The organism is Streptacidiphilus sp. MAP12-16 (genome assembly GCF_041262165.1).
In the GTDB taxonomy this organism is placed as follows: domain Bacteria; phylum Actinomycetota; class Actinomycetes; order Streptomycetales; family Streptomycetaceae; genus Streptacidiphilus.
Genome location: NZ_JBGCBY010000005.1, coordinates 112,548 through 169,125 on the forward strand (window position 1 = coordinate 112,548; position 56,578 = coordinate 169,125).

Annotated in this window: 50 protein-coding genes (2 of these 50 only partly in view); 27 read left to right on the forward strand and 23 right to left on the reverse strand. The window is 70.3% G+C overall.

Annotation, left to right across the window (positions count from 1 at the left end):
• Together npdG and ABIA33_RS07885 are read left to right on the forward strand one after the other, a co-directional pair.
• Positions 1-367 carry the 3' portion of an NADPH-dependent F420 reductase gene (gene npdG, locus ABIA33_RS07880; RefSeq protein ID WP_370078617.1) on the forward strand. 335 nt of this gene lie to the left of the window's left edge, so 367 of the gene's 702 nt are visible here — the last part of the coding sequence; its start codon lies off the left edge, out of view; the stop codon is at positions 365-367.
• Positions 368-454: 87 nt separating this feature from the next.
• On the forward strand, positions 455-616 hold the full coding sequence (locus ABIA33_RS07885) for a hypothetical protein (RefSeq protein ID WP_370078619.1): 162 nt from the start codon (positions 455-457) through the stop codon (positions 614-616).
• Between the two features lie 285 nt (positions 617-901).
• On the opposite strand, the gene ABIA33_RS07890 is transcribed toward ABIA33_RS07885, so the two are convergent.
• Positions 902-1,702: a site-2 protease family protein gene (locus ABIA33_RS07890; RefSeq protein ID WP_370078621.1), complete on the reverse strand. Its 801-nt coding sequence runs from the start codon at positions 1,700-1,702 to the stop codon at positions 902-904.
• Between the two features lie 212 nt (positions 1,703-1,914).
• Positions 1,915-2,859 carry a 3-methyl-2-oxobutanoate hydroxymethyltransferase gene (gene panB / locus ABIA33_RS07895; protein ID WP_370078623.1) on the reverse strand — a complete coding sequence of 315 codons (945 nt, stop codon included), beginning with the start codon at positions 2,857-2,859 and terminating at the stop codon, positions 1,915-1,917.
• A gap of 194 nt (positions 2,860-3,053) precedes the next feature.
• Here panB and ABIA33_RS07900 point away from each other — a divergent pair, with 194 nt between their 5' ends.
• The 3 genes from ABIA33_RS07900 (at position 3,054) to ABIA33_RS07910 (ending at position 6,464) form a co-directional block, all read left to right on the forward strand.
• Positions 3,054-4,676, forward strand: a complete 1,623-nt coding sequence (locus tag ABIA33_RS07900; protein ID WP_370078625.1) for an MFS transporter — start codon at positions 3,054-3,056, stop codon at positions 4,674-4,676.
• A gap of 4 nt (positions 4,677-4,680) precedes the next feature.
• Complete coding sequence (locus ABIA33_RS07905) at positions 4,681-5,316, forward strand: TetR/AcrR family transcriptional regulator (protein ID WP_370078627.1); 636 nt, start codon at positions 4,681-4,683, stop codon at positions 5,314-5,316.
• Between the two features lie 134 nt (positions 5,317-5,450).
• Positions 5,451-6,464 (forward strand): endonuclease/exonuclease/phosphatase family protein, encoded by a 1,014-nt coding sequence (locus tag ABIA33_RS07910; protein ID WP_370078629.1) that lies wholly within the window; start codon positions 5,451-5,453, stop codon positions 6,462-6,464.
• A 21-nt stretch (positions 6,465-6,485) separates the two neighbouring features.
• On the opposite strand, the gene ABIA33_RS07915 is transcribed toward ABIA33_RS07910, so the two are convergent.
• Positions 6,486-8,246 carry an NAD+ synthase gene (locus tag ABIA33_RS07915; protein WP_370078631.1) on the reverse strand — a complete coding sequence of 587 codons (1,761 nt, stop codon included), beginning with the start codon at positions 8,244-8,246 and terminating at the stop codon, positions 6,486-6,488.
• 251 nt (positions 8,247-8,497) lie between these two features.
• Between ABIA33_RS07915 and ABIA33_RS07920 the strand changes: the two genes are divergently transcribed.
• From ABIA33_RS07920 to ABIA33_RS07930, 3 genes are all read left to right on the forward strand, one after another.
• Positions 8,498-9,574 carry an SPFH domain-containing protein gene (locus ABIA33_RS07920; RefSeq protein WP_370078633.1) on the forward strand — a complete coding sequence of 359 codons (1,077 nt, stop codon included), beginning with the start codon at positions 8,498-8,500 and terminating at the stop codon, positions 9,572-9,574.
• Positions 9,575-9,590: 16 nt separating this feature from the next.
• Positions 9,591-10,655 carry a C40 family peptidase gene (locus ABIA33_RS07925; protein WP_370078635.1) on the forward strand — a complete coding sequence of 355 codons (1,065 nt, stop codon included), beginning with the start codon at positions 9,591-9,593 and terminating at the stop codon, positions 10,653-10,655.
• Between the two features lie 133 nt (positions 10,656-10,788).
• A complete protein-coding gene (locus ABIA33_RS07930; protein ID WP_370078637.1) occupies positions 10,789-12,150 on the forward strand; it encodes a glutamine synthetase family protein in 1,362 nt (453 codons plus the stop codon).
• Positions 12,151-12,245: 95 nt separating this feature from the next.
• Here ABIA33_RS07930 and ABIA33_RS07935 read toward each other — a convergent pair whose 3' ends face one another.
• Positions 12,246-12,854, reverse strand: a complete 609-nt coding sequence (locus tag ABIA33_RS07935) for a hypothetical protein (RefSeq protein ID WP_370078639.1) — start codon at positions 12,852-12,854, stop codon at positions 12,246-12,248.
• A gap of 280 nt (positions 12,855-13,134) precedes the next feature.
• Here ABIA33_RS07935 and ABIA33_RS07940 point away from each other — a divergent pair, with 280 nt between their 5' ends.
• Positions 13,135-16,209 carry a bifunctional [glutamine synthetase] adenylyltransferase/[glutamine synthetase]-adenylyl-L-tyrosine phosphorylase gene (locus tag ABIA33_RS07940; protein ID WP_370078641.1) on the forward strand — a complete coding sequence of 1,025 codons (3,075 nt, stop codon included), beginning with the start codon at positions 13,135-13,137 and terminating at the stop codon, positions 16,207-16,209.
• Between the two features lie 75 nt (positions 16,210-16,284).
• Here the strand turns inward: ABIA33_RS07940 and ABIA33_RS07945 are convergent, their stop codons facing one another.
• Both ABIA33_RS07945 and ABIA33_RS07950 read right to left on the reverse strand, forming a co-directional pair.
• Positions 16,285-17,277 (reverse strand): phosphatase PAP2 family protein, encoded by a 993-nt coding sequence (locus tag ABIA33_RS07945; RefSeq protein ID WP_370078643.1) that lies wholly within the window; start codon positions 17,275-17,277, stop codon positions 16,285-16,287.
• 175 nt (positions 17,278-17,452) lie between these two features.
• Positions 17,453-19,963, reverse strand: coding sequence for a carbohydrate-binding module family 20 domain-containing protein (locus ABIA33_RS07950; RefSeq protein ID WP_370078645.1), 2,511 nt, complete (start codon positions 19,961-19,963; stop codon positions 17,453-17,455).
• 802 nt (positions 19,964-20,765) lie between these two features.
• Here ABIA33_RS07950 and pulA point away from each other — a divergent pair.
• Positions 20,766-26,264: a pullulanase-type alpha-1,6-glucosidase gene (gene pulA / locus ABIA33_RS07955; protein WP_370078647.1), complete on the forward strand. Its 5,499-nt coding sequence runs from the start codon at positions 20,766-20,768 to the stop codon at positions 26,262-26,264.
• A gap of 149 nt (positions 26,265-26,413) precedes the next feature.
• On the opposite strand, the gene ABIA33_RS07960 is transcribed toward pulA, so the two are convergent.
• The 3 genes from ABIA33_RS07960 to ABIA33_RS07970 all read right to left on the reverse strand — a co-directional run bounded on the left by ABIA33_RS07960 (position 26,414) and on the right by ABIA33_RS07970 (position 29,566).
• Entirely contained in the window at positions 26,414-28,105 is a 1,692-nt protein-coding gene (locus tag ABIA33_RS07960; protein WP_370078649.1) for a nitrate/nitrite transporter, read from the reverse strand.
• Positions 28,106-28,385: 280 nt separating this feature from the next.
• Positions 28,386-29,000: an acetate uptake transporter gene (locus tag ABIA33_RS07965; protein WP_370078651.1), complete on the reverse strand. Its 615-nt coding sequence runs from the start codon at positions 28,998-29,000 to the stop codon at positions 28,386-28,388.
• Positions 29,001-29,194: 194 nt separating this feature from the next.
• Positions 29,195-29,566, reverse strand: a complete 372-nt coding sequence (locus ABIA33_RS07970) for an arsenate reductase family protein (RefSeq protein ID WP_370078653.1) — start codon at positions 29,564-29,566, stop codon at positions 29,195-29,197.
• Positions 29,567-29,664: 98 nt separating this feature from the next.
• On the opposite strand from ABIA33_RS07970, the gene ABIA33_RS07975 reads away from it, so the two are divergent.
• Positions 29,665-30,675, forward strand: coding sequence for an NADPH:quinone reductase (locus ABIA33_RS07975; protein WP_370078655.1), 1,011 nt, complete (start codon positions 29,665-29,667; stop codon positions 30,673-30,675).
• An 18-nt stretch (positions 30,676-30,693) separates the two neighbouring features.
• Here the strand turns inward: ABIA33_RS07975 and ABIA33_RS07980 are convergent, their stop codons facing one another.
• Together ABIA33_RS07980 and ABIA33_RS07985 are read right to left on the reverse strand one after the other, a co-directional pair.
• Complete coding sequence (locus tag ABIA33_RS07980; protein ID WP_370078657.1) at positions 30,694-31,587, reverse strand: MBL fold metallo-hydrolase; 894 nt, start codon at positions 31,585-31,587, stop codon at positions 30,694-30,696.
• Positions 31,588-31,600: 13 nt separating this feature from the next.
• Positions 31,601-33,169 (reverse strand): MDR family MFS transporter, encoded by a 1,569-nt coding sequence (locus tag ABIA33_RS07985; protein WP_370078659.1) that lies wholly within the window; start codon positions 33,167-33,169, stop codon positions 31,601-31,603.
• Between the two features lie 128 nt (positions 33,170-33,297).
• On the opposite strand from ABIA33_RS07985, the gene ABIA33_RS07990 reads away from it, so the two are divergent.
• Together ABIA33_RS07990 and ABIA33_RS07995 are read left to right on the forward strand one after the other, a co-directional pair.
• Positions 33,298-34,419 (forward strand): hypothetical protein, encoded by a 1,122-nt coding sequence (locus ABIA33_RS07990; protein WP_370078661.1) that lies wholly within the window; start codon positions 33,298-33,300, stop codon positions 34,417-34,419.
• 233 nt (positions 34,420-34,652) lie between these two features.
• Positions 34,653-35,849, forward strand: a complete 1,197-nt coding sequence (locus tag ABIA33_RS07995) for a methyltransferase (RefSeq protein ID WP_370078663.1) — start codon at positions 34,653-34,655, stop codon at positions 35,847-35,849.
• A gap of 31 nt (positions 35,850-35,880) precedes the next feature.
• Here the strand turns inward: ABIA33_RS07995 and rpmG are convergent, their stop codons facing one another.
• Both rpmG and ABIA33_RS08005 read right to left on the reverse strand, forming a co-directional pair.
• Positions 35,881-36,045 (reverse strand): 50S ribosomal protein L33, encoded by a 165-nt coding sequence (gene rpmG, locus ABIA33_RS08000; protein ID WP_370078665.1) that lies wholly within the window; start codon positions 36,043-36,045, stop codon positions 35,881-35,883.
• A 125-nt stretch (positions 36,046-36,170) separates the two neighbouring features.
• Positions 36,171-37,325 carry a low temperature requirement protein A gene (locus tag ABIA33_RS08005; RefSeq protein ID WP_370078667.1) on the reverse strand — a complete coding sequence of 385 codons (1,155 nt, stop codon included), beginning with the start codon at positions 37,323-37,325 and terminating at the stop codon, positions 36,171-36,173.
• Positions 37,326-37,533: 208 nt separating this feature from the next.
• Here ABIA33_RS08005 and ABIA33_RS08010 point away from each other — a divergent pair, with 208 nt between their 5' ends.
• Both ABIA33_RS08010 and ABIA33_RS08015 read left to right on the forward strand, forming a co-directional pair.
• Positions 37,534-38,178 (forward strand): transcriptional regulator, encoded by a 645-nt coding sequence (locus ABIA33_RS08010; protein WP_370078669.1) that lies wholly within the window; start codon positions 37,534-37,536, stop codon positions 38,176-38,178.
• Positions 38,175-39,308 carry an aminotransferase class I/II-fold pyridoxal phosphate-dependent enzyme gene (locus ABIA33_RS08015; protein WP_370078671.1) on the forward strand — a complete coding sequence of 378 codons (1,134 nt, stop codon included), beginning with the start codon at positions 38,175-38,177 and terminating at the stop codon, positions 39,306-39,308. Before ABIA33_RS08010 ends, ABIA33_RS08015 begins: the two co-directional genes overlap by 4 nt.
• Before the next feature lie 69 nt (positions 39,309-39,377).
• Here the strand turns inward: ABIA33_RS08015 and ABIA33_RS08020 are convergent, their stop codons facing one another.
• The gene (locus ABIA33_RS08020; protein ID WP_370078673.1) at positions 39,378-40,244 is read right to left on the reverse strand and encodes an Fpg/Nei family DNA glycosylase; all 867 of its coding nucleotides are present in this window, start codon (positions 40,242-40,244) and stop codon (positions 39,378-39,380) included.
• Between ABIA33_RS08020 and ABIA33_RS08025 the strand changes: the two genes are divergently transcribed.
• Together ABIA33_RS08025 and ABIA33_RS08030 are read left to right on the forward strand one after the other, a co-directional pair.
• Entirely contained in the window at positions 40,194-40,925 is a 732-nt protein-coding gene (locus ABIA33_RS08025; protein ID WP_370078675.1) for an ArsR/SmtB family transcription factor, read from the forward strand. The genes ABIA33_RS08020 and ABIA33_RS08025 overlap by 51 nt on opposite strands.
• Positions 40,909-41,886: an MBL fold metallo-hydrolase gene (locus ABIA33_RS08030; protein WP_370078677.1), complete on the forward strand. Its 978-nt coding sequence runs from the start codon at positions 40,909-40,911 to the stop codon at positions 41,884-41,886. Before ABIA33_RS08025 ends, ABIA33_RS08030 begins: the two co-directional genes overlap by 17 nt.
• 153 nt (positions 41,887-42,039) lie before the next feature.
• On the opposite strand, the gene ABIA33_RS08035 is transcribed toward ABIA33_RS08030, so the two are convergent.
• Complete coding sequence (locus tag ABIA33_RS08035; RefSeq protein ID WP_370078679.1) at positions 42,040-42,453, reverse strand: GntR family transcriptional regulator; 414 nt, start codon at positions 42,451-42,453, stop codon at positions 42,040-42,042.
• A 170-nt stretch (positions 42,454-42,623) separates the two neighbouring features.
• On the opposite strand from ABIA33_RS08035, the gene ABIA33_RS08040 reads away from it, so the two are divergent.
• The 6 genes from ABIA33_RS08040 (at position 42,624) to ABIA33_RS08065 (ending at position 46,999) form a co-directional block, all read left to right on the forward strand.
• Positions 42,624-43,169: a hypothetical protein gene (locus ABIA33_RS08040; protein ID WP_370078681.1), complete on the forward strand. Its 546-nt coding sequence runs from the start codon at positions 42,624-42,626 to the stop codon at positions 43,167-43,169.
• Between the two features lie 114 nt (positions 43,170-43,283).
• Entirely contained in the window at positions 43,284-44,177 is an 894-nt protein-coding gene (locus tag ABIA33_RS08045) for a DUF4097 domain-containing protein (RefSeq protein WP_370078683.1), read from the forward strand.
• Positions 44,174-45,163, forward strand: coding sequence for an ATP-binding cassette domain-containing protein (locus tag ABIA33_RS08050; protein ID WP_370078685.1), 990 nt, complete (start codon positions 44,174-44,176; stop codon positions 45,161-45,163). Before ABIA33_RS08045 ends, ABIA33_RS08050 begins: the two co-directional genes overlap by 4 nt.
• 2 nt (positions 45,164-45,165) lie before the next feature.
• Complete coding sequence (locus ABIA33_RS08055; protein ID WP_370078687.1) at positions 45,166-46,014, forward strand: ABC transporter permease; 849 nt, start codon at positions 45,166-45,168, stop codon at positions 46,012-46,014.
• 278 nt (positions 46,015-46,292) lie between these two features.
• Positions 46,293-46,565: a hypothetical protein gene (locus ABIA33_RS08060; protein WP_370078689.1), complete on the forward strand. Its 273-nt coding sequence runs from the start codon at positions 46,293-46,295 to the stop codon at positions 46,563-46,565.
• Entirely contained in the window at positions 46,562-46,999 is a 438-nt protein-coding gene (locus ABIA33_RS08065) for a type II toxin-antitoxin system VapC family toxin (protein WP_370078691.1), read from the forward strand. The genes ABIA33_RS08060 and ABIA33_RS08065 overlap by 4 nt, the downstream gene beginning before the upstream one ends.
• 28 nt (positions 47,000-47,027) lie before the next feature.
• Here ABIA33_RS08065 and ABIA33_RS08070 read toward each other — a convergent pair whose 3' ends face one another.
• The 3 genes from ABIA33_RS08070 to ABIA33_RS08080 form a co-directional block, all read right to left on the reverse strand.
• Positions 47,028-48,164 (reverse strand): Fic family protein, encoded by a 1,137-nt coding sequence (locus ABIA33_RS08070; protein WP_370078693.1) that lies wholly within the window; start codon positions 48,162-48,164, stop codon positions 47,028-47,030.
• Positions 48,165-48,374: 210 nt separating this feature from the next.
• On the reverse strand, positions 48,375-48,749 hold the full coding sequence (locus ABIA33_RS08075; RefSeq protein ID WP_370078695.1) for a DUF427 domain-containing protein: 375 nt from the start codon (positions 48,747-48,749) through the stop codon (positions 48,375-48,377).
• Positions 48,750-48,775: 26 nt separating this feature from the next.
• Positions 48,776-49,129 carry a VOC family protein gene (locus ABIA33_RS08080; protein ID WP_370078697.1) on the reverse strand — a complete coding sequence of 118 codons (354 nt, stop codon included), beginning with the start codon at positions 49,127-49,129 and terminating at the stop codon, positions 48,776-48,778.
• 196 nt (positions 49,130-49,325) lie between these two features.
• Here ABIA33_RS08080 and ABIA33_RS08085 point away from each other — a divergent pair, with 196 nt between their 5' ends.
• The 3 genes from ABIA33_RS08085 to ABIA33_RS08095 all read left to right on the forward strand — a co-directional run bounded on the left by ABIA33_RS08085 (position 49,326) and on the right by ABIA33_RS08095 (position 51,123).
• Entirely contained in the window at positions 49,326-50,045 is a 720-nt protein-coding gene (locus ABIA33_RS08085; RefSeq protein WP_370078699.1) for an SDR family NAD(P)-dependent oxidoreductase, read from the forward strand.
• Positions 50,046-50,058: 13 nt separating this feature from the next.
• Positions 50,059-50,352, forward strand: a complete 294-nt coding sequence (locus ABIA33_RS08090; protein WP_370079054.1) for an alpha/beta fold hydrolase — start codon at positions 50,059-50,061, stop codon at positions 50,350-50,352.
• Positions 50,353-50,532: 180 nt separating this feature from the next.
• The gene (locus ABIA33_RS08095; RefSeq protein WP_370078701.1) at positions 50,533-51,123 is read left to right on the forward strand and encodes a TetR/AcrR family transcriptional regulator; all 591 of its coding nucleotides are present in this window, start codon (positions 50,533-50,535) and stop codon (positions 51,121-51,123) included.
• A gap of 45 nt (positions 51,124-51,168) precedes the next feature.
• Here the strand turns inward: ABIA33_RS08095 and ABIA33_RS08100 are convergent, their stop codons facing one another.
• The 4 genes from ABIA33_RS08100 to ABIA33_RS08115 all read right to left on the reverse strand — a co-directional run bounded on the left by ABIA33_RS08100 (position 51,169) and on the right by ABIA33_RS08115 (position 55,440).
• The gene (locus ABIA33_RS08100; RefSeq protein WP_370078703.1) at positions 51,169-52,041 is read right to left on the reverse strand and encodes a helix-turn-helix transcriptional regulator; all 873 of its coding nucleotides are present in this window, start codon (positions 52,039-52,041) and stop codon (positions 51,169-51,171) included.
• 110 nt (positions 52,042-52,151) lie between these two features.
• Positions 52,152-53,267, reverse strand: a complete 1,116-nt coding sequence (locus ABIA33_RS08105; protein WP_370078705.1) for an alpha/beta hydrolase — start codon at positions 53,265-53,267, stop codon at positions 52,152-52,154.
• A gap of 203 nt (positions 53,268-53,470) precedes the next feature.
• Entirely contained in the window at positions 53,471-54,115 is a 645-nt protein-coding gene (locus tag ABIA33_RS08110; RefSeq protein WP_370078707.1) for an HAD family hydrolase, read from the reverse strand.
• Positions 54,116-54,201: 86 nt separating this feature from the next.
• Positions 54,202-55,440, reverse strand: a complete 1,239-nt coding sequence (locus tag ABIA33_RS08115; protein ID WP_370078709.1) for an MFS transporter — start codon at positions 55,438-55,440, stop codon at positions 54,202-54,204.
• 90 nt (positions 55,441-55,530) lie between these two features.
• Between ABIA33_RS08115 and ABIA33_RS08120 the strand changes: the two genes are divergently transcribed.
• Positions 55,531-56,292, forward strand: coding sequence for a DeoR/GlpR family DNA-binding transcription regulator (locus ABIA33_RS08120; RefSeq protein ID WP_370078711.1), 762 nt, complete (start codon positions 55,531-55,533; stop codon positions 56,290-56,292).
• Between the two features lie 250 nt (positions 56,293-56,542).
• On the opposite strand, the gene ABIA33_RS08125 is transcribed toward ABIA33_RS08120, so the two are convergent.
• A protein-coding gene (locus ABIA33_RS08125; protein ID WP_370078713.1) for an MFS transporter crosses the window boundary here: on the reverse strand, positions 56,543-56,578 show its 3' portion. The gene runs 1,206 nt beyond the window's last position; the window shows 36 of its 1,242 coding nt (coding positions 1,207-1,242); its start codon lies beyond the right edge, outside the window — the gene reads right to left on this strand; the stop codon is at positions 56,543-56,545.

Genomic DNA, 56,578 nt, shown 5'->3' on the forward strand with positions numbered 1-56,578 from the left:
CTGCGTCAACCCGCTCGGGTTCGACAAGCAGGGTGCCTACGCGCTGAAGCCGGAGGAGGGCAGCGCCGCCGAGCAGGCCGCCGTACTGCTCCCGGACTCGCGGGTCACCGCGGCGTTCCACCACCTCTCGGCGGTGCTGCTGCTGGACCAGAGCGTGGAGGAGGTGGACATCGACGTGCTCGTGCTGGGAGAGGAGCGCGCCGCCACGGACACGGTGCAGGCGCTGGCCAACCGGGTGCCGGGGATGCGCGGCGTCTTCGCCGGGCGGCTGCGCAACGCGCACCAGGTGGAGTCCCTGGTCGCCAACCTGATCTCGGTCAACCGCCGCTACAAGGCCCACGCGGGCCTGCGGGTCACCGACATCTGACTCGCGGCGGTCACCCTTGCGCAGGTACGGGCCGGACGTCGGACACAATGGTCCCTGTCCGGTCTGACCTGTTCGTTGGAGTCCAGAATGCCCCGTTTTGCCCTGCTTGCCTTCGTCCTCGCCGCGTTGGCGCTGGCCGCTGCCGTCGTGTCGGTGCTCGCGGGCTTCTGGATCGGCCTCGCCTGGATCCTGCTCGCGGGCATCGCCAGCAACATCGGCTGGGTCCAACTCCGCCGCGCCCGCAGCTGATCCCCGGCGGGACCCCGCTTCTCCCGCCTCAGTTCCCGCCGAAGCCGCCCAAGCTGAAGTGACTGTGCCGGCCCGGGGGACGACCCCGGGCGGGACCCCGCTGCTCCCGCCTCAGTTCCCGCCGAAGCCGCCCAAGCTGAAGTGACTGTGCCGGCCCGGGGGACGACCCCGGGCGGGACCCCGCTGCTCCCGCCTCAGTTCCCGCCGAAGCCGCCCAAGCTGAAGTGACTGTGCCGGCCCGGGGGACGACCCCCGGACCCCCGGCGGGACCCCGCTGCTCCCGCTTCAGTTGCCCCCGAAGCCGCCGAGGCTGAAGTGGAAGAAGTGGAACAGCGTGTTGCCGTATGCGGCGAACGCCGCCGAATCTCCGAACCAGCCCAGGATGCCGAAGATCACGGTGCCGAAGAACCATTGGTTGATCGTCGCGTTCCACAACAGCAGGAAGACGATCATCATCCCGTACGGCGCGATATTCGCGAACGCGCGGCGGTTCGCGTACGACAGCCAGGGCTCGATGATCCCGTAGCCGTCCAGACCCGGCATCGGCACCAGGTTCAGGATCCCGGCCATGATCTGCAGCATGGCCAGGTAGCCGACCCCGGCGAAGAACTCCGGGTGGGCGGTGTCGGTGCCGACCGTCGCGAGCGGCAGCAGCAGCGCCAGCCCGAACAGTATGTTCACCGCCGGTCCCGCGGCCGAGATCAGGCTGTGCTTCCACTTCCCCTGGATGCGCCCGCGCTCGATGAACACCGCGCCGCCCGGCAGTGCGATGCCGCCCAGGATGATGAACACCAGCGGCAGCACGAAGCTGTAGATCGGGTGCGTGTACTTCAGCGGGTTGAGCGTGAGGTAGCCCTTGGTGCCCACCGAGATGTCCCCGCCGTGCAGAGCGGTCCGCGCGTGGGCGTACTCGTGCAGGCACAACGACACCAACCAGCCCGCCACCACGAACAGGAACACGCCGAACTTGGCGTTGCCCCACCCGCTCCACAACGCCCAGCCGGACGTGGCCAGGACGGCGAGCAGAACCCAGAAGATCACGCTGATCTTCCGGTCGGAGTGGGGTCGGACGTCGGTGAGACTCATCAGGTTCGGGGCTCCGGTAACTGGGCGTGGAGTGCCGATCATGCCGTTTCGCACCGGGGACGACAAGCGACATCAACACAACGCACGATGGACGCTCGGCGTTCCTGTGGCCAACTGGCTGCCAGGGCGCCCGCATTGCTCCGGGACGCCTGCATCAGCGCGACGTGCGTCGATGCAGGCGTCCTGTCCGGAGTCCGAGCCGGATCGCCGGCTCAGTGGAAGCTGTGCTCCTCGGCGGGGAAGGTGCCGCCGATCACGTCGGCGGAGAAGGCCCGGGCGGCCTCGCCGAGGACGCCGCGCAGGTCCGCGTACTGCTTGACGAACCTCGGGACGCGGCCCGCGGTCATGCCGGCCATGTCCGTCCAGACCAGGACCTGCGCGTCGCAGCCGCTGCCCGCGCCGATGCCGACGGTGGGGATGTGGGTCGAGGCGGTGACCTGGGCGGCCAGCTCGGCCGGGACGGCTTCCAGGACGACGGCGAAGGCGCCCGCCGCCTGCACGGTCTTGGCGTCGCGCAGCAGCTGGTGCGCCGCCTCGTCGCCGCGGCCCTGGACCGGGTAGCCGCCGAGGGCGTGCACGGACTGCGGGGTGAGGCCGAGGTGCGCCATCACCGGGACACCGGCCTGGACGAGCAGCTCGATGGCGTGCGCGGAGCGCTCGCCGCCCTCCAGCTTGACCGCTCCGACGCCGGCCTCCTTCATCAGCCGCGCGGCGTTGTGCAGGGCCTGCGCGGGGGACTCCTGGTAGGAGCCGAAGGGCAGGTCCGCGACGATCAGTGCCCGCTTGGTGCCGCGGACCACGGCGGCGGACAGCATCACCATCTGGTCCATCGTCACCGGCACGGTGGTCTCGTAGCCGAGGTGACAGTTCCCGGCCGAGTCGCCCACGAGCAGCACCGGGATCCCGGCCTCGTCGAAGACGCCGGCAGTGAGGGCGTCGTACGCTGTGAGCATGGGCCAGCGCTCGCCGCGCTGCTTGGCCGAGGCGAGGTCGCGGACGGTGACACGGCGCGAGCTGACGCCGCCGTACAGGGTCGCGGCGGGCTTCTCGGCGGGGGACTGCGCGGGGGACTGCGCGGGGGACTGCTGGGTGGAGGGCTTGTCCGTGCTGCTCGTGCCGGACTGTACGGCGGCAGGCGGAAGCGAACCGTGCTGCATGGCTGGTCTCCTGTTGGGTCGTCTCGTGGCGCCACTGGGGCGTCCCCGGATTCACCACCATGCTGACACGTCGTCGCCTGCCCGCAAAGAGGCGGGGTCAGCCTGGCGCGGCGACGAGGAGCGGGCGGACGATCGTCGTCGAGGTCCTGCGATACGAGACGGTGCCGTATCGGAAATGGGCGTAGCGTAGCCCCATGACCACCACCGCCCCCGCCGCGCGCCGGGTCCCCGAGGCGATACACAAGCGCCGCTGGGCGATCCTCACCGTCCTGCTGTTCAGCCTCCTCGTCGTCGTGCTGGACAACTCGATTCTGAACGTCGCGATGAAGACCATCGCCACCCCCGCCCCCACCGGAATCGGAGCGACCCAGAGCCAGCTGGAGTGGGCGATCAACTCCTACACCCTGGTCTTCGCGGGTCTGCTGTTCACCGCGGGCCTGCTCGGTGACCGGCTGGGGCGCAAGAAGACCCTGCTCTTCGGCATGGTCGTGTTCGGCGCGGGCTCGCTGCTCTGCTCGATGGCGACCTCGCCCGCAGAGCTCATCGGCTACCGCGCCGCGATGGGCTTCGGCGGTGCGTTCGTGCTGCCCGCCACGCTCGCGATCATCATGAACGTCTTCGAGCGGGACGAGCAGCCCAAGGCCATCGGCATCTGGTCCGGTGCGGTCGGGCTCGCCATCGCGATCGGCCCCATCGCGGGCGGTCTGCTGCTGGCCCACTTCTGGTGGGGCTCGGTGTTCCTGGTCAACGTCCCGATCGTGGCCGCCGCGCTGGTCGGCATGGTGTGGCTGGTGCCGGACTCCCGCGACCCCAGTCCCGGCAAACTCGACCTGCTGGGCGTGGCGCTCTCCGTGGTCGGCCTGGTCGCGCTGGTCTACGGGATCATCAAGGGCGGTCAGGTGGCCGACTTCGCCGTCCCCCAGTCGTGGGTGCCGATCGTGGTGGGCATCGCCGTCCTCGCCGGCTTCGTGGTCTACCAGCTGCGCAGCCGCAACCCCGTGCTGGACATGGGCTGGTTCCGCAACAAGCAATTCTCCGGCGCCGTCGTCGCCATCGGGCTGACCTTCTTCGCCCTGATGGGCGTCACCTTCTTCGGCGTCTTCTACCTCCAGAGCGTGCGCGGCTACTCGCCGCTGCAGGCCGGACTGCTGCTGTTGCCGCTGGCGGTGGCCCAGCTGGTGGTCTCGCCCAGGGCTCGCTTCGCTGTCGACCGCTTCGGGGTGAAGGCGACCTGCGTCTCCGGCATGCTGATGATCGCGGCGGCCTTCGTCGGCTTCCTGCTGCTCGGCCGGGGCACCGGCATCTGGGTACTGGAGATCGTCGCGTTCTTCCAGGGCGCGGGCATGGCCCTGGTGATGCCGCCGGCGACGGTCACGATCATGTCCAGCCTGCCGCGCGAGAAGGCCGGGTCCGGGTCGGCGGTCAACAACACCTTCCGGCAGGTCGGCGGCTCTCTCGGAGTGGCCATCCTGGGCGCGCTGCTGTCCACCACCTACCGCAGCGGGATCCAGGACAAGCTCGGCGTGCTGCCCGCGCCGCTGCGGACCCCGGCAGGGGAGTCCGTCGAGGGAACCCTCGGCATCGTCGAGAAGATCGGCCCCCGCGCGGCCGCGCTGGTCGACCCGGCGAAGGACGCCTTCGTCCACGCCATGCACGTCACCGCGCTGGCCGCCTCCGGGGTGGCACTGATCGGAGCGGTCGTGGCGCTGTCCTTCCTGCCGGGAAAGCCCCCGGCGGAATCCGCGGCCGCAACCTCGGCGGAAACCTCGGCGGAACCCGTGGCTACGGAAACGGCGGTCGAGGACACGGCAGGATAGGACCGTGACGACCGTGAACGAGAAGGTGCTGCTGGAGCGCCGTCCGCGCCGGGGCCGTCCCCGGAGCGAGGCGGCGGAGCAGGCGATCGTCGAGGCGGTGCTGAACCTGCTGGGGCAGGGCAGCTCGCTCGCCGCGCTCTCCATCGAGGGCATCGCCGCCGAGGCGGGCGTGGGCAAGGCCACCATCTACCGGCGCTGGGCCAACAAGGACGCGCTGCTGCTGGACGTGCTGCAGCGCGCTGAGGAGCCGGAGCCGACGCTCGCCGGCGACTCGGTGCGCGACGATCTGGTCGCCTCGCTTGAGTTCCTCCGCCGGACCGCGCTGGCCCGGCGCTCCCGCACCTCGCTTGCGGTGTTCACGGCCGAGCTCCGTGCGCTGCCCGAGCTGCACCGCGCTTACCACGCCCAGGTCATCGAGCCCCGGCGGGCCAGGATGCGGGATCTGCTCGCCCGGGGGGTCGCGCTCGGCGAGATCCGCGACGACATCGACCTCGACCTGCTGGGCGAGCTGATCGTCGGACCGATGCTGTCCCGCACGCTGCTGCGTCCCGAAGCGCCGCTGGACGATCCGACGCTGTCCGCGACGATCGTCGACACCGTGCTCCAGGGCGTCGCCGCGCGGAAGGCCGTCCGCCACTGAGGAGCCGTCCGCCGAGGAGCCGACGGTGCCTCAGATCCGGCCATTTGCCGCAAGTCGGAACCCGCGCGGGCTGCTCGTGCGTCCCTGTCCCCATAGGCTCGCACGAGGGACGATCACGCTACGTGGGGTACGACATGGCACAGGTAGGGACGCGAACGGCCCGCTCACGGGTTCCCAGGGGGAGGGTGCCCGGCCTCGGCGGCTGGGGCCGTGACCAGGGGGGCCGTTCCACCTGGCAGCGCGGCTGGATCCTCGCGCTGCTGGCCGTCGCCACCGCCTGCCTGCTCGCCTTCCACCGCGAGGTGCCCGACAGCGTCGGCAACCTCGGCAGCCTGCTGGAGACCTTCCTGCCCTGGGTCGGTCTGGCCGTTCCCGCGCTCCTGGTCCTCGCCCTGGTCCGGCGCTCGGCCACGGCGCTGCTGGCGCTGCTGATTCCGACCCTGGTCTGGGCCAACCTCTTCGGAGCACTGCTCACGGACAAGAGCGGCGGCGGGTACGACTTCACCGTCGTTCAACACAACGTCTGGGCCTACAACACCGACACCAGCGGCACCGTGAAGGTGCTCGAGGCCGCGAACCCCGACGTCATCTCACTGGTGGAGGTGACCGCGGCCCAGATGAAGCAGTACGAGAGCGCGCTGGCGGCGAAATACCCGTACCACGCGGTTGAGGGCACGGTCGGGCTCTGGTCGAAGTACCAGCTGACCGGCACCCGGCCGGTGGACATCAAGATCGGCTGGACCCGCGCGCTGCGCACCACGGTGCAGACCCCGAACGGCGCCGTCGCCGTCTATGTCGCGCACCTGCCCTCGGTACGGGTGACGTCCGCGGCCGGCTTCACCGCCAACCAGCGCGACGTCAGCGCCCAGGCGCTGGGGCAGGCGCTGGTGGTCGAACCGCTCTCCAAGGTGATCCTGTTGGGAGACCTCAACGGCACTATGAACGACCGCAGCCTCGCCCCGGTCACCTCGCAGATGCGTTCGGCGCAGGGTTCGGCCGGGTCGGGCTTCGGCTTCAGCTACCCGGCGCAGTTCCCGATGACCCGGATCGACCAGATCATGACCCGCGGCGTGAAGCCGACCGACGCCTGGACGCTGCCGGCGACCGGCAGCGACCACCTGCCGATCGGCGCCCACATCCAGCTCTGACGGACCGTCCGGAGCCGGAGGTCAGCTGCTCTCGCGCCAGCGGTTGGTGATGGGCTGGCGGCGGTCCCGGCCGAAGTTCTTGGACGAGATCTTGGTGCCCGGCGGGTACTGCCGCCGCTTGTACTCGGCCGTGTCGACCAGCCGGATCACCCGGTCCACGACGGCTGGGTCAAAGCCTTCCGCGAGGATGTCCGCCCGGCCGAGATCCTGCTCGATGTACGCGGTGAGCACCGCGTCCAGCAGGTCGTAGTCGGGCAGCGAGTCGGTGTCCACCTGACCGGGGCGCAGCTCTGCGCTCGGCGGCTTGAGGATGGTGTTCTCCGGGATCGGCGGGGTCTCGCCGCGCTCGGCGGCCGCCTGGTTGCGCCACTTGGCCAGCCGGAAGATCAGCGACTTGTAGACGTCCTTGATCGGCCCGTACGCGCCGACCGAGTCGCCGTACAGGGTGGAGTAGCCCACCGCCAGCTCGCTCTTGTTGCCGGGGGCGAGGACCAGGTGGTTCTCCTGGTTGGAGATCGCCATCAGCAGGGTGCCCCGGAGCCGCGACTGGAGGTTCTCCTCGGCGAGCCCGGTGAGCCTCAGCGCGGACATGTAGGCGTCGAACATGGGGGCGATCGACACTGTGCGGAAGTGCAGCCCGGTCCGGCGGGCCAGCTCGGCGGCGTCGTCGCGTGAGTGCTGCGAGGAGTAGGCGCTCGGCATGGACACGCAGTGGACGTTCTCGGCGCCGATGGCGTCCACGGCCAGCGCGGCCACGAGTGCGGAGTCGATGCCGCCGGAGAGTCCGATCAGGGCCGTCTTGAAACCGTTCTTCAGGATGTACGCGCGCAGTCCGGTGACCAGTGCTCCGTAGATCTCCTCCTCCTCACCCAGCCGGGGTGCCTGGCCAGCTGTCACCGGTTCGGCGGGCGCGGGCAGGACGTCCTCGGAGAGGACGGCGGGCAGGATCTCCAGGCCGTCCGCGACGAAGCGGCTGCCCTGCGCGACCGGGGCGGTCGCCTGCGGGAGCTCCAGGTCGAGCAGCAGGCAGCCCTCCTCGAACTGCGGCGCCCGCGCCAGCACGGCGCCGTCGCCGTCCACGACCACCGAGTCGCCGTCGAAGACCAGCTCGTCCTGGCCGCCGACCTGGTTGACGTAGGCGAGGGTGCAGCCCGCTTCGGCCGCGCGGCGCCGGACCAGGTCGAGCCGCTCCTCGCCCTTGCCGGCCTCGTAGGGCGAGGCGTTGACCACGAGCAGCAGCCCGGCCTCGGCCTGCCGTGCGGCCTGCACCCGGCCGCCGTCCTGCCAGATGTCCTCGCAGATGGCGAGGGCCACGTCCACGCCGTGCAGGCGGACGACGGGGAGGGTGTCGCCGGGCACGAAGTAGCGGAACTCGTCGAAGACGCCGTAGTTGGGCAGGTGGTGCTTGGCCAGTCGGGTGACGACCTTGCCGCCGTGCAGCACTGCCGCGCAGTTCTGCGGCGAGCCGACCGGCAGGCCCAGGCGCGGCGAGGCGGTGGTGGACTTGCCGAGGTAGCCGACGACCACGGCGGTGTCGCCCATGCCCTCGGCGTCCAGCCGCTGGGCGAGGGCGACCAGTGCGGCCCGCGACGCGTCCACGAAGGACGGCCGCAGGGCGAGGTCCTCGACGGGGTAGCCGGTGAGTGCCATCTCGGGGAAGGCGACCAGGTGGGCGCCCTGCTCGACGGCGTGGCGGGTCCACCGGACGACCAGGTCGCCGTTCCCGGCGATGTCGCCGACGGTGGTGTCGATCTGGTTCAGCGCGAGGCGTAGGGAAGGCACACCACCAGACTAATCGTCTATCCGACCCTATGTCGGGCCGGGGGAGCGCGGCGCACGAACGGGCTCCGGGTACGGCCGGATGCAGGTGCGGTTGGGCCGTACGGGTTTCCAGACGTGGGCAGCTGCCGGACATCCTATCTAGGGTGAGATGTGGCTCTATTGACGATTTGTCCGATGTAAGGGTACGTTCCGGCAGCCCCGCCAGAGCCGTACCCGGATCGGGCCAGTGCCCGCAGAGGGAGACAGCCCACGTGGACCAGCACATCGAGCTAGCCGCACTCGGCGGCGCCACCGCCCTGCCCGCTTCCGCGCTGCCTCCTTCCGCGCTGCACGCCTCCGCCGTCGCCCCCTGGGCCGTCCGGCGACCGCCACGCGCCGACGGCGAACTGAGGGAGCGTCCGGCCCGGGGCGTGCTCCCCGGCTGGATCGCCCTGCTGGTCCTGCTCGCCGCCCTCGCCGGAGCGGTGCTGGTCCAGGCCCGCCGCGCCGCCCTGCCGGGCCGGCTCCCCGGTGCACGGGTCCTGGACCGGGCGCTGGGCTCTGACGGCATGCCACTTTCGCCGGTTCTCGGCGCGGCGCTGCTCGCTGCCTGCGCGCTGGTCGCGGTCGCCGCGCTGGCCGGACTGATGACGAACCCGGTCGGCACCGCCCGGGTGCTCAGCCGCTGGGGCGGCTACCGGGGCACGGTCAGGCGCACCGGCCTGGTCTGGGTGCATCCGCTGCTCCGGCGGCACCCGGTGGACGTGCGGGTCCGGCACTGGCGTAGCGAGCCGATCACGACCACCGACCGCGAGGGCTCCCCGATCCGCGCGGAGCTGCTGCTGGCGTGGACCGTGCGGGACACCGCGCGGGCCCGCTTCGCGGTCCAGGACCACCGCGCCTACCTCGCCGCCGCCGCCGAGGCCGCGCTCTGCCGGGTGGCCGCGACGCTGCCCTGCGACAGCTTCGCGACACCCGGCCCCTGCCTGCGCGACGGGCAGTGGCTCAGCGGGGAGCTGACCCGGCTGCTGGTCGCCGAGACGGCCCCGGTCGGTGTCACGGTCTTCTCGGCCCAGGCCGTCGCCCTGGACTACACCGAGGAGTTCGCGGCGACCCTGCGCCGCCGCCGGCTCGCCGAACTGGACGCGGGGACGCGGGACATCGTCGTCGGCGACGCACTGGAGACGGCCGCGCTGACGGTCTCCCGAGTGGAGCGCACCCAGGGCCTGGTATTCGACGACACCGCGCGCGCCGTACTCGTGCGCGACCTGGTCACGGCGTTCCTCACGCTCCCGACCGCGGACATCGCCCGCGGCAAGCAGCCCAACGCAGTCCCCGACGCCCTGTGAACGGAGCCCGGAACGGATGACCGCATTCATAGAACTGGACGCCGCCACCCTCGACCCCGCCACCTGTCCCTGTGCCCCGTGTGCGGCCGCCGCCGCCTCCGCGGCCGCTGGTGCCGCTGCCGCAGCGGCTGCCTCCCGGCGTACCGCCGCTCCCCGCCGCTCACGCGTGCGTGCGGCCGCGAGCACCGCGCTCGTCGCCGTGGGCGGGACCGTCGGCGGAGCCGTCGGAGGGGCGGTGTGCCTGGCCACCGCGACCGCGCCCGCGACCGCGACCGCTGCGAGCGCCGAGCCAGTCCCCGACCACGTCGGCTGGGACGGTCGGCACTACTGGTTCCGCTCCGCCGGCACATGGCGCTGGACCAGCCACTACGACGTCTACCTCCGGCATGCCGACGAGACCGGGGGCGACGGCGGGTCCACGGCAGCGCCTGTCGCTGCGCCCGTCACCGGCCCTCTCGCCGGCCCTGTCACCCCGCCGCTGCACCAGGGCTGGGACGGACATCGCTACTGGTTCCGCCGGTACGGCGAGTGGCGCTGGACCAGCCACTACGACGTCTACCTCCGCTACACCGCCTCCGGCGGCGGCCCGACCCCGACCCCGGTGCCCCCGACCCCGGCGCCCCCGACCGCTCCGCCCCCCACCACCCCGCCCACCGTTCCCCCCACGGTCCCGCCCACCCTTCCGCCGGCCCCGGGACCCCCCAGCGCTTCGGTCGCCGTCGAGGCGGCGCTGAGCTTCGCGGCAGCACAGCTCGGCAAGCCCTACGTCTGGGGCGGCAACGGTCCCTTCGGGTACGACTGCTCCGGCCTGGTCCAGCAGTCCTTCCTACGCGCCGGGATCCAGCTGCCCCGCGTTTCCGCGGACCAGTACTGGGCCACCCGGCCCGTCACGGACGATCAGCTGCGCCGCGGTGACCTGCTGTTCTGGTCGCGGACCGGTCGCCCCTCCGGCATCCACCACGTCGCGCTGTACCTCGGCGACGGCCGCTACATCGAGGCGCCCCGCCCCGGAAGGGACGTGCGGATCTCGGTACTCTCCAGCGGCTACTATCCGACGCAGTTCGGCCGGGTCGTCGGGTGATCCGTCCGTTGACTCGTCCTCCCTGTCGAATCTGCGATGATGCGACCAGCGGACAAGTCAGCGCGCGGAGCGCTGCCCCTGGTGGCCGCTCCCACGTAACGCATTCGTAAAGAGCAGAGGTGAGACTGTCGCCATGGGCAAGCAGCAGGAGTTTGTTCTCCGCACACTCGAAGAGCGCGACATCCGGTTCGTCCGGTTGTGGTTCACCGACGTCCTCGGCTTTCTGAAGTCCGTCGCCGTCGCCCCCGCCGAGCTCGACCAGGCCTTCGAGGAGGGCATCGGTTTCGACGGCTCCGCCATCGAAGGTTTCGCGCGGGTCTACGAGTCGGACATGCTGGCGAAGCCGGACCCGGCGACATTCCAGATACTGCCCTGGCGTTCCGAGTCTCCCGGTACGGCACGGATGTTCTGCGACATCCTGATGCCCGACGGTTCGCCCTCCTACGCCGACCCGCGCTACGTCCTCAAGCGCACCCTGGAGAAGTGCTCCAACCTCGGGTTCACCTTCTACACCCACCCCGAGATCGAGTTCTTCCTGCTCAAGGACCTGCCCGGCGACGGCTCCGTCCCCACCCCGGCCGACCACTCCGGCTACTTCGACCACACCCCGCGCGGCGTCGGCCACGACTTCCGCCGTCAGGCCATCACCATGCTCGAGTCGATGGGCATCTCGGTGGAGTTCAGCCACCACGAGGGCGCACCCGGCCAGCAGGAGATCGACCTGCGCTACGCCGACGCGCTGTCCACCGCCGACAACATCATGACCTTCCGCTCGGTCATGAAGGAGGTCGCGCTGGAGCAGGGCGTGCACGCCAGTTTCATGCCGAAGCCCTTCTCGCAGTACCCGGGCTCGGGGATGCACACCCACCTCTCCCTCTTCGAGGGCGACCGCAACGCCTTCCACGAGGCCGGCGCCGAGTACCAGCTGTCCAAGGTCGGGCGCTCCTTCATCGCGGGCCTGCTGAAGCACTCCGCCGAGACCGCCGCCATCACCAACCAGTGGGTCAACTCCTACAAGCGCATCTGGGGCGGCTCGCAGCGCTCCGCCGGCGCCGGCGGCGAGGCCCCCTCCTACATCTGCTGGGGCCACAACAACCGCTCCGCGCTGGTCCGGGTGCCGATGTACAAGCCCAGCAAGCAGGGCTCGACCCGGGTCGAGATCCGCTCCCTGGACACCGGCTGCAACCCCTACCTGGCCTACTCCGTGATCCTCGCGGCCGGCCTCAAGGGCATCCAGGAGGGCTACGAGCTGCCCCCCGGCGCGGACGACGACGTGTGGGCGCTCAGCAGCATGGAACGGCGCGCGATGGGAATCGAGCCCCTCCCGCAGAACCTGGGCGAGGCCATCGACCTGATGCAGCGCAGCGAGCTGGTCCAGGAGACCCTGGGCGAGCACGTCTTCGACTTCTTCCTGCGCAACAAGCGCCAGGAGTGGGAGGAGTACCGCTCCGAGGTCACCGCCTTCGAGCTCCGCAAGAACCTGCCGGTGCTCTAGCCACAGGTCGACGGCAGCCAGCCAACGCAAGGGGCCCGAGCCCGGCGGAGTCGATCATCAGTCGATCCGCCGGCCTCGGGCCCCGACTGCGTTCGCTACACCACCGGTGACGCAGCGTCCGCCTCGCGTCCGAGAACCAGATCCAGCAGCTCGGCGTCATGGCTGCGCAGCCAGTACGAGTCCGTGCCGAGTTGCATGGATACCGTGAAACCCATCCGGGCCTGCCCCGGGTTCTGCTGTTCACGCCCACGCTGGATCCGCGCCTGGCTCGCGTCGACCGGCTGAGGAGTCTTCCCCTTGCCGCGAGCGCGCCAGGCGAGCATCGTCCCTCCTTCCGGCGACCGCTGCAGCAGCAGGTGCCCCAGGGTCTGGCTACCGTCACGCAGGCCGAAGGAGAGCATGCACAGCCGGACGCCTGCCGCGAGGTGAGCCGCGTCCGCCTCGACCGTCCGCGTCCTGGCCAGGCCCGTTCGGGCGAGCACCCGTGCTGCCCAGCCCCGATACACCGCCGAGGTGGTCTGTGCGCCCTCCACTCCGGGGTGGAAGGGTGTCGGTAGCAGCGCCTTGATCAGTTGCTCCAGCAGGAACCAGAGCACGAATCCCAGCACCGCCAGCGCTGGTCCGCCCACTGCGAGACCGGTGAAGACCAGTCCCAGTCCGAGCACGATCGATATGAGCAGATGTACGGCCAGGCGGACGTTCACAGCGCTCCTCTCCTCAATGGCATAGACCAAATCACGATCACAGCGGCAGACCCTAGCGCCACATCGTGATCCGGGACAGGGAATTCCGGATGCGACTGCCTCCAACGGCGGAGTGTGGGCGGCGACCGCCGTTGGGGCGTGGTCCGATGGCTGTACCCCCGGCCGGAGCTGGAGCCCTTCGCACGGGGTTCCGGCTCCGGTGTTGCGACGTCGTAGTCTCGGGAAGGACTCGCACTGGTACTGCAGCCCGCAGACTGGATCTCGACTGCTCGGAGGGGCGATGGCTCTGGACGGTGCCGGTGGCCCGGTCGACGGCGAGCACAGGAGTGCCCGCCGCAGCAATCCCGCCGCGCGCCTGGCGCGGCGCGGGTTCACCGACCCCGAAGCAGCGGTGCGCCGCTTCCGGGAGCCCGCGCTCGCCCCGCACGCCAGTGACACCGTTCTGCTCGACGCCCTGGCCGCGACCGCCGACCCGGACCTCGCCCTGCAGGGCCTGGCCCGGCTCGCCGAGGCGTGCGCACCGGCCGAGCGCCGCACCCTGCTGGACACCCTCACCACCGCCAAGCCCCTGCGCGACCGGCTGCTCGGCGTCCTCGGCGCGAGCGCCGCGCTGGGCGACCACCTCGCCCGGCACCCCCGGGACTGGCACGCCCTGGTCACCTTCGAGCTCCGCGACATCCACCCGGGGCCGGAGGAGTTCCTGCGCACGCTCTACGCGCATATCTGGGAAGTCCACTCCGGGATGCCCCGCGCCGACGCCCTGCGCACCGGCTACCGCCGCTGCCTACTGGGCATAGCCGCCCGCGATCTCACCGGCACCACCCAGATCGGCCAGACCGCCGCCGAGCTCGCCGACCTCGCCGGCGCCACCCTCCAGGCCGCCTTCGACATCGCCGCCGAGGAGGACCCGGCCGCCGCCGCGGCCTGCCGCCTCGCCGTCGTCGCCATGGGCAAGTGCGGCGGCCACGAGCTGAACTACGTCTCCGACGTGGACGTCGTCTTCGTCGCCGAGCCCCGCGAGGGCGTCGCGGACGGCAATGCCGTCCAGGCTGCGACCCGGCTCGCCGCCCGGCTGATGCGGCTGTGCTCCGACACCACCCGCGAGGGCACCATCTGGCCCGTCGACGCCAACCTTCGCCCCGAGGGCAAGAACGGACCCCTGGTCAGGACCCTCGCCAGCCACCTCGCCTACTACCAGCGCTGGGCCAAGACCTGGGAGTTCCAGGCCCTGCTGAAGGCCCGTCCGGTCGCGGGGGACGCCGAGCTCGGCCAGGCGTACCTCGATGCGGTCACCCCGCTGGTGTGGCACGCGGCGGAACGAGAGAACTTCGTCCCCGACGTCCAGCAGATGCGCCGCCGCGTGATCGACGCCATCCCTGCCGCCGAGGTCGAGCGCGAACTCAAGCTCGGCCCCGGCGGGCTGCGCGACGTCGAGTTCTCGGTGCAACTGCTGCAACTGGTCCACGGCCGCGCCGATCCGACCCTGCACAGCCCGACCACGCTCACCGCCCTCGCGGACCTCTCCGCCGGCGGCTACGTCGGCCGCGCCGACGCCGCCGCGCTCGACTCCGCGTACCGGTTCCTGCGCGCCATGGAACACCGCATCCAGCTCTACCAGCTGCGCCGCACCCACCTCGTCCCCAAGGGCGAGGACGACCTGCGCCGCCTCGGCCGCTCGCTCGGCATGCGCGCGGATCCTGTTAACGAGCTGCGCAAGGAATGGCGGCGGCACGGCCGTGAGGTGAGGCGGCTGCACGAGAAGCTGTTCTACCGCCCGCTGCTGGACGCCGTCGCACGACTCGGCGCGGAGGAGGCGGACCTGACGAGTGCGCTGGAGAGCAGCGACCCCCAGCGGCAGGGCCTCACCGCTCCCGCCGCCCGCGCCCGCCTCGCCGCCCTCGGCTACCGCGCCCCCGCCGACGCCCTGCGCCACCTCCAGTCCCTGGCCTCGGGGGTGAGCCGCCGGGCCGCCCTGCAACGCACGCTGCTGCCGGTGATGCTGGGCTGGTTCGCCGACTCCGCCGACCCCGACGCCGGGCTGCTGAACTTCCGCAAGGTCTCCGACAGCCTCGGTTCCACGCCCTGGTACCTGCGGCTGCTGAGGGACGAGGGCGCCACCGCGGAGAACCTCGCGCGGATCCTCTCCTCCGGACGGCTCGCGCCGGACCTGCTGCTGCGCGCCCCCGAGGCGGTCGCGCTGCTCGGCGACAGCGACGGGCTGCAGCCCCGCACCCGGCAGGCCCTCGACCGGGAGATACAGTCGGCCGTGGGTCGCGCCGTGGACGCCCCTGCGGCCGTCGCCGCGGCCCGCTCGGTGCGTCGCCGGGAGCTGTTCCGGACCACCGCCGTCGACGTGTTGGGCCGTCTGGGTGACGCGTCGGGCGAGAGTCTCGCGGCCAGCGGCCGTGCCCTCACCGACCTCACCGCCGCCACCCTCGTCGGGGCGCTCAGGGCCTGTACGGCGGCGGTCGAGGAGTCGCTCGGGGAACCGCTGCCGACCCGTCTCGCGATCATCGCCATGGGCCGCTTCGGCGGCGGCGAGCTGGGCTACGGCAGCGACGCCGACGTCATGTTCGTCCACGACCCACTGCCCGGCGCGGACGAGACCAAGGCCAGCAACACCGCCCGGCAGGTCTTCGAGGAGGTCCGCCGCCTGCTCCAGTTGCCCTCCACCGAGCCCCCGCTGGTGGTCGACGCCGACCTGCGCCCCGAGGGCCGGCAGGGCCCCCTGGTCCGCACGCTGGCCTCGTACGCCGCCTACTACCGGCGCTGGTCGCGGACCTGGGAGAGCCAGGCGCTGCTCCGTGCCGACCCCGTCGCGGGCGACGCGGCGCTCGGCGCGGCCTTCGTGGAGCTGATCGACCCGCTCCGCTACCCCGCCTCGGGGGTCAGCGACACCGAGCTCAGGGAGATCCGCAGGATCAAGGCCCGGATCGAGACGGAACGGCTGCCGCGCGGCGCCGACCCCACCACGCACACCAAGCTCGGCCCCGGCGGACTCGCCGACGTCGAGTGGACGGTGCAGCTGCTCCAGCTCCAGCACGGGCACCGGGAGCCGGGGCTGCGCACCACCCGTACCCGCGCGGCGCTGGCCGCCGCAGTTGCCGCAGGTGTGCTCGCGGCGGAGCAGGCTGAGGCTCTGGACACCGCCTGGGTGCAGGCGGGGCGGGTCCGCAACGCCGTGATGCTGGTGCGCGGCCGGGCCGGGGACAGCTTCCCCGGCGACCCGCACGAGCTGGCGGGGGTCGCCCGCTACCTCGGCTACGGGGCCGGGCACGCGGGGGAGATGGTGGACGACTACCGGCGCCGCGCCCGGCGGGCCCGCGCGGTGGTCGAGGACATGTTCTACGGCTGAGCCGAGGGCTGCCGCGCCGAGGGCAAAGCGTGCCGGGGGAACACAGCGTGCCGAGCGCCGGCGCCAGCGGGAGACCTAGCGGGAGGCCGCGACCCTGGCGCGCTCGGGGGCGCGTGCGCCGGGGTCCGCGAGGCCCTCGTCGGGGGTGGTCAGCGAGGGCCGGGTCTCGCTGTCGCGGGGGAAGGCGTACACCCAGCGGCCGTACACCAGCCTGGACACCACCAGGCCCGCGCCGGTACAGAGCGCGCCGGCCACCGCGTCCATGAAGAAGTGGTTCGCACTGGCGACGATCACCACCAGTGTGCTCAACGGGTACAGCAGCCCGAGCACCCGCACCCAGCGCCTGCGGGCCAGGAAGGCGATGGTCAGGCCGCACCACAGGGACCAGCCGATGTGCATCGACGGCATGGCGGCGAACTGGTTGGACACGTTCGCCATGTCACCGGAGGCCATCGAACCCCAGGTGTGGTGCTTCTCGACGGTGTCGACGAACCCCCCGCCGTCCATCAGGCGCGGTGGCGCCAGCGGGTAGAAGTAGTAGCCGAACAGCGCGATGGACGTGGTCACGAACAGGGACAGCCGCGCGGACGCGTAGCGCCCCGGCTGGCGGCGGAACAGCCACACCAGGACGCCGATGGTCATGATGAAGTGCAGCGTCGCGTAGTAGTAGTTCATCCCGGTGATCAGCCAGGTGACCGAGTCGAGGTCATGGTTGATCACCTTCTCGTACGCGATGCCGAGGAACTGCTCCAGGTGCCAGACGTCGTGCGCGTTGCGCTCCGCCCCCGTCTTCATCTCCGGGACGGCGTTGCGCACCATCGAGTAGATCCAGTAGCTGACCGCGATCAGCATCAGCTCGAACCACAGTCGGGGACGGCCGGGGGAGCGGAAGTGCCCGCGCAGAGGGTGCCAGCAGCGCTGCCAGCCGCGGAGCAACAGGCCACGGCGGGGCGCGGTGCGCGCGGCTCCGTCGGGGGCGACGGAACCGGACGGGCGCACCGCTGCGGCGGTGGTGCTGCCGCCGTCATGGTCCCGCTGTGGTTCCCCCATGGAGCAGTAGTCTGCCATGCGGCCTCCCGGGACCTGATCACCCTCTGGTTGGGGATTCGCTACCCGATATCCCTCTGAAGTCCTACGGCCCGGCCTGGCGCCGCACCGAGGCAGGTGCTTCGCGCGGCAGGCGGGCACACCAGAGGGAGCCGCCGCCCGATCCGGGGCGGCGGCTCCGAGCGTGCTCGCGATCCTACTGCCAGGTGTCAGAGATGGTGTCGGTGCCGCTGGTTCCGGTGGTGAAGGTGCGGTTGGCTCCGCTCTCCCAGGTGACGGTGCCGCTGCTGTCCTTGATGACGAACTTGTACTGGAACGACTGGCCCGGCGGGAGCTGCAGGGTCTTGCTCCATGTGGGGTACCCCGAGGACGACAGCAGGATCGCGTTGCTCGCGTTCCAGCCGCCCAGGGCGCTGATGTCGCCGACCAGGTAGACGTTCTGTCCCACCACGGTGGTGCGGTACTCGTTGAAGGTCACGTTCTCGATGGACGACGCGGTCCCGTTCCAGCTGTCGGTGTAGGTCGCGGTGCCCGAGGAGCCGGTACTGGCAGTGCGGTTGGCGCCCGATTCCCACTCGATCGCGCCGTTCGGGTCCTTCTTGATGTACTTGTACTGGAATGTGGTGTTGGGCGGCAGGGTGGTGCTTCCGCTCCACACCGGGTAGTTCGTGGAGGAGAGGGCCACGGCGCTCGCGGCGTTCCAACTGCCCAGGGCGGGGATGGAACCGACAACGTAGACGTTCTGCCCGTACCAGGTGGTCGCGGTGCCGTTGAAGGTCGCGGTCACGGTCGAGCTGGACCCGGTCCAGGTGTCGCTGACCGAGGCGGAGCCGCTGGACGGCGTGGTCAGGCTCATGTTGGAGCCAGGTTCCCAGGTGACGTTGCCGTTGGAGTCCTTGGCGATGTACTTGTACTGGACCGTGGTACTCGTTGGCAGGCCGCCGACCGTGACGGTCCAGTTGGAGCCGGACTGGGTCATCGGGGCGGCCGAGGCGGGGGCCCAGCTGCCCAGGGCGCCGATGGAGCCGACCAGGTAGAGCGGGGCGCCGGTCGGGGCGCCGGAGACGGTGAAAGTCTCGGTCGCTCCGGAGCTGCCGGTGCTGGAACTGCTCGGCGAGGCGCTGGCGCTGGCCGACGGCGACGCCGACGCCGAGGACGACGCGCTGGCGCTCGCGCTGCCGGACGGGCTTGGCCCGGACACCGCGGCCACGTCCAGCGCCACCGAGTCCTTCGCCGGGACCGACACCGTCGCGTTACCGCTGGAGTCGACCACGATCGCCGCGCCGGTGCAGGTCCCGGCGGTGGTGCTGCTGTGGATCAGGTCGCAGTACGTTCCCGCGGGCAGCCCGGTGGCGAAGGTCCTGGTCTGGACCGAGTTCTCGTTGTTGAGGGCGATCCAGCCCTTGCCGCCACGGCTGAAGGCGATCAGGTTGGATCCGTCGGAGTACCAGTTGGCCACCGCTCCGCCGGCCACGGCGTTGTGCCAACCGACCATGTTGGCAACGCCGGTGATCCGGTCGGTGCACTCCCAGCCGCTGCCGCAGGTGGTGTTGGTGACCATGCCCGAGGAGTCGGCCGGCGGCGAGTCGTCGTGGCCGGTGAAGTCGTAGCCGGAGAAGACCTGCGGGGTGCCGTAGCCGTAGGCGAGCTCGAACTCGGTGGCGAGGGTGTTGATCGCCCCGGACTTGTAGTTCAGGGTCGAGCCGTCGCGTTCGGTGTCGTGGTTCTCCACGAACACCTCCTCGTTGCTGCTGCCGAGCAGGCCCGAGGTGAGGCTGTTCAGGTTGGAGATGCTGCCGTTGAAGTCGTTCTTGACGGCGTAGGCGTAGTCGAAGCCGAGAAGGTTGCCCTGGCTCTCGAAGGCAGCGGGAGCCAACTGGCCGCTGCTGCCGGGGTAGACCTCCAAGGCGAAGTAGGGCGCGGCTCCGTCGACGGTCTTGTTGAGCTTGCCCTCGATCGCACTCAGATCGGTCTGGCCGACGTGCTTGGCCGCGTCGACCCGGAAGCCGGAGACGCCGTACGAGAGCAGCTTGTTGAGGTACCCGGCGATGGTGCTGCGGACGCTGTCCTGCTCGGTCGCCAGGTCCGAGAGCTGGAGCAGCTCGCACTGGGTGACCTCGGTGTAGCTGTTCCAGTCGTGGATCTGGTTGTCCGACTCGGGGCAGTTCGCGGGGTAGTAGTGGAAGTTGGAACTGGTGTACACCCCAGGGTAGTTGAACTTCGTGAAGCTGGTACCGCCGTAGGAGGTGCTGCCCTGTCCGGTCATGTGGTTGATGACGGTGTCGACGTAGACCTTCACACCTGCGGCGCGACAGGTCGACACCATGGTCTGGAACTGCGCTTCGCTGCCCATCCGGCTGCTGAGGTTGTAGTCGGTGGGCTGGTACACCTCCCACCAGGGGTGGCCGGTAATGCTGACCGAGTCCTGCGGCGGGGACACCTGCACGCCGCCGTAGCCGTCCGGGCCGAGGACGTTGGTGCACTCGGCGCCCACGGAGTTCCAGTTCCACATGAACATGTTTGCGATCACATCGCCGCTGTTCATCGCCGCGTGCGCGGTCCCGGCGGTGGCGGCCAGGGTGAGTGGGACGATGCCGGCGGCGAGGAGCGCGCCGGAGGCGATCAGGGAGCGCAGACCGGTGGGTCTGCGGGCGGGACGGTGCGGGGGCTGCGGTGGAACGGCAGCCCGCTCCAGGATTCTGTGCATGCGGAGGTCTCCAGGGTGGGGAGGCGGCGGCCCGTGGGCGGGGGAGGGCGCGCGCGACGGGTGCGCCGGGGTGGGTGTGGCGGGGCGGTTCGGTGCGATCCCCGGCAGGCGGCGCGGGCGGAGCCGGCCGAACAGGCGGAACGGGTGGCGCGGGTGGCGCCGGTGGCGCTGGCCGAACGGGTGGCGCAGGTGGCGCTGGCCGAACAGGTGGTGCGATCCGGGCGGGGAGAAGCGGGTGGCACGGACCGGGCAGGTGGCGCAGGTGGCGCGAACCGAGCAGGTGGCGCGGGCGGAGCCGGCCGAACAGGCGGAACGGGAGTTGCGGGTGGCGCAGGTGGCTCTCGCCGAACAGGTGGCACGAACCGAGCTGGCCGAACAGGTGGCACCAACCGAGGGGCGGAACAGGTGGTGGGAACTGAGGGATCGGAACAGGTGGCACGAACCGAGCAGGTGGCGCAGGTGGTGGGAGCCGGGCGGGTGGCGCGGAGCGGGCGGCTGGTGCGGGTGGGGCCCCGGGCCGTGCGCCCGCCGGGCCGCGTGGTGTGCCGGCGGGCACCTGCCCTTCTCGCCGTTCTCCCCCTCATTGGAGCCCGGCGCGTGGCCATGACATTGCTCTCCGAGCTGAGAGTGCGTCAAGAGGCATGTGGAAACTTTTTCTGCATCTTGCTGAAACATCTTGCGACCACTACGGTCCTCGCTAGTCGCCGCCTGCACCTTGTCCGCCTGCACCCGCGCACACCCGTACCTGCTCGTACCCACCCGTACCGCCCGTACCGCTGAAATCGCTCAAGGGAGAGCCCGCGTGGCCAGAAGAGCCAGACTCGGCAGCCTGATCGCTACAGCCGCACTACTCGCGCCGGCGCTCGCCGCCGCCGCGCCGACCGCCGCAGCGCAGGGCGTCACCAGCGATGCCACCCCCGCCAAGGCCACCAACGCCGCGCCACTGCCTGCCGCGCCCTCCGACGCCTCGCTCGCGGCGACCCCGGACCGGCACGACCTCACCCGCGAGCAGTACTACTTCGTCCTGCCGGACCGCTTCGCCAACGGCGACACCTCCAACGACACCGGCGGCATCACCGGCACCCGGATGGACAACGGCCTCGATCCGACCGACAAGGGCTTCTACCACGGCGGCGACCTCAAGGGCCTGATCGGCAAGCTCGACTACATCAAGAAGCTGGGCACCACTGCTATCTGGATGGCGCCGATCTTCAAGAACAAACCCGTTCAGGGCACCGGGGCCAACGCCTCGGCCGGCTACCACGGTTACTGGATCACCGACTTCACCCAGGTCGACCCGCACTTCGGTACCAACGCCCAGCTCAAGCAACTGATCGACCAGGCCCATGCGATGGGCATGAAGGTCTTCTTCGACGTCATCACCAACCACACCGCCGACGTCATCGACTATGCGCAGAAGACCTACGACTACCGCTCCACCGGCGCGTACCCCACCCTCGACGCCAACGGCCGGCCGGTCGACACCACCGCCATAGCGAACGCCAACGCCGCCAACGGGACGTCCGTCTACCCCGAGCTGACCAAGGACTCCTTCCCCTACACCCCGATCTACAACTCGGCCACCGACGCCACGGCACGCACCCCCTCCTGGCTCAACGACCCGACGCTGTACCACAACCGGGGGAACTCCACCTTCACCGGCGAGTCCGGTACCGAAGGCGACTTCTCCGGTCTGGACGACCTCGACACCCAGGACCCGCGCGTGGTCCAGGGCTTCGAGAAGGTCTACGAGGACTGGGTGAAGAACACCGGCGTCGACGGCTTCCGCATCGACACCGTCAAGAACGTCAACATGGCCTTCTGGCAGCAGTGGGCCCCCGCGCTCAAGCAGTATGCCGCCGACCACGGGAACAAGAAGTTCTTCATGTTCGGCGAGGTCTACGACAGTGACACCTCCACCACCTCCTCGTACGTCACCCAGGGCAAGCTCCAGGCCACGCTGGACTTCCCGTTCCAGGCGGCGGCGCAGACCTACGCGGCGAGCGGCGGTTCCGCCAAGGCCCTGTCCTCGCTCTACGCGAACGACTACAAGTACACGACCGCCGACACCAACGCCTACGAGCTGCCGACCTTCCTCGGCAACCACGACATGGGCCGCATCGGCTACTTCCTGCAGTCGGCCAACCCCAGTGACAGCAACGCCCAGTTGCTGAAGAAGGACCAGCTCGCCCAGCAGCTGCAGTTCCTGACCCGTGGTCAGCCGGTCGTCTACTACGGCGACGAGCAGGGCTTCACCGGCACCGGCGGCGACAAGTCGGCCCGGCAGGACATGTTCGCCTCCAAGGTCGACGAGTACAACACCGGCACCGTCATCGGCGGCAGCAGCGGCTCCGCCGACCGCTACGGCACCAGCACTCCGCTGTACTCGACCATCTCCACCCTCGCCGAACTGCGCAAGGCCAACCCCGCGCTGGAGGACGGCGCCCAGGTCGAGCGGTACGCCGCCGACGGCCCCGGCGTCTACGCCTTCTCCCGGATCGACGCCAAGCAGCAGGTCGAGTACCTGGTCGCGGTGAACAACGCGACGACACCGCAGAGCGTCAGCGTCCCCACCTACTCGGCCGGGATGACCTTCGACCCGATCTACGGCGGCGCGATCGACGCCGCGACCACGGGCAGCGACAGCAAGCTGGCGATCACCGTCCCGGCGCAGTCCGCCGTCGTCTACAAGGCCACCGCGAAGCTGACCAAGCCCGCGACCGGCCCGGCGATCACGCTCACCGCACCCGCCGCGGGCGCGACCGGCACCGCGACCGTCGCGGCGACCGTCCCCGGCAGCGGCTTCGACCGCGTCACCTTCGCCGCAGCGGTCGGCAACGGGAAGTGGCAGACCCTCGGCACCGCCGACCACGCGCCCTACCAGGTCACCGAGAACCTGGCCGGCGTCACGCCCGGCACGGCCGTCCGCTACAAGGCCGTGGTCCAGGACAGCGCCGGCCGGCTCGCCGACACGACCGGTGACACCACCGTCGGCACCCCCGCACCGGTGGTCAAGCCCACCGCCTCCTCCCGTACGTACGCCGTCGTCCACTACCACCGCGCCGACGGCGACTACAGCAACTGGAACCTGTACGCGTGGGGCGACATCGCCGACGGCGAGGGCACGACCTGGCCCGCCGGGCATCCCTTCATCGGCCGTGACGCCTTCGGCGCCTTCGCCTACGTCAAGCTGAAGCCCGGCGCGTCCACCGTCGGCTTCATCGTGGAGAACAACGGCACCAAGGACGGCGCCGCCGACCGCTCCATCAACCTCTCCGCGACCGGCGAGGTGTGGGTCAACTCCGGTGACGCCACCACCTACACCAGCGATCCCGGCACCACTCCGCCGGTCCCCGCGAACACGGCGATCATCCACTACCACCGCACCGACGGGAACTACACCGGCTGGGGCTTGCACGACTGGACCGGCGCGGCCAACCCCACCAGCTGGACCAGCCCGCTGCAGCCCTCCGGCACCGACGCCTTCGGTGACGTCTTCACCGTGCCGCTCGCGTCGGGGGCCAACGTCCTCGACTACATCATCCACAACGGCGACACCAAGGACCTGCCGGACAACCAGGAGCTGAACTTCGCCGTCAACGGCCGCGAGGTCTGGATCACCGACGGAACCCCCGGCTACATCCTGCCGCAGTCCACCGCCTCCGCCGCCGACCTGGACCTGACCCAGTCCAAGGCCCAGTGGATCGACGCGACCACCGTCGCCGTCCCCGCCACCTGGGGCTTCGGCCAGAACCTGCCGACCGGCTCCTCCGCCGAGCTCGTCTACTCACCCACCAGCACACTCACTATCAAGGACGGCGACCTCTCCGACCCCGGCTACTGGCTCCGCCTGCTGCCCGTCGGCACCGGCCTGACCGCCGCCCAACTCGCCGCCCACCCCGAGCTCAAGGGCTACACGGCCTTCACCGTCGACCCCCGCGACACCAAGCGGATCACGGCCGCACTGCGTGCCCAGACCGTGATCACGGAGCGTGAGGCCAACGGCGCGCTGCTCGCCGCCAGCGGCGTGCAGATCCCCGGCGCCCTCGACGCGGTGTACGGGACCAAGGCCGCCCACGCCCAACTCGGCCCGGTGGTCTCGGACAAGAAGACGACCCTCTCCGTCTGGGCACCCACCGCGCAGAACGTCAGCCTGGAACTCTACGACACCTCCAGCGCCGCCACCCCGCACCTGGTGGCCATGCACCGCGACGACCGCACCGGCATCTGGTCCGTGACCGGCGACGGCTCCTGGAAGAACAAGTACTACCTCTACCAGGTCACCGTCTGGGCCCCCTCCGTCCAGAAGTTCGTCACCAACCACGTCACCGACCCCTACTCGCTCGCGCTGTCCACCGACTCCAAGCGCAGCCAGATCGTCGACCTCGCCGACCCCTCGCTCGCACCCGCCGGATGGAACGGTGACCGCTCGCCCAAGGCGATCGGCTCCACCCGGCAGGAGATCCAGGAACTGCACGTCCGCGACTTCTCCGTCGCCGACACCACCGTTCCGGCCGCCGACCGGGGCACCTACCTGGCGTTCACCGACCTCAGCTCGGACGGCATGAAGCACCTCGCCGCTCTGGCCAAGTCCGGCGTCACCACCGTCCACCTGCTGCCGACCTTCGACTTCTCCTCCGTTCCCGAGGCCAAGTCCGAGCAGTCCACCCCCGGTTGCGACCTCGCCTCGTTCGCGCCCGACTCGCAGCAGCAACAGGCGTGCATCGCCAAGACCCAGGCCACCGACGCCTACAACTGGGGCTACGACCCGTACCACTTCACCGTCCCCGAGGGCTCCTACGCGACCTCGACCGACGGCGCGGCCCGCACCGAGCAGTTCCGGCAGATGGTCGCCGCGCTGCACAGCATCGGACTGCGGGTGGTCATGGACGTCGTCTACAACCACACCGCCGCCTCCGGCGAAGCCGCCACTTCGGTGCTCGACCAGATCGTCCCCGGCTACTACCAGCGGCTCTCCGCCACCGGCGCCGTCACCACCGACAGCTGCTGCGCCGACACGGCGCCCGAGCACGCCATGATGGACAAGCTGGTCGTGGACTCCACCCGTACCTGGGCCACCCAGTACCACGTCGACGGATTCCGCTTCGACCTGATGGGCCTGGACCCCAAGCAGACCATGCTCGACGTCCAGTCCTCCCTGAAGAAGACCGGTCGTGACGAGTTCCTCTACGGCGAGGGCTGGAACTTCGGCGTCGTCGCCAACAACGCCCGCTTCGTCCAGGCCACCCAGGCCAACATGGCCGGCACCGGCATCGCCACCTTCAACGACCGCCAGCGCGACGCGGTGCGCGGCGGCGGCCCCTTCGACAGCGACCCCCGCATCCAGGGCTTCGGCTCCGGGCTGTTCACCGACCCCAACGGCGCCGCCGTCAACGGCACTGCGGCGCAGCAGAAGGCGACCCTGCTCCACTCCATGGACCAGATCAAGGTCGGCCTCACCGGCAACCTCGCCGCGTACTCCTTCACCGACAGCTCCGGCAAGACCGTGAAGGGCTCCGAGGTCGACTACAACGGCTCCCCGACCGGCTACACCGCGGCCCCCGGCGAGGCCATCACCTACGTCGACGCCCACGACAACCTCGACCTCTACGACGCCCTGGTCTACAAGCTACCCACCGGCACCTCGATGGCCGACCGGGCCAGAATGCAGTCCCTCGCGCTGGCCACCACCGCTCTGTCCCAGGGCCCCGGCTTCGCCGTGGCGGGCAGCGACCTGCTGCGCTCCAAGTCGTTGGACGGCAACTCCTACGACAGCGGTGACTGGTTCAACGCGATCCAGTGGAACTGCGCCGCGGGCAACGGCTTCGGCCACGGCCTGCCCATGGCGGGGTCGAACCAGTCCGCCTGGACCTTCGCCCAACCGCTGCTCGCCAACCCGGCGTTGGTACCGGGCTGCGCGGCGGAGACGGCGGCCTCGGCCCAGTACCAGGAGTTCCTGCAGATCAAGCAGTCAAGTCCTTTGTTCTCGCTGGCCACGGCAGCAGAGGTGCAGCAGCGCCTGACCTTCCCGCTCTCCGGCACCGCCGGCGAGACCCCGGGCGTGATCACCCTTCACCTCGACGGCACCGGCCTGCAGACCTACACGTCCCTCACCGTCGTCTTCAACGCCACCCCCACCACCCAGCAGCAGACCCTGACCTCCCTGCTCGGCACCACGCAGCGGCTGCACCCGGCGCAGGCCACCGGCGCCGATCCGGTCGTCAAGCAGTCCGCCTTCGACCCCGCCACGGGAACGTTCACCATCCCCGCGAGGACCGTCGCGGTCTTCGTCCAGCAGTGAGTCCCCTCTCCGCACCTCGATCTGAATGATGTGCGCGCCGACCTCGCAACCCGCGAGGTCGGCGCGCACATGCGCGGAACGGGGCGCCGCCCGCCCGCGTCGCCAGGCATGGGGACCGGCGACACGGACGGGCGACGGATCTGGGGAGGTCAGGCCTCGCCGGCGGAGAGTGCCGCCATCTCCAGGTCGACCAGCCGCTGGTGCTCCTCGGCGTCCTCACGCGCCTTCTTCGGGCTCCACCGGCCCGCCATCACGAAGACGAACGGCAGGAACAGCAACTGCCCGGCGATGCAGACGAACCACCAGGTCCGCCAGTTCTTCGGATTGCTCGCCGCCGCCTTCTGCACCTGTGGTCCGAACTGGTTGAGCACGGCCAGCTGCGGCTGCGCCTTCTGAACGATCATCAGATTCGGGACGCCGACCTCCTGCACGGCCTGACCCTGCAGCGCCGGGGGGATCGCCGTCGGCGGGTACTTGGCCAGCTCCGCGAACAGCTGCGGGTGCGCGTTGATGATCGCCAGCGCGGGGCCGGCCTCTGCCTGCGCGACCGCCACCTGCGTGCCGTGCTCGACCAGCGGCGTCGCCGAGGTGACCACGACCGGGACGAACGCCGCGGACACCGCGACCACGATCCGGATGATCCAGCCCCACACCGCCAGGCCGGTGGCCGTCGCGGCCGGGTTGTGCTTCTCCACGGTCTCGGTGAAGCTCGCCATCCACGGCGCGTAGGTGAAGCCGGTCAGCACGCCGATGCCGATGAAGAGCCAGGCGAAGGTGTAGTAGCCGGTCGTCGGCTGGGTCGCGCGCAGCGCGAACAGCAGCGTCACCACGATGCTGCCGACCCCGCCCGCGATCATGAACGGCTTGCGCACCCGCAAGCGGTCCGACAGCAGCCCGGCGACGACCAGGGCGATCGCGTTCGCCGCCCAGTACCAGTTGGCGAGGGCGTTCACCCGCTGCTCGGAGTAGCCGAAGGTGGTGGCGAAGTACACCACGAAGTTGCCGACGGCGGCGAAGTACAGCAGCAGGAAGATGCTGATCGCGAAGGCCGAGCCGACCACGTCCAGGCGCATCATCTGCCGCCAGTGGTTGCCGCCCTGGACCTCCGCCAGATTGAGGCCCTTCGCGCGGGCCTCCACCAGCACCCGGTCCCGCAGGCTCACCATGATCTGGTCCCGGATCCGGGGCGACAGCTCGCGCAGCCCGGCCAGCGCGACCACGAAGACGATCAGCGCCGAGATGCCCGCGTAGCGCAGCTCGTCCTGCCAGGTCGACGAGTTGAGGGTGTTGCTGGTGACGGTGGTGACGACCAGGCTGCCCAGCACCGGGCCCATGGTCCAGTAGCCCATGGCCGTGGCCCGGCCGAGCTGTGGTGAGAAGTCCCGGATCAGCGCCGGTGTGGCCACCAGGACGATGCCCTCGACAAAGCCGACCAGCGAGAACAGCACCAGGTAGCTGAGCTTGCCGGAGGCGTTGGGCAGCCCGAAGAAGACCAGCAGGCCGGTGATCAGCAACCCGTACACGACCATGTTGGCGCGGCCCCAGCGGTCGGCCAGACCCGCCACCAGCGAGGCGAAGGCGCCGACGGCGTTGCCGATCACGGACACCCAGATGAAGTAGCGGTAGGTCATGTGGAAGTGGGTGATGATCGAGGTGGCGACGGCGTACTGGATGTAGAGGGCGTAGTACAGAACGATCGTGGTCAGCACCACGATCGCCAGGTAGGTGTAGCGGCGGCCGGTGTCGGGGTAGTGGTCCAGGTCGCGCTTCCACAGCCGGGCGAAGGGGCTGGGTGCGGGTCTGGAGGCGGGGGTGTCGGCGGTGAACGGGGTGGTGGTCATGCTGCTCCTCGGGGCACCGGTATGGATGGGGGGCGGCGCGCGGTCGCGCCGGCGGGGGAGCCCGGCGGCGAGGGCGTGAACGGAGGCTAGTACCGACCAGTCGGTACGGACTAGACATCTGCACGGGGTAAGTTCGCGGGATCTTTCGGACGGGACCTGGACGGGAGCTTCTGGACCGGATCGATCGGCGGCCCCGGGAGGTCCCGGGGCCGCCGCAGGTGGGCTCGGTGCGCTAGCTCGGTGCGCTAGGAAGGTGCTGAAGATCTGGGCCGGTCCGGCCCTATGCGGCCGGCTTGGCGGGCCAGGTCGGCAGCACCGCCCGGCCGAATGTCGAGCTGACGACGCCCGCGAAGGACGCATACCAGGCCAGTGCCGCCGTCACCAGCCCCAACCAGCCGCCGACCTTGGTGATGGAGTCGTTCTTGGCGAACTCGCCGATCGCGAGCACGACGAAGGTCAGGGTCAGCGCGACGAAGACGCCGAGCACCGCCCCGCTCACCCGCACTGCCGCCACCGCCATGTAGGCGGTGAAGATGCCCCAGGCCAGCAGGAACAGGCCGAGGGCCGCGTGCGCGTCGGCGGATGCGGCCAGGGTCGGCGCGATGTCCTTGACCAGGACGTAGTAGGCCAGCCAGAACGCGCCGAAGGAGCTGAACGCGGTAGCACCGAAGGTGTTGCCCCGGCGGAACTCCCACATTCCGGCGAGGAGTTGCCCGAGCCCGCCGTAGAACAGCGCGAGCGGGAGTACGACGCCCTCGGCGGTCTTGTCGAGGAAACCGGCGTTGAAGCAACTGAGGACGAGGGTGGTCATGGCGAACCCGGCGAGGCCCAGCGGGGCCGGGTCGGCGATCGCGTGTACGGGTGTGGTTCTTGGCTGCGGCTCAGCGTTGGACACGGAACTTGCCCCTTCCGACGAGTGCACGCACACGGACGCTCGCCGGGGCCGGTGCTCTCCGCCGGACGGACTGACCCGAGGCAGGCACAAGAAGCTGACACCCACCAGTATGTGACTGCTCAACAGATTCAGCGCCTACCGGGAACCCCTGAATTGTCCGCACACGGCCACCGGCCCAGCCGGTCGGCACCGAGCTACTTCGAGGGCAGGACCGAACGCAGCGCCTCCGGCGTGCGGGCGACCACCGCGTGTCCGTCCTCGGCGGTGATGATGGGCCGCTGGATCAGCACCGGGTGCTCGGCAAGGGCGGCGATCCAGCGCCCCCTGGCCTGCTCCTCCCTCGGCCAGGCCTCCTGGTCCGCCAGGCCCAGCTCCTTGGCCACCGGCTCGTCCAGCCGGGTGATGTCCCATGGCTCCAGTCCGAGCCGCCCCAGCACCGCCACCAATTCCTCGGCGCTCGGCGGGTCCTCCAGGTAGCGGCGCACCGTGTACGTCGCCCCGGCCCCGTCCAGCGCGCCGAGCGCGGTCCGGCACTTGCTGCAGCGGGGGTTGATCCAGATCTCCATGGGCCCAGACTACGCAGTGCGGTTCCGGCCTCCGAACCTCTGAACAGGAACAGTCTCCGCCAGGAACAAAGCGCGGACCGGTCGACTTGTCGTCAGGCATGAAGGCAATCACGTACACGAAGAGCGGTGCTTCCGACGTCCTCACGCTCAGCGAGCGCCCCGTCCCCGAGCCGGGGCCCGGCGAGGTGCGGGTCGCGGTCCGCGTGTCCGGGGTGAACCCGACCGACTGGAAGTCGCGCAGTGGCACCGATCCGGCGCGGGAGCAGGTGCCGAACCAGGATGGCTCGGGCGTCGTGGACGCGGTGGGCCAGGGCGTCCCGGCGGACCGGGTGGGCCAGCGGGTGTGGATCTGGGAGGCGGCCTGGCAGCGGGCCGACGGCACCGCGCAGGAGTACCTGGTCCTGCCGCAGCACCAGGCCGTGCCACTGCCCGACCATGCCTCCTTCGAGCTCGGCGCCGGCCTCGGCATCCCAGCGATGACCGCGCACCGCGCACTGACGCTGGGTGCGGACGGCCCCCGACAGCTGGCCCCCGGCGCGCTCGCGGGCCGAACGGTCCTGGTCGCCGGCGGCGCCGGCGCCGTGGGCAACGCCGCGATCCAACTGGCCCGGTGGGCCGGAGCGGTCGTGGTCAGCACCGTGAGCGGCCCGGCGAAGGCCGGGTTGGCGACGGCAGCCGGTGCGCACCACGTCGTCGACTACCGCGCCGAGGACGCCGCCAAGGCGATCCGCGCCGTCGCCCCGGACGGGGTGGACCTGGTCGTGGAGGTCGCCCCCGGGGCCAACGCGACGCTGGACCTGGCCGTGCTCAAGCCCGGTGGCACCGTGGCGTTCTACGCCGACGGCGACGGGCCCGAGGTGACGCTGCCGGTACGGGAGTTGATGGTCCGCAACCTGCGCTGGCTGGGCGTGCTCATCTACACCATCCCGGCCGAGGCGAAGCTGGACGCCGTCGCCGCGATCAGCGCCGCCGTCGCGGACGGCGCGCTGCGCGCGGGCGAGGAGGCGGGGCTGCCCTGGCACCGCTACCCGCTGGAGCGCACGGCCGAGGCGCACGACGCGGTGCAGGGCGCTATCGTCGGCAAGGTGCTGGTCGACGTCACGGCCTGACCCGGCCCGACCGCGGGTTCAGTGGCGCGGGTCGTCGAGCGCGCCGCCGAGCGCGAGGTCGAGCGCGTCGTCGAGTTCGCCGTCGAGCTGGGCGTAGGCGCGCTCGGCGGCGCACCGCAACTGCTCGGCCGGATACGGCCATTCGCCCGCCGCCGACGCCTCGGCGGCGGGCACGCCCGCCTTGTGCAGGGCGGTGAGCTGCTCGGCGATGCCCGCGACGGCGGCCCGCTGCTCGCGCACGAAGCGCGGCCCGACCGGCGCACCGTGCCCGGGGACGACCACGGTGTCGGGGCCGATCCCGGCGAGCAGCGCGTCCAGCGTGGCCGCCCAGTCCAGGGGATAGGAGTCGGGGCCGAAGCCGGGCGCTCCCGACTCCTCGACCAGGTCTCCCGCGAGCAGAGCGTCCGCGTCGGGGATGTGGATCAGTAGGTCGCCGTCGGTGTGGCCGCGTCCGACGTGCCGCAGTTCGATGGCCCGGTCGCCCAGGTCGAGGGTGTGCGCGGCTGACACCAGGTGGTCCGGGGCGACCTCCTCCAGCTCGGCGAGCGCCGCGGTCCAGCGGTCGCCCTGGGCGGCGAGCTGCTGCTTCAGCTCCGCGTTGAGGGGGCCGGCCAGTGCCGCCGGGACGTTTCGGTGGCCCCAGAACTCGGCAGGCGGCCGCTGCCGGGGCGCGGCGAACTCGGCGTTGCCCCACAGGTGGTCAAAATGCCAGTGGGTGTTGACCACCCAGCGGACCGGAGCCGGTGACAGCTGCCGCAGGTGCTCACGGAGTTCGCGTCCTTCGGCGAGGCTGCACCGGGTGTCGACGACCGCCAGACCGTCCGCGCCGACGACCACGCTCACGGTGACGTCGCAGGGCTGGTACCGGCGTTGGAACACCCGGTCGGCGACCTCGCGCCATGTCTGATCCATGCCTCGGATTGTCTCAGCTGCCCTCGGCCAGCGGAAAGCGGCGCGGGGTGACGGTGATCAGGATGACCGTGGCCACTGCCGCGGCGCCCGCCGCGCCCAGGTAGACGTGGTCCACCGCGGCCGAGACGGCGTGCCGCAGGTAGTCGGTGGCGGCGGCGGTGAGCCGGCCGTGGCCGAGCAGGGCGTTGGAGACCTGGTCCAGGCTGGTGGGCAGTCCGCCGTGGAGGGCTGCGGGCGCGTCCTTCAGCCGTGACGCCAGGGTGGAGTTGGCGACCACAGCGAACAGCACCCCGCCGACGCTCTGGCCGACCTGACGGCAGAACAGGATCGACGCCGTCGCCGTGCCCCGCTCGTGCCACGGCACGCTGGACTGCACTCCGACGATCAGCGGCAACTGGAACAGGCCGAGCCCCGCGCCGAGCAGCAGCATCACCAGTGCGGGCTGCCAGGCCGGGCCCCGGTAGGGCAGCAGGGTGAATGCCAGCAGGATCACCGTGCCGCTGACCGCGCCGATCACGGCGGTGTCGCGGAAGCCGATGCGCAGGTAGACCCGCCCGGACAGGGCGGCCGACAGTGGCCAGCTGAGGGTCATCACGGACAGTACGAACCCGGCCGCGACCGGGGCCAGACCGAGGACCGACTGCGCGTACATCGGCAGGAAGACCATCGGCGCGATCATGAGGACGCCGAGGAACCCGAGTGCCAGATTGACCCCCGCGATGACCCGGCGGCGCCACACCCAGCCGGGGATGATCGGCTCGGCGGCGCGCCGCTCGATCCACACGGTCAGCACCGTGCCCGCGGCACTCGCCGCGAACAGGGCGAGGCTGGGCGGCGACAGCCAGCTCCACGCCACCCCGCCCTGGACCAGGGCGAACAGCAGCAGCCCCGCGGACGCGAACAGCCCCAGCGCCCCGGCCCAGTCGATCCGGCTGCGCGCGGTGTCGACGTTCTCGTGCAGGTGGCGCAGCACCAGGAGCAGCGCGACCAGGCCGATCGGCAGGTTCACCAGGAAGATCCAGCGCCACCCGGCGTACGAGGCCAGGACGCCGCCGACGGCGGGCCCGGCGACGGCCGAGACCGCCCACACCGTGGACATCGCGGCCTGGATCCTGCCCCGTTCCTTCAGCTTGTAGAGGTCGGCGGCGATGGTCTGCACCGTCCCCTGGATCGCGCCGCCGCCGAGCCCCTGCACCAGCCGGAAGGCGATCAGGCTGGGCATGTTCCAGGCGGTGGCGCACAGCAGCGAGCCGATCAGGAAGATGGTGCAGCCGATCAGCAGCACCGGCTTGCGGCCGAGCGAGTCGGCGAGCTTCCCGTAGACGGGCAGGGTGACGGTGACGGTGAGCAGGTAGCCCGAGAACATCCAGGCGAAGTAGCTGAAGCCGCCGAGGTCGCCGACGATCTGCGGAACGGCGGTGGAGACGATCGAGGAGTCCATGGCGGCGAGCGACATCGCGAGCATCAGTGCGGCGACCACCAGCCGCCGCTTCCCGGTCACCGCGGCGGGCGGTGCACCGTCAGGGACGCCGGGTTCCTCCGCCGCGTCCTGATCGCACCGGTGCCTGCCGCCGTCCGTCATCCGTCACCCTCCGCGCCGTCCGTCCGCCCCGCACCGTCACCCTGCCACACCGGCCCACCGGCCTGATGAGCGGGGAGCGCCCGCGGGTGGGGATACTGGCGGGGTCAGCTCCGAGGAAGGAAACCACCATGCCCGATCAGGTTCTTGTGCAGCGCGCGGACGATGAGGCGGCCCGCGGCCGCCACGCCGCAGCACTGGAGTTGTACGCGCGGGCGTGGGACAGCAGGCACGACGAGGTGGCCGAGAAGCTCCTCGACCTGGTCGAGGACTGGGGCGACGTCGACGCCGCGCTGGAGATCCTGCAGGCGACGGCCGACGCAGGCGTGGTCACCGCGTACGAGGCGCTGGCCGCGCTGCTGGTCGAGATCGAGGAGCCGGAAGGGGCCCTGGAGGCGCTGCAGGCCGCCCACGGCCGGGGGCGCGAGGTGACCCTGTGGACGGCGGCCGTCCTCGCCGACGAGCTCGACGACCGCGAGCAGGCGGAGGTCTGGTACCGGCGGGCCATCGACGCGGCGGCGGCCGGGGCCTTGAACGACTTCGGCGTGTTCCTGAGTGACGACCCGGAGCGCCTGGTGGAGGCCGAGGAGGTGCTGCTGCTGGCCGTCGAGCGCGGAGACCCGATGGCGCTGGGCAACCTCGGCCGGATGTACCTGGAGGGGGAGGAGCCCGAGCGGGCGATGCCCTGGCTGCAGCGCGGTCTCGAGGCGGGGGTGCGCTCCGTGCTGGTGCCGATGGCCGAGGCCGAGCAGCAGCTCGGCCAGTTCGACGCGGCCCGGCGGCATCTCACCGAGGCGCTGGACGAGGAGATCGAGGGCGCGCGGCTCGCCTGGGCCAACTTCTGCGCCGAGCACGGGACCGCCGACGAGAGGACCTCTGCCGAGGGCGAGTTCCTGACGGCCCTCCAGGAGCAGGAGCCGGGCGCCCACTTCGACTACGCGCTGTTCCTCTCCGACCGTGGGCGCCTCGACGAGGCGATCAAGGAGTACGAGGCCGCGGCGGCGGAGGGCGAGGCCAACGCCTGGCTGAACATGGCCCTGATCTACGAGGACCGCAAGGACCGCCGCACCGCCGAGGAGTGCTACCGCAGCGGCGTCGAGGCCGGCGACCTGCAGGCCCTCCTCGCCTACGCCGAGTTCCTGCGCCAGTGGGGCCGCCCGATGGACGTCGCCGACCTCCTCCCCACCGCGGCCGCCCTCGGCGCCGACGACACCGAAACCGCCCAACTGCGCACCCTGGCCGGACTCGACTGACCTCTCCACGAACGAAGGACGGCCCCCCGATCACCTCGGGGGACCGCCCTCGGGGGACCGCCCTCGCCCCAAGCCCTGCGGGCCCGCGGCGGCGGGCGCCGGCGGGCATCTGCTGCGCCCGCGGAGCGGCTCCGCGACTGGGCCGCCGAGCTGGATCGCTTCGGCCAGCCGGACCGCCTCAACGACTGGCCGTCGCGCCCGGCCTGCGGAGTCCCGGCTAGATTGGCAGCACAATGAACCGCTTGACGACAGCATGGGCCGAGCTCGACCTCGCCCGCTTCCCCGAGGACTCCCGCGACACTCTCCGCGCCTGGGACGCGGCCGACGAGTATCTGCTGCGGCATCTCGACGGAATCGACGACGCCGCCCCGGTGGACCTGTCGGGGGCCGTGGTCGTCGTGGGCGACCGCTGGGGCGCGCTGGTCACCGCACTGGCCGCGCGGAACCCCGAGCAGGGCTCCGAGCAGGGCTCCGATAGCGGCCTCGTGCAGATCACCGACTCCTTCCTGGCCCAGCAGGCGACGCGCGCGAACCTGGTACGCAACGGGCTCGGCGCCGACGCGGTACGTCTGCTGTCCACACAGGACCCGCCCCCGGAGCGGATCGACGTGCTGCTGATCCGCGTACCCAAGAGCCTCGCGCTGCTGGAGGACCAGCTGCACCGCCTCGCCCCGGGCGTGCACGAGGACACCGTCGTCATCGGCACCGGCATGGTCACCGAGATCCATACCTCGACCTTGAAACTGTTCGAACGGATCATCGGGCCGACCCGCACCTCCCTGGCAGTGCGGAAGGCGCGGCTGGTCTTCTGCTCGCCCGACCCCGGGCTCGCCCGGGTCCCCAGTCCGTGGCCGCGTACCTACGCGCTGCCCGCCGACGTCGGCCCGTTCGCCGGCCTGACCGTGACCAACCACGCGGGAGTCTTCTCCGCCGAACGCCTCGACATCGGCACCAGGTTCCTCCTCGAGCACCTCCCGCAGCGCCGCGGCCCCCAGCGCGTCGTGGACCTGGGCTGTGGCAACGGTGTGGTCGGTACCGCCGCGGCAATGGCGAACCCCGAGGCCGGGCTGACCTTCGTCGACGAGTCCTACCAGGCGGTGGCCTCGGCCGAAGCCACCTTCCGTGCCAACGCCGGTAGCCGGACCGCTGCGGCGGAGTTCCTGGTGCGTGACGGCCTCTCCGGCGTCCCCGCCGCGACGGTGGACCTGGTGCTGAACAACCCGCCGTTCCACACCCACCAGGCGACCACCGACGCCACGGCCTGGCGGATGTTCGCAGACTCACGTGCCGCGCTGCGCCCCGGCGGCGAGCTGTGGGTCATCGGCAACCGTCACCTCGGCTACCACCTCAAGCTGCGCCGCCTCTTCGGCACCTGCGAGGTCGCCGCCAGTAACCCCAAGTTCGTCGTCCTGCGCGCGGTCAAGCGCTGAGCGCCGGCGCGCTCGTTCGTCTCGCGCCCGGTCAGCGCTCCTCGCGGAAGAGCACGTGCGCGCGGGCGAGCGGGTCGTACTTGCGCAGGGTCAGCCGGTCCGCGTCGTTCCGACGGTTCTTGCGGGTGACGTAGGTATAGCCGGTGTCCGCGGTGGACCGGAGTGTGACGATCGGACGCAGTTCGTTGCGGGCCACGGGGACCTCCAGGGGGAATGCTCGAACGGGATGGCAACAGCCCGTCATGAGGCAACGGTTTTTGTTTCTACTGACTTGCGGTCGATCCAACGCCCTTACCCCCGACGGCATTCCCGCCCCGCTCCTCAGCGGCGAGCGGGCCGCCGCCACCGTCCGGTTTCCTCGGCCGACTCGGTCAGCAGCAGCGCCACCAGCAGCGTGGTGGTCAGCGCCAGCGCAAGCCAGCCGCCGACCCAGAGTGCGGCGGGTGCGGCCAGAGCCATGGCGACCACGCCGGCCAGCCGTAGCCACGGCCAACTCCCGGCGAGCACGCGGTGGAAGCAGGCCAGCCCCAGCAGGTAGAGCCCAGCGCCCAGCGAGAGAAGCAGCCACCTCAGCCCCTCCAACGGCCTGTCGAAGGAGCCGATCGCCTCCTGCATCCCGACCGCGCTGACCGCGATGCCGAGGATCATCACGAGATAGGCGTAGCCGAAGGCGTACACCGCGACCCGCGGTCGCCGTTCCGGTGGGACGCGATCCAGGTAGGTCTCGCTCGCGCGTTCCTCGCGGTCGAAGTACAACCACCACATCGCGGCGCTGAGCGCGAGCGCCAGTAGCGCGCCCGGCAGCACCGTCGCCGGGCTGGCCGCCTTGCCGGCTGCTGTGCCGACCTCCACGATCGACTCGCCGAGCAGGATGATCACGGCGAGCCCGTGCCGCTCCACGAAATGGCCCGCCCCGACGGTGAAGCCGCCGGTCCCGACCAGGAACGGGGTCATGACCTGGACCACGCAGGCGAGGGCCAGAACCCCCAGCCGCCAGCTTGCAGGCAGGGCGCCGGCCGCCAGCACCATCAGCGCGCTCAGCAGGTTCAGCGGTCCGATCCGGGCGATGCCGGCCCGCCCGGAGGTCCCCAGGAATCCGACCGTGTGCACCAGCACCACGACCAGGTAGGCCGATCCGAGCACCAACCCCCACGGGCCCGGATCAAACGATCGCGGCACGGCCAGCGACATCACGAAGAACGCCGCCATCCCGGTCAGCAGCAGCAGCCTGGGCCGGGTCCGCTCCAGGTCCAGCGCATTGGTGAGCCAGGCGTACCCGGCGTACATCCACCAGGTCAGCGCGAGCAGCACCACCACCCGCGCCAATCCCTCCCCATTGGGGTGCACGGCCAGTACCGAGGCGATCTGAGTGATCGCGAACACGAACACCAGGTCGAAGAACAACTCCAGCGGCCGCACGTTCTCGGCCGGTGCTGGTGCAGCCGCGGGAGCGGCATGGGCGTGGGCATGGGTCACGGCCGGATTCTGACAGACCGTCGGCGCGGAGACCTGTCCGTCGATCGTCGAACGGCACATCGTCGGTGTACTCGCGACGGACCCTGCCTCGCCCAGATCGCGTCACATCACCGAAGACCCGCCGGTTGGTACGCCGGTTGGTACGCCGATCTGGCGCGTTGACCTGCGACTCTGGACTCCAGGTCCATTCTGGACATACAGTCCAGACATGGAGACGGCAGTGGAAATCCCCGACCCGCGGGTGGCGATGTGGTCCCCGGCCTGCCAGGCCGTGGCCCTGCTGCTGGGCCCGTACGCCGAGGTGGTGCTGCACGACGCGGGGCGCGACCGGGTGCTGGCCATCTGGAATCCGATGACCAGGCGCGAACCGGGCGACCCCTCGCTCCTGGGCGAGCTGGATCAGCTCCAACCCTCGGCCCACGACGTCTTCGGGCCCTACGAGAAGCTCCTGGCCGACGGCCGGCGGCTGTCGTCGGTCAGCGCCGTACTGCGGGACGCGGACGGACAACCCTCTGCCGTCCTCTGCATCAACCTCGACCGCACCCCGTTGGACCAGGCAGCGGCCCTGCTGGCCGGATTCGCCGCGCCCTCGGTGCCGCGCCCCGAGCCGCTGTTCGAGCAGGACTGGACCGAGCGCGTGCACCAGGTCATCGGGTCGTACGTCCGCACGCGTGGACGGCCAGTCGAACGCCTCGGACGCGAGGACCGCCTCGCCGTCCTCGCCGAACTCGACCAGGCCGGCATCTTCGCGGTGCGCAGAGCCGTCCCGGTCGTCGCCGGCGCTCTGCGGGCGTCCCGCTCCACCGTGTACGCGCTCCTCGCCGAACTCAAAGCCCCAAGGAACCAGCCATGACCCGACTGCCCGACTTTCGGCTCGAGACCTACTTCTCCCGCTGGGAGTTCACCGCTCGCCACCATCTGACCGCCTCCGACGCGCAGACCATGACCATGCCCGAACTGCTCGCGCTGGCCGACGACGCGGACCGCCACGCCTGGGAGACGCTGTCCTTCGGCTACACCGAGACCTTCGGCGACCCGGGTCTGCGGCAGGCGATCGCCGAGATGTACACCCACGCGGACGCCGACGACGTGATCTGCTTCGCCGGTGCGGAAGAGGCCCTGTACCTGGCCATGCAGGTCCTGCTCGGCCCCGACGACCACGCGGTGGTCGTCACCCCGAACTACCAGGCCGCGGAGACCATTCCGCTGTCGCTGTGCCAGGTCAGCGGCGTCGCCCTGGACCCGGAGCGGGACTGGGCGCTGGACCTGGACGAGGTGGCCGCGGCCATCCGCCCCAACACGCGGGTGGTCTCCGTCAACTTCCCCAACAACCCGACCGGGAAGGTCATCGACGCCGCGGACTTCGCTGGGCTGGCCCAGCTGTGCGACCAGCGCGGGATCCACCTGTTCAGCGACGAGGTATACCGAGGCCTGGAGCGCGACCCGTCCCGCACCCTGCCCCAGGCGGCGGATCTGTCGGAGCGGGCGCTGTCGCTGAACGTCACCTCGAAGTCGCTCGGGCTCCCCGGACTGCGACTCGGCTGGATCACCTGCCGGGACCGGGAGTTGCGCTCCCGCCTGGAACGCGCCAAGCACTACACGACGATCTGCAACTCGGCACCCAGCGAGGTCCTCGCCCGCATCGCGATCAAGGCCCGTAAACACATCCTGGACCGCAACCGGGGCATCATCGCCGCCAACCTGCCGGCCTTCGAGACCTTCTTCGCCGAGTTCGACGAGCTGTTCGCGTGGCAGGCTCCGGACGGCGGCTGCGTCGCCTACCCCCGATACCTGGGCCAGGACGGGGTGGAGGCGTTCTGTACCGACCTCGTCGAGGAGGCCGGGGTCCTGCTGCTGCCCGCCAGCATCTACCGCTCCGAGCTCACCGCCACACCCGCCGACCGCTTCCGCATCGGCATCGGACGCCTCGATCCCGAGCCTGCCCTGGACGCCCTCGCCGCGTGGCTGCGGGCGCGCCGGTGACCGTCCCCGTGCCGGGCCTGGAAGCCTCACGCCTCACCCACCCGCTGCTCAACGGGCGGTGCGGGCCGACTACTTGAGAAGGCGGGACAGCCGCCGATCCGCGAGCGGTTTGCCGCCGGTCTGGCAGGTGGGGCAGTACTGCATCGCCGAGTCGCTGAAGGACACCTCGCGGATCGTGTCACCGCAGACCGGGCAGGGCTCTCCCTTGCGCCCGTGGACCCGGAGTCCGCTCTTCTTCTCCGCCTTGAGATCGCGGAGGGCGAGGCCTCGTGACCGTTCGATCGCGTCGGTGAGGGTTGTACCGATCACCGCGTAGAGCCGGGCCCTCTCCTCCTCCGAGAGGTTGGCGGCCAGCTTGAACGGGGACATCCGGGCCGCGTGCAGGATCTCGTCGGAGTAGGCGTTCCCGATTCCGGCGAGCGTGCTCTGGTCGCGGAGGACGCCCTTGATCTGGCGGCGTTCGCCGTCGAGGAGTTCGGCGAAGGCCGCCGGGGTGAAGCTCTCGGAGAGAGGATCGGGCCCGAGCCGGGCGATGCCGGGCACGTCCATCGGATCCCGTACGACGTAGACCGCGAGGTGCTTCTGGGTGCCGGCCTCGGTCACGTCGAAGCCTGCGCCCTCGGGTTCGGCGAGCCGTACCCGCAGTGCCAGCGGACCCTTGCCGGGGCGGGGTGGTTCCGCCGGCAGCTTGTCGTTCCAGCGCACCCAGCCCGCCCTGGCCAGGTGGATGACCAGATGGACGTCCCCGGCCCGGAGGTCGAGGAACTTGCCGTGCCTGGCCACACCGTCGAAGGTGCGACCCTCCAGCGCGGTGACGGGCGGGTCGTAGGTCTTCAGTGCGTGCACGGCGACCGGGTACACCCGGGCGACGGAACGGCCGACGACATGCTCGGCCAGGAACCGGATGAGGGACTCGACCTCCGGCAGTTCAGGCATGCCACCAGTCTGCCCCGACCCGGCCCGATCCGATCGCTGCGAGATGCCAAAGAAGTCGTTGACATCCAGCAGTCTCAAAGTATTCTTTGGGATATGGAGATCGGCGACCCGAAGGCCATGAAGGCCCTGGCTCATCCCCTGCGGCTCGACCTGATCGAGCTGCTCGGGGAAATCGGCCCCGCAACAGCTGCCCGGTGCGGGCGGATCCTGGACGTCTCGCAGGCGAGCTGCTCGTTCCATCTGCGACAGCTCGCCAGATACGGGTTCGTCGAGGATGCCGGCCAGGGGAGTGACCGGCGGGAGCGACTGTGGCGGCTGGTGGACCGGCGCTTCCGCTTCGCTCCCGGCCTGGACCTGGACCCGGTCGTGACCCAGCAGCTCAGCCAGGTCCTGGCCAGGCGCGAGATCGAGCGGGTCCTGGAATACCTGGAGCGCAGGCCGGGCGAGCCCGAGGAATGGCGCCGCGCAGACGTTCTCACGACGGCGAAGCTCCCGCTTTCCGCCGCCGACCTCGCCGACATCACAACGAAGTGGAGCGAGCTTCTCGCGCCCTACCTCGCCAAGGCGGAGGCAAACGACGCACAGCTTCAACCCGGACAGCGTCACGTCCGGTTCTTCCTGGCGGCATCGCCGCTGCCCGACCTCGACTTGGGGGACAGTGAAGTTGAAACCGACAGTTGACAGCCTGATCGACTTCGTGGACGGTGCGCCGGTGCCCGGCTCCCTTGACGTCCGCTGGATCCACGGCTCACCCTCGAAGCGCCACACCACCGATCCGAAGATCCAGGTCCACGCCTACGACGCACACACCTTCATCCTGCGTCAGAGCAAGACCCTGAGCTTCGAGGCACCGTTCCTCTACCTGCTGTTCGGCAACGAGCGGGCCCTGCTGCTGGACACCGGCGCGACCGCGGATCCGGAGCTGTTCCCGCTGCGGGAGACCGTCGACCGTCTCGTGGCCCAGTGGCTCGCCCAGCATCCGCGCCCCGACTACGAGTTGGTCGTCGCGCACACCCACGGGCATGGCGACCACGTCGCCGCGGACGGGCAGTTCGCCGACCGCCCGGCGACCCGGGTGGTGACCAGGGACGCCGACGCTGTGCGGGCGTTCTTCGGGTTCGACACCTGGGCGCAGGAGACGGTCCGGTTCGACCTGGGCGGCCGGGTGCTGGAGGTGATCGGCTCCCCCGGGCACCACGGCGCGGCGATCACCGTCCACGACCCGTGGACGGGCTTTCTGCTCACCGGCGACACGGTGCTCCCGGGCCGGCTCTACGTCCGCGACTTCGCCGCCTTCACCGCGACGCTGGACACGCTGGTCGCGTTCGCCCAGTCGCGCCAGGTAAGCCATGTGCTGGGTTGCCACATCGAGATGACCCGCCGACCCGGCCGAGACTTCCCGTTCGGCGCCACCTACCAGCCGGACGAAGCGCCGCTGCAGATGACGGTGGACCAGCTGACGGCCGTCCGCGACGCGGCCGTGTCCGTCGCGAGCCGTCCCGGCGTGCACACGTTCGATGACTTCATCATCTACAACGGCCCCTGCACCAGCGCCATGCCGAAGCTGTTCGCCCGCGCGCTGGCCAACAAGCTCCGCCTGAGCCTCGCAGCCCTCAACCCCCGGAATCGGCACGACCGCTGACGCACGCGAAGGGCCGTCGATCGCGCCTTCCAGCGAAGGAAGGTCGCGAACGACGGCCCCAGTACGGCCCGGGTGGTCGGTCGGATGCCCTGGCGGGTCATCGCGTGCTGCGCCAACCAGCGCTTCGCCTGCGCCCTGTGCGCAGCGACCCGGTTAGCCACTCTGCTCGGCGGAAGTGAGCAGACGGTGGAAGTCGCAGCGGCCCCCCGTGCGGTGCTCGGCCAGCAGTCGCAGTGCCAGGGAGACATCGGCGTTCTCGACGGCGGTGACGATGCCGTCGTGCTCGGCGAGGATCGCCTGGGCCCGTGCGAGGTCGCCGGCGGCGGCCGCGCGCCGGTAGGACAGGCCGCGGTGCGGCTCCAGAGCCTCCCACAGCTGCGTGACGAAGCGCAGCAGCCACTCATTGTCGCAGCGCTCCAGCAGGGCGAAATGGAAACGCCGGTTGCCGGAGATCACGCCTTGGACGTCCACCGCGTCGACGGCGGCGCGCTGGTCGTTCAGGGCCGCGCGCATCGCGGCGATGTCCTCAGGGCGCAGCCTGGCGGCGGCGTGGAGTTCATCACCCATCTGGACTGACGACAGGCCATACGAGACGGCGCCGTTTGGCACCACGCGGCACCACATGGCGCCGTGTGGTGCCACCTCTGTGCATCCATGGCACCACTGTTGAGCTGCTGATACGCCAAAGTGAGCCAGAAAGACTTGCAGTGGTGCCAAAGTGGTGCCACATTAGAGCCATGGAACTCACCCAGTACGTCGAAAACCTCCGCCGCGAGCTGACGACCGCGGCCGAGGTCGGCGGCGAGGACGCCCGCGCGCTCGCCGACCGGCTTCTCGCCCCGCTCGACGCCGCGGTGCGGCTCACCCTGCTGGAGGCGCTCTCCGCCGCCGCCGAGGAGATCTCCGCCGAGCTCGCGCCCGGCTCCGTCGATGTCCGGCTGCGGGGAGGGAGGGCCGGGTTCGTCGTGACGCCGCCGCCTGCGCCCGCCGCTCCGGCCGCCGCTCCGGCCGCCGATGACGCCGTGGCCGGCCCTCTCGAGGTGCGGCTGCCCGTCGCCGAGGGCGACGACGCCGCCATGGTCCGGATCAACCTGCGGCTGCCCGCCAACCTCAAGGCTCTGATCGAGGACGCCGCCGCCGGCGGCGGGCTCTCCGTCAATGCCTGGATCGTCCGGGCCGCCGCCGCCGGGCTGTCCAACGAGGGCCGGCGCGCCACGCGGCCCGCCCCCGCGCAGAAGCCCGACCGGACCGTCGGCCAGAGCTACAGCGGCTGGGCCCGCTGATCCCCGAACGCCACGACAGCACGGCGCCACGACAGGTCCCATGCAGCACCGAAGCTCCCAAGCACCACCCGCACCACCCACTGACCAAGGCCGTCCTGAGCTAAGGAACCCGAGATGTCCCTCTCGACCTTCAACACCCCGTCCCCGATCGCTGTCGCCCTCGACCTCTACGTCGCCGACGTCCGCTTCACCGTCTCCGACCGCACCGACACCATCGTCGAGGTCCGCCCCACCGACGCGAACAAGGCCGCCGACGTCAAGGCCGCCGAGAACACCCGCGTCGAGTACGACGATGCCACCCGGACGCTGAGCATCGTCTCCAGGAAGCCCCGCAGCCGCTTCGTCAACTTCAGCAGCAAGCGCCCCGAATCGATCGACGTCGTCATCCAGCTGCCCACCGACTCCGACGTCCGCGGCGAGGCCTCGCTCGGCGACTTCCAGTCCGACGGCGCCCTCGGCGCGGTCGTGCTCAAGACCGACCTCGGCGCCGTCCGGCTCGCCGAGACCGGACCGCTGAACCTCCGCGGCGGCGTTGGCAAGATCACCGTCGAGGGTGTCACCGGCTCCGCCGAGGTGCACAGCGGTTCCAGCGACATCCGGATCGGCACCGTGGACGGCACCGCCGACGTCTCCACCGGCAACGGGAAGGTGTGGGTCGGCGTCGTCACCGGTCCCGCGAACATCAAGGACTCCAATGGTTCGGTGTCCGTCGACCGCGCACTGTCCGACATCACCGCCGCCACCTCCAACGGCGAGGTGCGGATCGGCGAGGTCGTGCGCGGCAAGGTGTCCGCCACGTCCAAGAACGGCGGCGTCGAGGTCGGAGTCCGCGAAGGCAGCGCCGCCTGGCTGGAGCTGAACACCGGTGTCGGCCGCGTCTACAACGAGCTCGCCTCCTCCGACGCCCCCGAGGCCGGCGAGCCGGTCGACAAGGTCGAGGTCCACGCCAGCACCAAGCTCGGCGACGTCACCATCCGCCGCGCGCCGCGCCTGGACGAGGAGGCGTGAGCACCGTGACATCCACCATCGGCAGGGCAACCACTGGCTCGACCGCCGTCGCCGCGATCTCGGCCCGCGGTCTCCGCAAGTCCTTCGGCGAGAAGACCGTGCTCGACGGCATCGACCTGACGGTCCCTCAGGGCACGATCCTGGCCCTGCTCGGCCCGAACGGGGCCGGCAAGACCACCGCCGTCCACCTCCTGACCACCTACCTCCGTCCCGATGCCGGCGAGATCCGCATCGCCGGCCATGACCCCGCCAAGAACCCGCAGGCGGTCCGGCGCGCGATCGGCGTCACCGGCCAGTTCTCCGCCGTCGACGGCTACCTCACCGGCCGCGAGAACCTGATGCTGATGGCTGATCTGCACCTGCTGCCCAAGGGCGTCGGACGCCGCCGGGCCGAGGAGCTGCTGGAGCGGTTCGAGCTGACGGAGGCCGGGGACAAGCCGGCGTCGACCTACTCCGGCGGCATGAAGCGCAAGCTCGACCTGGCGATGACCCTGGTCGGCAACCCGAAGCTGATCTTCCTCGACGAGCCGACCACGGGCCTGGACCCGCGCAGCCGGCACACGATGTGGGACATCATCCGCGGGCTGGTCGCGGAGGGGACGACCATCCTGCTGACGACCCAGTACCTGGAGGAGGCCGACCAGCTCGCGCACCGCGTCGCGGTGCTGGACGGCGGCCGGATCGTCGCCGAGGGGACGCCCGCCGAGCTCAAGGCGCGCACCCCCGGCGGGCACATCGAGCTGGCCTTCGCCGACCGCGCCGAACTCGACGCCGCCGCGACGGTGCTCGCCGCGACGGTGCTCGCCCCGACCGGCCGCGACGACGACGCGCTCACGCTCCAGCTCGCCGGCGACGGCCGCGTCAGCACCCTGCGGACGCTGCTGCGGCAGCTGGACGACGCCTCGGTCGAGGTCGAGGCGCTCACCGTGCACACCCCCGATCTCGACGACGTCTTCTTCGCCCTCACCGGCAAGAAGGGAGCCTGACGATGAGCACCATCACGATGGACGACACCGGCCTCGACACCGCCGACACCGGTTCCCACGCCCTCGTCCACGCGCGGATCATGCTGCGCCGCAACCTGCGGCACATGCAGCGCTATCCGTCGCTGACCCTGATGATCACCCTGATGCCGCTGGTCTTCCTGCTCCTGTTCGTCTACGTCTTCGGCGGGACGCTCGGGTCGGGGCTCGGCAGCGGGATGCCGGCCGGCCTGCACGGCGGCCGCGCCGCGTACGCCGACTACGTCGCCCCGGCGATCATCCTGATGGCCGTGGCCGCCGCGGCGCAGGGAACGGCGATCGCGGTCGCGCAGGACATGACCGAGGGCATCATCGCCCGCTTCCGGACCATGGCCGTCGCCCGGTCCTCGGTGCTGACCGGGCACGTCGTGGGCGCGACCATCCAGACGCTGATAGGCGTCGTGGTCGTCACCGCGGCCGCGATCGCCGTCGGCTTCCGGCCGCACGCGAACGCGGCCGAGTGGCTCGCCGCCTTCGGCGTGGTCCTGCTGCTGACCTTCGCCGTGACGTGGCTGTGCGTCGGCCTGGGGCTGTCGGCGAAGAGCGTGGAGACCGCGAGCAACTCGCCGATGTTCCTCATCCTTCTGCCGTTCCTCGGCAGCGGGTTCGTCCCGACCAGCTCGCTGCCGACGGGCATGCGCTGGTTCGCCGAGTACGAGCCGTTCACCCCGGTGAACGAGACGCTGCGCGGACTGCTGACCGGAACGAAGATCGGCGACAACCTGGTCATCACGATCGCCTGGTGCGTCGGGGTCGCGGTGCTGTCGTACGCCTGGTCGCGGCGGCTGTACGAGCGGGAGCCGAAGCCGCGCTGAGCTGATGGCGGGACGCGCGGAGCGCGGCGGGACACGCCGCACAACGGATAACGAAGAGCAGCAGGGCCCTCGGATCATGAGGGCCCTGCTGTCGTCCTGCCGGCCGTGCCGCTCGTACCTACCCGGTCCCGGTCCCGGTCCCGGTCAGGACTCGGACTTCCGCGACGCCATGCGTACCGCACCGGCACCGGCCAGGAGCGTCAGCGCGCCGAGGCCGGCGAGCGCGAAACCGTCGGGAGATGCCCTTGCTCTAGCAAAAGTATTGCTAGAGTTCTGGCATGACTGACAGCGCTCTCGTCCCCGAGCAGGACCCGACCGTTTCCGTGTCGGTCTCCTTTCATGCCAGTGTCATCGACTCGGTACGTGACCGTGTGGGCAAACGCGGTGTGTCGCCGTATGTCGAGGCGGCCGTACGTCGCCAGATAGAGCGTGACAATCTCCAGGCGATGATCCAAGCCAATGAGGAGATCCACGGTTCGCTCACGTCTGAGGAGATCCAGGCGGCTCGCGAGGAGATCTACGGCGCGGTGCCGCGCCGCGACGTCGCGTGAGTGGCACCTGGGTGCTCGACAGTGAGGCCCTCTCGCTCTACCTGCGTGCCGATCGGAAGATGACGGCGCGCCTGGCGGTGGCCGCCCAGGACGACGTCCGGGTCGTGATCGCCGCTGCCACCATCGTTGAGGCCGACTACGTCTCGGTGCATCCCGCGAGGCTCGACTGGGCCCTCTCCCGTCTGGTGGCCGTCCCCCTCACTCAGGATCTGGCCAAAGCCGCGTCGAACCTTTTGAAGAGCGCGGGTCTGCGCGGGCACAAGTACGCGATCGACGCCATGGTCGTCGCCACTGCACTGGCGGCAGCAGACAGCCCGGCAACCGTGCTGACCTCGGACGTGGACGACATCTCCACTCTGCTCGACGATCGACTGGATCGAGCCGGCGCCGGGCGAACGGGTAGCTCTGCGAAGGTCAGGGTTCTGGCGGTCTGACGCCGGTCGGCGTGCTGCCGAATGTCGATCAGTTGGCGTAAGGATTCCTCAAGGTCATCGGAGTGCGCGCGATGTCCAGGGCGGGCTGCGGGAAGCGCGGCCCTGCCGTGTAGTAGCGGGCGCGAGTCCGGCCGACCGGTTCGAGGATCTGCGCGGTGACGAGGTCGCGGAGGTCGCGTTGCGCCTGTTGCAGGCTCAGCCCTTCGGCGTGCTCGTAGCGTGAGCGACGAACGCGGCCGGCCATGGCCACGTCGTGCAGGGCGGTCACCGCGCGCTCGTCCAGGCGGTTGTTCTCGGCGAAATCGGCCAGCGATCCCCATACCCGTCCGGAGCGGTCGAGCCGGCCTTGGACGGTCTGCGCCTGTTGGTGATAGGCGGTCAGGTTGAAGCGGATCCAGCTGGAGACGTCCTGGTCGGGGACATACTCCGGTCCTCGGTCCGCGAGTTCGCGGTAGTACTCCCAGGTGTTGCCGGGGCGCCCCAGCCACGCCTCGATGGACGAGAACTCCGGGGCCAGGACTCCTTCGCGAGCGATCATCAGCGTCTGCAGAGAACGGGACATCCGGCCGTTCCCGTCGGCCCAGGGGTGGATGGAGACGAGATGCAGATGCGCCATTGCAGCTCGGACCAGAAGGTGGGTTCCATCATCGGCGTTGAGCCAGTCGACGAGTTCCTGTACCAGCACGGGAACGCGCTCGGCGTCCGGGGCGGTGTAGGCCGCGATGCTGGGGTCACGGGCGTCAGTGACGTAGACCGGGCCACGACGCCACTGCCCGGCCGGCTTTCGCACGGTGTGGCGATGGCCCTGCAGCATCCAGTGCAGTGCGTTGAGCAGGCCTTTGCTGTAGGTGAAGTCCTGCGCGTCGTGGAGTGTCTGGATGTACGTCATCATCCGTTGGTAGGCGAGGGTCTCCTCGCGGTTCTCCTCCGAGACCTCGACGTCACGCTCGCCGTCCATCAGGTCTTCGACGTCGACCGTCGACACCTTGAATCCTTCGATGGAGTTTGAGGCCGCCACAGCATCGGCGGTCAGGAACTTGCGGAGCCCGGCAGTCCATTTGGACGGTGCGGTGCGCACTTGGTGTCGCAGCGCCTCCCGCATGTGGTCGATCTCGCTGAGCACGTGTTCGTCGACGGGACTGAGGGCAGGAGTCGGGTAGAGCATGCAGGAATAATACCTTGACGCAGTCATTGCATCAAGGCGTCAGGGGGGCAGGGGGGCGACGCACTACTGCCTGGGCGAAGAATCGACGCCACAGTCGTCGCCACTTCTCTCGCGGAAGTGAGCTGATCCGGTCGGTACCCGCTGTGCGGCGGTTCGCGTAGCGGGTACCGGCGGCGGGTGTGGATGCCGTCTTTCGGACGCCTTCGGCGGCTAGGCCCCGACGACGACCTCCACCTTGTCGGTGTAGAAGGCGACGTGGCCGGCGATGTCTGCGACCGCCCCGTACGGCTCGGGGTAGGTCCACACCGCGTCGACCAGTGCGTCTGCCGCCAGTTTGACGCTGTAGTAGGAGGCGTCGCCCTTGTAGGGACAGTAGGTTCGTGTGGCGCTGGGCGCAAGGAGCGCCGGGTCGACGTCGCCGAGCGGGATGTACTGGACCGGCGGGTAGTTGGCTTCGCGCAGGGTCAGGGCCCTGCTGGTGTCGGCGATGATGTGTGCGCCGACGCGGGCCACTACACGTACGCCGGTGGGTTCGATGGTGATCGGGTGGTCGGGGCCGGGGATCTTGGGTTCCCGGGTCGTCATGATTCCTCCTGCTGGTGGTGGGTGGTTCAGCCGGCGATGAGGTCGAACTCGTTGTCTTCGACGTCGGCGAACGTGGTCCACCGGGCGCCGTTTCGCTCGACTGCGTTGAGCTTCGTCGCTCCGAGCGCGAGTAGGCGCGCGGTCTCGCCCTCGTAGTCGCTGGTGATCAGATCCGGGTGGAACCGGTTCTTGGTGTTCTTGGCCTCGGGGACCTGATGGAAGGCCAGCCGAGGTCCGCCGCCGGGATCGCCGGCCTCCACGACGGCGTCGTGCTCGTCCGCTCCATCGGCGACTTTGCGGTCCAGGGCGGCGGCCCAGAATTGAGCGGCGCGTGCGGCGTCGGTGGCGTCGAACGACGCCCCGAAGAAGGTCGACGTCATCTGCATGCTCCTGTGAATTGTACGGTTAGACCGGTCTGTCTAATCATTCCTTCAATCGTAGGTATGGCCCTTCCGTTCGGTCAAATCTAAGCTCATGCAACTTATCTATCGCTGCGCGTTGACGAGACAGGGTCGACCTGTTTAGCTGGATGGCGAAGGTAGACAGACCAGTCTAACTACTCAGGAGGGCGCGATCATGCCCGACATGCGCACAGCCCTGGTGACAGGGGCGACGTCCGGAATCGGCCGGTCCGCAGCGCTCAAGCTGGCCCGGGACGGATTCAAGGTCCTGGTCCACGGCCGCGACGCCGAGCGCGGAGCCGCAGTGGTCAAGGAGATCGAGCACGCAGGCGGCAGCGCCGAGTTCCTCGCCGCAGACCTCGCCGACGTCGCCGCAATCAAGCAACTGGCCGAGGCGGCCGGGGACGTCGACGTCCTGGTCAACAACGCAGGCTTCTCCTGGTTCGGCCCCACCACGGATCTGGAGTCCGACACCTTCGACGCACTGTTCGCGGCCAACGTGCGCTCGGCGTACTACCTGACGGCCGCTATCGCGCCGAGGATGGCCGAGCGCGGTCAGGGGGCCGTGATCAATCTGGGCAGCATGGCCGGGCAGATCGGCCTGGCGGGTGGCGCCGCCTACAGCGCCACCAAGGCCGCGCTCGCCGCGCTGACCCGCTCCTGGGCCGCCGAGTACAGCCCCGCGGGCGTGCGGGTCAACACCATCGCCCCCGGGCCCGCCTACACCGGCGGCTCGTCGCGGGAAAGCCTCACCGCCCTTGGCAAGACCACACTCCTGTCCCGCACGGCGGAGGCAGAGGAGATCGGGGACGTCATCGCGTTCCTGGCCTCGCCGGCCGCCGGCTACATCACCGGCGCCGTCATCCCCGTCGACGGCGGACGCACCGCCGTCTGACACGCACCGCCGTCTGACCCCCCTCACAACCAGCTTCACACCTACAGAATTCAAGTCCGGCAATGACCCAGCCCGTCGTTTTGATCACCGGTGCACTCACTGGCATCGGCCGCGCCGCTGGGTCCCGGTCCTGGTGGTCAACGGCACCGACGACACCATCATCGCGACGATCAACTCGTACATCCTTCAGCAGTTCCTGCCGAACGCCGAGCTGATCATCTATCCGGACGCCAACCACGGGGCCCACTTCCAGTACCCCGACCGGTTCGTCACCCACACCAAGACCAAGCCCTTCCTCGACCGCTAGGACACGGCGGCCGGCCACTCGGGTCGCAGGGTAGGGGCGGTCACCGCAAATGCGGTGACCGCCCCTACCCGTTCATCGGGGAAGACAGATCGGTCTAGGCTTGTTTCATGCGGTGAGGGGCGAAATAGGCCCCGTGCGGAGCATTAGACTGGACCGCCAGTCTGGAAGAAGGAAACAGCTATGCCAAGCAAGGTTGCCACCGCGAAGCCGTCCGCGCGTGAACGTCTGCTGGCCGCCGCCGACGATCTGTTCTACCGCGAAGGCGTCCAGAGCGTCGGCATCGACCGCATCGTGCAGCAAGCCGGTGTGGCCAAGGCATCGCTCTACAACCTGTTCGGAAGCAAAGAGGAACTGGTCCAGGCCTACCTGGACGCCCGCCACGCCAACACCCGTGAACAGGTCGAACGCGCCCTGACCCGGTTCCGCACACCTCGCGAGCGCCTGCTGGGGGTCTTCGACGCCCAGGGCCAGCTGTTCACCGAGCCCGACTTCAACGGCTGCGCGCACATGACGGCCAGCGCTGAGGCACAGCCGGGCAGTCCCACTCAGTGCGCCGCGGACCGGTACCGCCAGTGGGTGCGGACGATGTTCACCGACCTGGCGCGGGAGGCCGGTGTCGCCGACGCCGAAGGTCTGGCCAGGCAACTGCACCTGCTGTACGACGGTGCCGGGGTGTCGGCACGCATGGACCACGACCCCTCGGCGGCGACGACCGCGCGCGCCGCGGCTGCGGCGCTGTTCGACGTGGCCGTCAGTGAGCAAGTCCGGTAGGGGATGCGATGGACCACCTTGGGCGCGCTCTTGTGCTGTTCGGCTTCATCCGGCGATTTCTCGCGGGGGGCTGATCAGCGGAAGCTCGTTGGCGCAGGTCGCGCTGAGTTCTTCGAGCGCCTTGGCGGATCGAGTGCCGGGAGCGGCGGTGTAGACGACCACGCGAAGGTCGTTGCGGTGGGTGGTAAGGATGTCGCAGTCCACCTGGAACAAGCCCAGCCGGGGATGGTCGATGGTCTTGCGTTCTTGTTCGTAGAGGCCGACGCGACGCGCCTGCCAGAGACTGCGAAACGTCGGGCTGGCCTCGCGCAGGTCGGCGATCAGTTGGGCGAGGCGCTGGTCCTCCGGATATCTGCCGAAGCTCGACCGCAGGTCGGCCACGACGGCTTCCTCGAACTCGAGCTGTTCGACGCGGGTGCGCACGACGCGTGTAGGCAGGCCGGTGAAGTGGCGCCAGGCTATGTTGCGTTCACGTTCGGGACGTTCGAGAGGGTCGCCGATCACGGCGGACCACATCGCGTTCCACGCGATCGGATTCCATCCCGCGTCACAGACGGCGGCGGGGCTTGCCGTGAGCTGCTCCACCAGGCGCTGAACGCTGTGCGGAAGCGTGTCGCGGATGCGCTTGTCGTCGGGGGCGAGTTGACCGGCGAGCTGGAACAGGTGCTCGCGTTCGGCCTCGGTCAGGCGCAGGGCACGGGCGAGCGCGGTCAGGACCCCGGGCGAGGGCGCGCTCGCCCGGCCCTGTTCGAGCTGGACGAGGTAGTCGGGGGAGACACCGGCCAGGTGGGCGAGCTCCTGGCGGCGCAGCCCGCGCGCACGCCGGTGGGCGGCGGTGGGCAGCCCGAACTCCTCGGGACTCGCTCGGTCGCGCCAGCTGCGCAGCGTCGCGCCGAACTCGCTGGTCGAAGGCGGCACGGCTTCGATTCTATGGCGCGGCAAGACGGTTTCGCCCGCGTCGGCTTGCCGCGCGAGCCCGCCCGGGGCCGGTCGGTTGCGGCCTTCCCGGCCTGCGGGAATCGGTCGCTTCACAGGTGGTCGGCGAACCAGTCGGCGATCAGCTGGCGGGCGGGGTCGGGGTCGTCGGCGTTGCAGTGCTCCGCGCCGCCGTCCGGGCCGGTGAAGACGCGCAGCTCCTTGTCGGTCGAGCCGGCGGCGTCGATCGCCTTCTGCGCGTCGGACAGCGGGATGCCCTTGTCGTCTCCGCCGTGCACGATCAGCAGCGGCTGGGTGAGATGGGGGATCGCGTCGGCCAGCGTCCACTGCTTGACCCGCTCCAGTGCCTGCTCCATGGTTTCGGTGCCCATGACCCAGGGGAGCTGCCAGAACGGAACCGGGGTGTGCTGGGACCGGGTGTCCCAGCGGTGCTGCCAGACCGCGCCGTAGTCCCACACCCCACCCCACGCGGCGCAAGCCTTGATCCGATGCTCGAAGCTGGCACCGCGCGGCGCGTAGTAGCCGCCGAGGCTGATCCCGAGCAGGCCGATGCGCTCGGGGTCGATGTCCGGGCGGGTCACGAGGTAGTCCACGATCGCGGTGGTGGGCACCTCGTAGTCCGGACGGGAGGGCACGCCGCGCAGCCGCAGTGGTTCGCCGGTGCCGGGGGTGTCGATCACCAGGCAGGAGATGCCCCGGTCGGCGAACTCCTCGCGGATGAACCCGTAGAGCAGTTCCTTGGTCACGTCGAAGCCGTTGTAGAAGATCACGACCGGTGCGGGGCCCTGGGCAGCGGCGGGGATCAGGTAGCCGGGCAGGATGCCGTCCGGCGAGTCGATCTCCACGCGCTCCAGCGGGCGCGGCATGAGCTCCGCAGCCCTGGCGAAGGCCGCCAGCGCCTGCTGGTAGCTGTTCCTCTTCGCCGGCCCCGGCGGGGTCTGCCGCTCACCGGTCAGGTAGTAGTTCGATGCCCGCAGGTAGCGCGCGACCGCGCTGTGCCGGTGCCCGTGGCGCAGGTCCTGCTCGGCGAACTCGGCCTGCTGCGCGCCCGCGCTGTCCCACGCCTTCGTCCACGTGTCCGTATCCGCTACCTCAGCCTCGCGCAGGGGAGCGAGATGGCGGTCGATCTGCCCGAGATCTCCACCGGCCATGAGCGACAGCATCAATGCCGACGACCACATGTAGTTCTTCGGAAAGTAACTGAACACGACATCACTCCTTGCGCTGCTCGACACCAGCCTCGACAACGCTATCCGCGATTCCGCAGCTCAGAGCGGGCAAAAGTGGTGATGTCAGTACCACCCACAGGGGTCCCGCCGACTCGCGGACCGTTGTCACTGCCTTCGGGAATCGACGGGCGCGGAAACCCGGTGGAAGTCGAGGCCGGCGGTGGACGAGCCTTCAGCCCTGTTCAGTGCTGGGACAGTGTGGGTGACGTCATGCTGGTCGGTAGCCAGATGTTGACGACTTTCACCAGTTCGTCGAGACCGGTGAAGACATGTCCGGTCATTCCGATGGCTTGTGCTGCGCGCACGTTTTCTTCGCGGTCGTCGATGAAGAGGAAGTCTGCGGGTGTGGCGTGCATGGCGGTGACACAGTGGTGGAACGCGGTCGGTTCCGGCTTGGCGACGTTGATCTTCCCGGAGAGGGCGACGTGGTCGAGGTTGTGCAGCCAGGGCTGGGCGGCGCTGAAGGCATCCGCGTGATCTGCGGGAATGTTGGAGAGCACGGCGACCTGGGCGCGTCTGCGTAGGGATTGCGCGTAGGCGACCATGCGGTCGTCGACGCGTGACCAGCTGTCGATATCGGCGAGCCGCAGCTTCTCGATCGTGCCGGTATCGACGGGGCGTGACAGTCGCCGTAGTACCGCTGTCCAGTACTGCGGCGCGGACTGCCGTGCGGCGTCGTAGGGAGGGCGCAGGGCCCAGTAGGCCTCGGTGAAGACGTCTGCGGGTGCGTGGCACCAGGCGGCCATCTCCGCCAGGGCGCCCGGGCGCTGGCGCAGGGCGATGACTCCGAAGAGGTCGAACAGCACGATCCGTTGGCCGGTCGACATGGGGATTCCCTTCCGTTGTGGAGACGGACTTGCTCAGCGGGGATCGTGCGAGGCCGGCGGGCTACTCGTGGGAGCCTCACGGGTGGTCAGGGGCGCTGCGCCATCGCGGGCTTGGGCTCGGGCTTGGGCTTGGGCTCGCGCCCGGTTCCGGAACGCAGGATCCCGGCAGTCGCGGCGGCGATCACCAGGAGCAGCGCCGGGAACAGAAAGGTGTGGTTGAGCGCCGTGAGGCGAGTCATCCAGCCGATCACTGCCGGACCTGCGAGCATCCCGAGGTAGCCGAGACCGGCGACCCGGGAGACGTTGGTGCCGGCGGCGGCAGGGTCGGCGTGCCCGGCGGCGCTGAACAACTGGGGGACGCAGCCGGACAGGCCCAGCCCGAACAGCGCCCATCCTGCAAGGGCCATCCAGATCCACGGCGAGAGGGCCACGACGGTGATTCCGACGGCGCCCGCGGCTGCGCCGTAGCGTAGGACGGCCGCCGATCCGAACCGTCGGGAGACGCGGTCGGCGAGCAGTCGGCCGGTGGTCATCGTCACTGCGAAGGTGCCGTAGGCGAAGGCGGCGGTGCCCGCGGATGCACCGAGGACGGTCTTCAGGTCCAGCGTGCTCCAGTCGTTGGCGACTCCCTCGCACAGCATGCACATGAGTGCCAAGGCAGCGAGGATCCAGATGCGAGCGGGAGGGGTGCGCCGCTTCACGCCTTGCTCCGCCGGGAGTTGCCAGGTGGTGGGGGAATCGGGCGCGGCGGTGATCGGGGGGGTCGGCGTTGTCGCCAGCAGGCTGCGGGCCGACAGCAGGGCGACCACGATGCCTGCGGCTCCGGCGACACCGAGCGTCGTGGCGGGACTCACGCCGGCGCTCGTGGCCCTCGCTCCGATGAGTGCCGCGATGACCCCGCCGACGGAGAAGGTGGCGTGGAAGGCTGACATGACGGGCCGGTTGTAGGCCTTCTCCACGTGCACGGCGTGGGTGTTCATGCTCACGTCGAGGCAACCGTTGCCGAAGCCGAAGACAAGCAGCGCGCCTGCCAGCGCCCAGGGATCGCGGGCAAGGCCGGGTAGCACGAGGGCCGCGCCGCACAGCACGCCGGCGGCGGGGACCACGACACGCGTGCCGATACGGTCGGCCAGTCGGCCCGCGACCTGCATGCCGATGAAGGCGCCGAGGCCCAGCAGCACCAGCAGGCTTCCCAGCGTCGCGTGGTTGATTCCCACACGTTGCTCGATGGCGGGGATCTGCACCAGCCACACGCCCATCAGGGTGCCGTTGAGGACGAAGTAGACGAAGGTCGCCACACGGGCGGCGCGAAGTGAGTGGTCCATGCAATCCACCATAACGAACAGATGTGATGGTTGAAAGGCGCATGTTCGAACGGCTTGCATGTTCATTTCTGAGTGGTGTTCAATCGCGGTATGAGCAACGCAGACCGGCACCGGCTGATCGCCCAGGCCGTCAGGGAGTCGGGCAGTGCCACGGTCCCGGAACTCGCCGAGCTAACCGGCGCCTCGGAGATGACCATCCGGCGTGACCTGGATACTCTGGCCGCGCAGGGTGCCCTCGAACGCGTCCGCGGCGGGGCGCGCACCCTGCTGCTCAGAGGCGAGGAACCGCCCTTCGCGCTGCGCGCCCACGAGGCGGCCGACGAGAAGCGCCGGATCGCGTCCGAGGTGTCCCGGCTCATCGCTGACGGCGAGACCGTCCTGCTCGACAGCGGCACCACCTGCCTGGAGGTAGCCCGCCTGCTGCGTGGACGACGCATCACCGTGATGCCCCTGTCGCTGCAGGCCATTCACGTATTCAGCGACGCTCCCGGCCCGACCACGTTGATGGTGCCGGGCGGAAGGCCCCGCGCCGCCGAGGGCGCCCTGACCGGCCCCCTCACACTCGCCTCCCTGGCGGCGCTGCGCTTCGACACCGCGATCGTCGGCTGCTGCGGCCTGAGCGCCGCCGAGGGCCTGACCGCCTACGACCTCGACGACGCGGCGGTGAAGAAGGCGATCATCGCCTCCACGCGCCGCATCATCGCCGTCGCCGACGGCAGCAAACTCGGCCGCACCGCCCACGCCTACGTCGGCCCCGCCGCACTCGTGCACACCCTCGTCACCGGCACCACCGCGCCCGCCGACGAAGTGGCAGCGCTCGAAGGAGTCGGCACTGTCGTCAAAACTGCCTGACAGCGATCAGGGTCCCCAGGCCACCGCCTGCTGGGAAGCCAGGCCGCAACCTCGGCAGCGGCGGTGCGCTGTTGCCCGGGATGTGGGGTGCGCTCGGAGCCGGTCCAGCCCCACCAGCCACTGCCGCGTCAGCCTCTACGGTCGGCACCCGTACGCGCCCCAGCCATGCTGCCGCGCGGCCGTGCGGCAGATGCCTCGATGCCGACGAGCGGCTCACGGCCGGCGACGGTGAGGCGCTCTGGCGGATGCGTCAGCCCACGGCGTCCCGGGAGCGGCTCATGACGGC

Excerpts from the sequence above, each read along its gene's own strand:
- ABIA33_RS07885 (WP_370078619.1), top strand. The coding sequence starts at position 455 with ATGCCCCGTTTTGCCCTGCTTGCCTTCGTCCTCGCCGCGTTGGCGCTG.
- ABIA33_RS07890 (WP_370078621.1), bottom strand. The coding sequence starts at position 1,702 with ATGAGTCTCACCGACGTCCGACCCCACTCCGACCGGAAGATCAGCGTG.
- panB (WP_370078623.1), bottom strand. The coding sequence starts at position 2,859 with ATGCAGCACGGTTCGCTTCCGCCTGCCGCCGTACAGTCCGGCACGAGC.
- ABIA33_RS07900 (WP_370078625.1), top strand. The coding sequence starts at position 3,054 with ATGACCACCACCGCCCCCGCCGCGCGCCGGGTCCCCGAGGCGATACAC.
- ABIA33_RS07910 (WP_370078629.1), top strand. The coding sequence starts at position 5,451 with ATGGCACAGGTAGGGACGCGAACGGCCCGCTCACGGGTTCCCAGGGGG.
- ABIA33_RS07925 (WP_370078635.1), top strand. The coding sequence starts at position 9,591 with ATGACCGCATTCATAGAACTGGACGCCGCCACCCTCGACCCCGCCACC.
- ABIA33_RS07930 (WP_370078637.1), top strand. The coding sequence starts at position 10,789 with ATGGGCAAGCAGCAGGAGTTTGTTCTCCGCACACTCGAAGAGCGCGAC.
- ABIA33_RS07940 (WP_370078641.1), top strand. The coding sequence starts at position 13,135 with ATGGCTCTGGACGGTGCCGGTGGCCCGGTCGACGGCGAGCACAGGAGT.
- ABIA33_RS07945 (WP_370078643.1), bottom strand. The coding sequence starts at position 17,277 with ATGGCAGACTACTGCTCCATGGGGGAACCACAGCGGGACCATGACGGC.
- ABIA33_RS07950 (WP_370078645.1), bottom strand. The coding sequence starts at position 19,963 with ATGCACAGAATCCTGGAGCGGGCTGCCGTTCCACCGCAGCCCCCGCAC.
- ABIA33_RS07960 (WP_370078649.1), bottom strand. The coding sequence starts at position 28,105 with ATGACCACCACCCCGTTCACCGCCGACACCCCCGCCTCCAGACCCGCA.
- ABIA33_RS07970 (WP_370078653.1), bottom strand. The coding sequence starts at position 29,566 with ATGGAGATCTGGATCAACCCCCGCTGCAGCAAGTGCCGGACCGCGCTC.
- ABIA33_RS07975 (WP_370078655.1), top strand. The coding sequence starts at position 29,665 with ATGAAGGCAATCACGTACACGAAGAGCGGTGCTTCCGACGTCCTCACG.
- ABIA33_RS07980 (WP_370078657.1), bottom strand. The coding sequence starts at position 31,587 with ATGGATCAGACATGGCGCGAGGTCGCCGACCGGGTGTTCCAACGCCGG.
- ABIA33_RS07985 (WP_370078659.1), bottom strand. The coding sequence starts at position 33,169 with ATGACGGACGGCGGCAGGCACCGGTGCGATCAGGACGCGGCGGAGGAA.
- ABIA33_RS07990 (WP_370078661.1), top strand. The coding sequence starts at position 33,298 with ATGCCCGATCAGGTTCTTGTGCAGCGCGCGGACGATGAGGCGGCCCGC.
- ABIA33_RS07995 (WP_370078663.1), top strand. The coding sequence starts at position 34,653 with ATGAACCGCTTGACGACAGCATGGGCCGAGCTCGACCTCGCCCGCTTC.
- ABIA33_RS08010 (WP_370078669.1), top strand. The coding sequence starts at position 37,534 with ATGGAGACGGCAGTGGAAATCCCCGACCCGCGGGTGGCGATGTGGTCC.
- ABIA33_RS08015 (WP_370078671.1), top strand. The coding sequence starts at position 38,175 with ATGACCCGACTGCCCGACTTTCGGCTCGAGACCTACTTCTCCCGCTGG.
- ABIA33_RS08025 (WP_370078675.1), top strand. The coding sequence starts at position 40,194 with ATGCTCGGCCAGGAACCGGATGAGGGACTCGACCTCCGGCAGTTCAGG.
- ABIA33_RS08020 (WP_370078673.1), bottom strand. The coding sequence starts at position 40,244 with ATGCCTGAACTGCCGGAGGTCGAGTCCCTCATCCGGTTCCTGGCCGAG.
- ABIA33_RS08035 (WP_370078679.1), bottom strand. The coding sequence starts at position 42,453 with ATGGGTGATGAACTCCACGCCGCCGCCAGGCTGCGCCCTGAGGACATC.
- ABIA33_RS08040 (WP_370078681.1), top strand. The coding sequence starts at position 42,624 with ATGGAACTCACCCAGTACGTCGAAAACCTCCGCCGCGAGCTGACGACC.
- ABIA33_RS08045 (WP_370078683.1), top strand. The coding sequence starts at position 43,284 with ATGTCCCTCTCGACCTTCAACACCCCGTCCCCGATCGCTGTCGCCCTC.
- ABIA33_RS08055 (WP_370078687.1), top strand. The coding sequence starts at position 45,166 with ATGAGCACCATCACGATGGACGACACCGGCCTCGACACCGCCGACACC.
- ABIA33_RS08060 (WP_370078689.1), top strand. The coding sequence starts at position 46,293 with ATGACTGACAGCGCTCTCGTCCCCGAGCAGGACCCGACCGTTTCCGTG.
- ABIA33_RS08070 (WP_370078693.1), bottom strand. The coding sequence starts at position 48,164 with ATGCTCTACCCGACTCCTGCCCTCAGTCCCGTCGACGAACACGTGCTC.
- ABIA33_RS08075 (WP_370078695.1), bottom strand. The coding sequence starts at position 48,749 with ATGACGACCCGGGAACCCAAGATCCCCGGCCCCGACCACCCGATCACC.
- ABIA33_RS08080 (WP_370078697.1), bottom strand. The coding sequence starts at position 49,129 with ATGACGTCGACCTTCTTCGGGGCGTCGTTCGACGCCACCGACGCCGCA.
- ABIA33_RS08085 (WP_370078699.1), top strand. The coding sequence starts at position 49,326 with ATGCCCGACATGCGCACAGCCCTGGTGACAGGGGCGACGTCCGGAATC.
- ABIA33_RS08095 (WP_370078701.1), top strand. The coding sequence starts at position 50,533 with ATGCCAAGCAAGGTTGCCACCGCGAAGCCGTCCGCGCGTGAACGTCTG.
- ABIA33_RS08110 (WP_370078707.1), bottom strand. The coding sequence starts at position 54,115 with ATGTCGACCGGCCAACGGATCGTGCTGTTCGACCTCTTCGGAGTCATC.
- ABIA33_RS08115 (WP_370078709.1), bottom strand. The coding sequence starts at position 55,440 with ATGGACCACTCACTTCGCGCCGCCCGTGTGGCGACCTTCGTCTACTTC.
- ABIA33_RS08120 (WP_370078711.1), top strand. The coding sequence starts at position 55,531 with ATGAGCAACGCAGACCGGCACCGGCTGATCGCCCAGGCCGTCAGGGAG.